The organism is Pseudomonas sp. 2VD (assembly GCF_005503585.1).
GTDB classification, from domain to species: domain Bacteria; phylum Pseudomonadota; class Gammaproteobacteria; order Pseudomonadales; family Pseudomonadaceae; genus Pseudomonas; species Pseudomonas aeruginosa.
In genome coordinates this window covers 1-41,224 of the sequence record NZ_SCND01000011.1, presented here as the reverse complement: position 1 = coordinate 41,224, position 41,224 = coordinate 1, and the positions used below count along the sequence as shown (strand labels likewise).

The window sequence follows — 41,224 nt, the reverse complement described above, 5'->3', positions numbered from 1 at the left end:
GCTCATGGACTCCGAGAGATAGGCCGCGACATTCAGGGTCAGCGCCAGGATGCCCGCGGTGACCGGGGTGAACTCGATGCCGACGCTCGGCAGCCCGTAGTACAGGACGAAGATCTGCACCAGCAGTGGCGTCCCGCGGAAGGCGCTGACATAGACCGCGGCGATCTGCGAGACCACCGGCACCTTGGTCACCCGGACCACCGCGACGCTGAAGCCGAGGATCAGGCCCAGGACCATCGATACCGCGGCGAACAGCACGGTATACATCGCGCCCTGGAGCAGGAAGGGCCAGGCCATCCCGAGCAGCTCGACCAGGTTGGCGAGCCATTCGAGCAATTTCTGCAGCGAATTCATTCAACACTCCATCGACAAACACGACGGCCGCGTCCCTCGGACGCGGCCGCTTCCCCCGTTCGGGCGGGAACTCACTTCGGCGGCTGGCTGACGTCCAGGCCGAACCACTTTTCCGAGAGCTTGGCGAAGCGGCCGTCGGCCTTGATCTTCTCCAGCGCCGCGTTCAGCGCCTCGCCGAACTTCGGGTTGTTCTTCCGGTAGGGAATCGCCATGTTCGCCACCGGTCCCACCGCCGCGCCGGGCTTGACCGGGAGCTTGGCCTCGCGGATGGCGAAGGGGATCAGCAGGCGGTCGTTGAGCGCCGCGTCGATGCGTTTGCTGGCCAGGTCCTGCAGGTATTCCGGGGCGCCCGGATAGGTGCGCACGTTGACGCCGGCCACCGACTTCGCCAGGTCGGCGTAGTTGGTGCCCTGGCCGACGCCGAGCTTGAGGCCCTTGAGGTCTTCCAGCGACCTGAACTGGCGGGTGTCGTCGGCGCGCACGATCAACTGGGCGCTGGAGATGGTGTACGGCTCGCTGAAGTCGAAGACCTTGTGCCGCTGCTCGTTCACCGAGACCTGGTTCAGCGCGATGTCGTACTTGCCGCTCTGCAGGCCGGCGAGGATGCCGCTCCATTCGGTGGTGACGAATTCCGGCTTGACCTCCAGCTCGGCGGCCAGCAGTTCGCCCAGTTCGGTCTCGAAGCCGGTGAGCTTGCCGCCCTGCTTGAAGTTGAACGGCGGATAGGTGCCCTCCAGGGCGATGCGCAGGGCGCCGCGCTGGTGGACGTCGTCGAGCAGCTCGGCATGGGCCAGCGGGGCGGCCAGGGATACCAGCATCAGCAGGCGGGGCAGAAATCGCATGTAGTACTCCTCGGGTGGGAATGAACGTCGGTCGGGCCTATGCTGTTCGTTCAGCTTAGCCGGGCCCGCGTTCTGGACAATCGCGAACCTACTGGGTTGCATGCGGTCTTTCCAGGGGTTGCGGGCATTGACCCGGATTATGTGCGCGAGCGCCGCTCTACCACGGGCTTCGCAGTGGAAATCGCTGTGCCAGCGATGCCTTTCCCTGATTCGGAAGGCACGAAGAGTGCCGGGGAAATTCCGTCCAGTGGCGTTTCCCGGGTGCTAACGGAAGTGAAAACAGGAGACTCCCATGAGAGTGACATTGCCTTGCCTCGGTCTAGCCGCCCTGATGTTCGGCGCATCCGCCAGCCTGATGGCTGCCGACCTGCCTCGGACTAAGGCGCCCGAAGGGGCGAAAGTGTATTTCATCATGCCGGCCGATGGTGCAACCGTCGACAAGACCTTCACCGTGAAATTCGGCCTGAAAGGCATGGGCGTGGCGCCGGCCGGCGTCGACATGCCGGATACCGGCCACCATCACCTGCTGGTGGACCTGAAGGAGCAGCCGGCGATGAACCTGCCGCTGCCGATGACCGACAACATCCGCCACTTCGGCAAGGGCCAGACCGAAACCGAGATCACCCTGCCGCCGGGCAAGCACACCCTGCAACTGCTGGTGGGCGACAAGAACCACGTGCCGCTGGAGCCGACCGTGGAGTCGGAGAAGATCACCGTTACCGTCAAGTGACGGAAACGAAAAAAGGAGGCCGCTGGGCCTCCTTTTTCCTTTCCGCCGGACGCTGCCTTAGAACAGCACGCGGCTACGGATGGTGCCGTTGACCTGCTGGAGTTTCTCCAGGGCCAGGTCGGAGTACTCGGCGTCGACGTCGATCACCACGTAGCCGACCTTATCGTTGGTTTGCAGGTACTGGCCGGAAACGTTGATGCCGTTGTCGGCGAAGACCTTGTTGATCTCGCTCATCACGCCGGGGATGTTGGCGTGGATGTGCAGCAGGCGGTGCTTGCCCGGGTGCGACGGCAGGGCCACTTCGGGGAAGTTGACCGAGGACACCGAGGTGCCGTTGTCGCTGTACTTGACCAGCTTCTCCGCCACTTCCAGGCCGATGTTGGCCTGTGCCTCGGCGGTGGAGCCGCCGATGTGCGGGGTCAGGATCACCCGGTCCAGGCCACGCAGCGGGCTGGCGAATTCCTCGTCGTTGGATTTCGGCTCGACCGGGAACACGTCGATGGCGGCGCCGATCAGGTGCTCGTCCTTGATCGCGGCGGCCAGGTGGTCCAGCTCGACCACTGTGCCGCGCGCGGCGTTGATCAGGATGCCGCCCTTCTTCATCGCGCGGATTTCCTTCTCGCCGATCATCCACTGGGTGGAGGGCAGTTCGGGAACGTGCAGCGAGACGATGTCGGACATGCCCAGCAGCTCGTGCAGGCTGCCGATCTGCACCGCGTTGCCCAGCGGCAGCTTGGTCACGGTGTCGTAGAAGAACACCTGCATGCCCAGGGCCTCGGCGAGTACCGAGAGCTGGGTGCCGATCGAGCCGTAGCCGACGATGCCGAGCTTCTTGCCACGGATCTCGAAGGAATTCGCCGCGCTCTTGATCCAGCCGCCGCGATGGCAGGAGGCGTTCTTTTCCGGGATGCCGCGCAGCAGCAGGATCGCCTCGGCCAGTACCAGCTCAGCCACAGAGCGGGTGTTCGAGTAGGGCGCGTTGAACACGGCGATACCGCGTTCGCGGGCGGCGTTGAGGTCGACCTGGTTGGTGCCGATGCAGAAGCAGCCGACCGCGATCAGTTTCTTCGCGCAGTCGAAGACCTCTTCGGTCAGCTGGGTGCGGGAGCGAATGCCGATGAAGTGCGCATCGGCGATCCTTTCCTTCAGCTCGTCGCCGGAAAGCGCGGTCTTGAGGTACTCGATGTTGGTGTAGCCGGCGGCCTTCAGCGTGTCCACGGCGTTCTGGTGGACACCTTCGAGAAGAAGGAACTTGATCTTGCTCTTGTCGAGAGAGGTCTTGCTCATCTGCGTAAACCTGTTGTCCCGGAGGAAGTGGCTGGAAAGCGAACTGCGCGAAGCGGGTCCGGCCGGCGCTGGCCGGCACCCGCAACTCGGCGCCCAGAGGCACTAAGCGCGGGGGGCGTATGCTAGCATGTTCTCCCTTTTCCTTGCCCGGTTGCGACCTGAGTTGTTCTCAGGACGACCATGAATCATTTGAGAGTTCCCGAATGACCCGCGAAGCCCTGATCGAATCGCTCAAGCCCCTGGTCGAGCCTGGCAAGCTGCTCGACGACGCCGCCTCCCTGGACGCCTACGGCAAGGACTGGACCAAGCATTTCGCCCCTGCGCCGCTGGCCATCGTGTTCCCCAAGAGCGTCGAGCAGGTCCAGGCGATCGTCCGCTGGGCCAACCAGCACAAGGTCGGTCTGGTCCCGTCGGGCGGTCGTACCGGGCTCTCCGCCGCGGCCGTGGCGGCCAACGGCGAAGTCGTGGTGGCCTTCGACTACATGAACCGGATACTCGACTTCAATGCCTTCGACCGCACCGTAGTCTGCCAGCCGGGCGTGGTTACCAAGCAACTGCAGACCTTCGCCGAGGAAAACGGCCTGTACTACCCGGTTGACTTCGCTTCTTCCGGTTCCAGCCAGATCGGCGGCAATATCGGCACCAATGCCGGCGGGATCAAGGTCATTCGCTACGGCATGACCCGTAACTGGGTGGCCGGGATGAAGGTCGTCACCGGCAAGGGCGACCTGCTCGAGCTGAACAAGGACCTGATCAAGAACGCCACCGGCTACGACATGCGCCAGCTGTTCATCGGCGCCGAAGGCACCCTGGGCTTCGTGGTCGAGGCGACCATGCGCCTGGAGCGCACGCCGAAGAACCTCACCGCTATGGTCCTCGGCACGCCCGACTTCGACTCGATCATGCCGGTGCTGCATGCCTTCCAGAGCAAGCTCGACCTGACCGCCTTCGAGTTCTTCTCCGACAAGGCCCTGGCCAAGGTCCTGGCCCGTGGCGACGTACCGCGGGCGTTCGAAACCGACTGCCCGTTCTACGCCCTGCTGGAGTTCGAGGCGACCACCGAGGAAGTCGCCAACGAGGCGCTGGCCACCTTCGAGCACTGCGTCGAGCAGGGCTGGGTGCTGGACGGGGTGATGAGCCAGAGCGAGCAGCAGTTGCAGAACCTGTGGAAGCTGCGCGAGTACATCTCCGAGACCATCTCCCACTGGACGCCGTACAAGAACGACATCTCGGTCACGGTTTCCCGGGTGCCCGCCTTCCTCAAGGACATCGACGCCATCGTCGAGGCCAACTACCCGGACTTCGAGGTGGTGTGGTTCGGCCACATCGGCGACGGCAACCTGCACCTGAACATCCTCAAGCCGGAAAACCTCGGCAAGGACGAGTTCTTCGCCAAGTGCGCGACCGTCAACAAGTGGGTGTTCGAGACCGTCGAGAAGTACAACGGCTCGATTTCCGCCGAGCATGGCGTGGGCATGACCAAGCGCGACTACTTGACCTACACCCGCTCGGAAACCGAAATTGCCTATATGAAGGCACTGAAGGCGGTGTTCGACCCCAACGGGATCATGAATCCCGGCAAGATCTTCGCCGAGTAGCAGGTTTCGCAACGCAGAGGGCCGGTCATCCGGCCCTTCTCGTCTGTGGCGGGCGCCACGGATGCCTTTCCACCCGTTCAGGAGTCGGTAAATGAGTTACCAGCATCAATATATCGACGGCACCCCGATCCACTTCCCCCTGGGCAAGCTGGTCTGCGTCGGGCGCAACTACGCCGAACACGCCAAGGAACTGAACAACCCGGTTCCCACCGAGCCGCTGCTGTTCATCAAGCCCGGCTCCTGCGTGGTGCCGGTGAGCGGCGGGCTGAGCCTGCCGCAGGAGCGCGGCTCGGTACACTACGAGGCGGAAATCGCCGTGCTGATCGGCAAGCCGCTGTCGCGCAAGCCGAACCGCGAGGAGGTCCTCGACGCGATCTCCGGCTATGCGCCGGCGCTGGACCTGACCTTGCGCGAGGTCCAGGCGAAGCTGAAGGAAAAGGGCCTGCCCTGGGAGCTGGCAAAGAGCTTCGATGGCGCCGGCGTGCTGTCGCCGTTCGTGAACGCCGACCAGTTCCCCGACCCGACCGACATCGGCATCCGCCTGACCATCAACGGCGAGGTACGCCAGGACGGCAACAGCCGCGACATGCTCAATCCGATCGTGCCGCTAATCCAGCACATCGCCGGGCATTTCTCGCTACAGGCCGGCGATGTGGTGCTGACCGGCACGCCGTCCGGGGTCGGGCCGCTGAACAGCGGCGACGAGTTGCTGCTCGAATTGCCGGGCGCCAGCCGTTTCGAGACCCGCGTGCTCTGAACCGCTGCGGCCGCCGGGGGCGGCCGACTTCCCTAGCGCCGGCAGCGGAAGCGACTGTCGGTCGGCTGGCCGACGCTTCGATTGACAGGCCGGGGGCAATGCCCTTTCATGGCGACGCCCAAGAAAACACCTGGCCAAACAGTCGAGCCTCGCCCATGTCCCTTGCCTCCAAGCTTCCCCGTTTCCGCTGGCTGCTGCCGGCGTTCGTCGTGCTCGTCGGCGTGGTGCTGACCATCGTCATGCATTGGGACGATCGCGCCGGCCTTTGGTGGAAGGAAAGCCAGGCCAGCCAGCAGCAGCGCGACGAAAGCATCTGGCTGCCGGGCTATCGGGTGGTGATCGACGCCAAGCCGTTGCAGGGCCTGGAGGAGGAAGAAACCTCGGACCTGGCCTACAACCCGGCAACCAGGACCCTGTTCACCGTTACCGGCAAGCGGCCGCTGCTGGTGGAGCTGTCGCTCACCGGCGACGTGCTGCGCACCATCCCGCTGCTCGGCCTGAGCAATCCCGAAGGCGTGGCGGTGCTGGAGAACGGCAACGTCGCGGTGACCGACGAGCGCCGCAATACCCTGACCATCTTCCATGTCGACCCGCAGACCGCCGAACTGAGCACCAAGAGCCTGGCCGAATTCCCGCTGGGCAATATCGGCAAGAAGAACAAGGGCTTCGAGGGCATCGCCTGGGATCCGCGCCAGCAGCGTCTGTTGCTGAGCAAGGAGCGCGATCCGATGACCCTGTTCAGCTGGAAGAGCGACGGCGGGCCGAGCCTGAGCGGGGCGATGACCGCGCTACCGAGCGACGACCTTTACATGCGCAACGTCTCGGCGCTCAGCGTCGACCCGCGTACCGGGCATACGCTGGTGCTGTCGGCCGAATCGCATCTGCTGCTGGAGCTGGACGAGAAGGGCGAGCCGGTCAGCTTCATCAGCCTGCTCGGCGGCTTCAACGGCCTGGACAGCAAGATCCCTCGCGCCGAAGGGGTGGCCATCGACGACGAGGGCACCATCTACATGGTCAGCGAGCCGAACCTGTTCTACGTGTTCCGCAAGAAGAGCGGCGAGCGCCTGGCCACCAGCGACGCCGATTAAGCTTCGCTTAAGCGCCGATTAAGCCTGGTTTCAGCAAGGCTTCGTAGCCTGGACCCATCGAAACCAACTACGAGGCGTTACCCATGAAACTTCGTCACCTGCCCCTCATCGCTGCCATCGGCCTGTTCTCCACCGTCACCCTGGCCGCCGGCTATACAGGCCCGGGCGCTACCCCGACCACCACCACGGTGAAGGCCGCGCTGGAAGCCGCCGACGACACCCCGGTGGTCCTCCAGGGTACCATCGTCAAGCGCATCAAGGGCGACATCTACGAGTTCCGCGACGCCACCGGCAGCATGAAGGTCGAGATCGACGACGAAGACTTCCCGCCGATGGAAATCAACGACAAGACCCGGGTCAAGCTGACCGGCGAAGTCGACCGCGACCTGGTCGGCCGCGAGATCGACGTCGAGTTCGTCGAAGTGATCAAGTAAGGCCCTGAATCGAAACGGCCCGCCTCTCTTCCGGGAGGCGGGCCGTTTCGCGTTCCGACCGGGCGAAGTTGCGGGTGGGCTTACCGGTGAACCCCTTCGAAACCCTGTAGCACGTTCACCGCGTTGATCCCGATTTCCTCCACCGCGTAGCCTCCCTCCATCACGAACAGCGTGGCCAGGCCGAGCTTGCCGATGGCTTCGCCCATGCGCAGGTAGTCGGGGCTGTCCAGGCGGAACTGGGAAATCGGGTCCTCCTTGAAGGTATCCACCCCCAGGGAAACGATCAGGACGTCCGCCGCATAGGCCTGGATCTGCCGGATCGCCGCCTGCAGCGCCTGGCTCCAGGTCGCCCAGTCGCTGCCGGCCGCCAGTGGGTAGTTGAAGTTGTAGCCGGTGCCGACGCCGTTGCCCTTCTCGTCGGCGTAGCCGAGGAAATAGGGGTATTCGAAGCGCGGATCGCCGTGGATCGAGGTGAACAGCACATCGGCGCGGTCGTAGAAGATGTCCTGGGTGCCGTTGCCATGGTGGTAGTCGACGTCGAGGATCGCCACCCGCCCGGCGCCCCGGTCGAGGAAGGCCTGGGCGGCGATGGCGGCATTGTTGAAGAAGCAATAGCCGCCCATGTAGTCGGCCGCGGCGTGGTGGCCCGGCGGGCGACAGAGCGAAAATACCGAGCGCGCGCCGTTGGCGAGTTCGGACTGGCCGCTGAGAGCGACGTTGGCCGAACTGGTGATCGCCTGCCAGGTCCCGGCGGTGATCGGCGCGCCGGCGTCGAAGGAGTAGTAGCCGAGGCGACCGTCGATGTTGTCCGGCTCCGTCTGCCGCAGGCGCCGGGTCGGCCAGGCGATCGGCAGCATGTCGTGGCTGCGGCCGGTGGCCAGCCAGTCCTGCCAGGCGTTCTGCAGGAAACGCACGAAACCCTCGCTGTGCACCCGGCGGATCGGTTCCAGGCCGAAGTCGCGCGGTGCGCGGACTTCGCCGAGGCCGACGGCCTTCACGCAGTCGAGGACCATGTCGGCGCGGCTGGGTTTTTCGAAGCAGGGGGTGAACTGGCCGCCGATCAGTTCGTGCCGGCCGTGGTGCAGGCGATGGTCGTCGCTGTAGATGGTCAGCATGTCGGGCTCCCGGGCTCAGTTCTGTTCGGAGAAGGTCACGGTCGGCGCCTTGCGGCGGAAACCGCCGGTATGCAACGCCAGGTAGGCGAGGCCGGCGGCGAACCAGGTCAGGCCGATCACCAGGGTCAGCGCCGAGAGGCTGGTCCACAGCCACAGGGTCAGGCCCAGGCCGATGGCCGGCACCAGCCCGTAGCGCAGCAGGTCGCGCGGGGCGCGGCGGCCGTCGAGCAGCAGGTAGCTGCGGATCACCGCCAGGTTCACCGCGGAGAACGCCACCAGCGCGCCGAAGCTGATCATCGAGGCCAGGGTGGTGAGGTCGATGACCACCGCCAGCAGGGAAATCACCGAGACCACCAGGATCGCGATCACTGGCGTCTTGAAGCGCTCCGAGAGGCTGCCGAACACGCGCCGCGGCAGGATGCCGTCGCGGCCCATGCTGTAGAGGATGCGCGACACCGAGGCCTGCGAGGCCAGTGCCGAGCCGGCGGCGCCGGCGACGTAGGCGGCGGTGAAGAAGCTGGCGAGGAACTTGCCGCCGGCCGCCAGCATCACTTCGTTGGCCGCCGACTCGGCGTCCTGGAATACGCTGCCGGGGAACACCAGTTGGCTGAAGACCGCCAGCACGGTGAACAGCAGGCCGGCGCCGACCGTGGTGATGACGATGGCGCGCGGGATGTCGCGTTGCGGGTCGCGGGTTTCCTCGGCCAGGGTCGAGACCGCGTCGAAGCCGAGGAACGACAGGCACAGCACCGCCGCGCCGGCCATCAACGGGGCGAAGCCCGGCTGGCTGCCGTCGCCGACGAAGGGCAGGCTCAGGTCCAGCGAGGGGATGCCGGCCAGGTGCTTGACCGCCATGGCGATGAACACTACGGCGAAGACGAACTGGGCGCCGACGATCACGTTGCTCATGCCGGCCACCGAGCTGATGCCGATCACGTTGAGTACGGTGACCAGGCCGATCGCCGTGAGCACGAAGACCCAGGCCGGCACCATCGGGAAGGCGATGTTGAGGAACAGGCCGATGAGCAGGTAGTTGATCATCGGCAGGAACAGGTAGTCGAGCAGCAGCGACCAGCCGGCGAGGAAGCCGACGCAGGGGCCGAAGCTGAGGCTGGTATAGGAATAGGCCGAGCCGGCGATGGGATATTTCTTCACCATGAAGCTGTAGGAAAAGGCGGTGAAGAGCATCGCCGCCAGGGTGATCAGGTAGGCGCTGGCGGTACGACCGCCGGTGATCTCGGTGACTACCCCGTAGGTGGTGAACATGGTCAGCGGAACCATGTAGACCAGCCCGAAGAAGACCAGGGCGGGAAGCCCGAGGATGCGCCGCAGGCCGGTGCCCTGGGCGCTGTGGACGTACTCGGGGCGCTTGCCGCCGATGAGGATGCCGTTGTTGCGTTCGCTGGCCATGTTCCGCTCCTCGCGAAATGCCGTATCGATCCCGCAGGCGGCCGCTTGGGCGGACCTTTCCTGCGCCGGGTGAATGGACGGGCTAGTGGAAAACCGCTGGGGTTTCCGCCGGGTCGGTGGAAATGGCAGTGACGAGAGGGCACGCGGCGTGTGCGGGCACGGGCGTTGGGGCGTCGATAGTGTTCATGGCGTTCTCAGGAAGCGTTCTTGTTGGATTTCTAGCTCGCGGTCGCGAGGTTCCCTTGGGCTCTGCCGGCGCCGTTTCCGCGGCTCCGGGCGACCCCTCGAGGAGGGCGCGGTTCGACTCTAGCAATCCGGTTTCGCCGGGGAGAACCCTGTAGACGGTCAAAAAGGGATCGAAATGGCCAAACTGGCTGGCCGGCCAGCGCTGGCGCGAGCTGGCCGCCAGCGCCGCGTCGATCATTTCTTAAGCTTGGTCCAGACCTTGCTGCGCAGCGCCAGGGCTTTCGGCGAGCAGAGCTTGAATGGCTTCAGGCGGTCGAGCTTGTCCTGCGGAGTGTTGATCGCCGGGTCGTCGAACAGTGCCTTCTCCATGAATTTCTCCGAGCCGACGATGGCGTTGTTGTACTTGGCGAAGTTGGAGGCGGCGGCGATGTTCTCCGGGCGCATCATCCAGTCGATGAAGACGTGGGCTTCCTTGACGTTGCTGGCGTCGCGCGGAATCGCGAAGTTGTCGATGAACAGCCGGATGCCTTCCTTCGGATAGACGTATTCGAGGCTGGCGCGTTGGGCGTGGGCGCGGTGGAAGGCGCCGTTCCACTGCTGGTGCATGGCGACCTCGCCGGCGGCCATGCGCTCGATGGTGCCGTCGCTGTTGTACATGGCCAGCGCCGGCTTTTGCCTGAGCAGCAGGTCGAGGACCTTCTGCGCTTCCCTGGCGTCCTCGGTGCATTCGTCGATGCCGAGGTAGTAGGTGGCGGGAATGAACAGTTCCTCGATGGAGTTCAGCGCCACCACCTTGCCTTTCAGCTCGGCTGGTGGTTCGAAGAACGGCTTCCAGCTTTCTTCCAGCCTGCCGCCCGGCACCTTCGCCGTATCGTAGCTGTAGCCGGTGGTGCCCCAGAGATAGGGAATGCTGTAGTCGTGGCCGGGATCGAAGCCAAGGGTCCGGAAGTTTTCCTTCAGATTGCCCAGGCTCGGCAACTGGCTCTTGTCGAGCTTTTGCAGCAGCCCCTCCTTGACGAAAATCTCTATGAAGCTGTCCGACGGCACCACCACGTCGTAGGCGCCGCCACCGGCCTTGAGCTTGGCCAGCAGCGTCTCGTTGCTGTCGTAGGCGTCGAGGGTGGCCTTGATCCCGGTGTCCTTCTCGAACTTCTTCAGCAACTCCGGCGGGTAGTAGTCCGACCAGTTGGCGAAGTGCAGGGTGCCTTCGGCGCGAGCCTGGCCGCCCAGGGCTAGACCGGCGGCGAAGAGCAGGGTGAGCGGTGTGCGGTAGGTCATGGTGGACTCCTGGCGATCTTCTGTTTTTTCTTCGTGGAGGCAGATTCTCAGCGGCGGCGTTGGCCGAGGTAGTACGACAGGGCGACGAAGGCGATGGAAATCATGAGGATGATCGATGAAATCGCATTGATCTTCGGGGATATGCCCATGCGGATGGAGCTGAAGATGTACACCGGCAGGGTGGTTGCGCCGGCGCCGGCGACGAAATAGGTGATGACGAAATCGTCCATCGAGATGATGAACGCGAGCATCGCCCCGGACAGCACGCCGGGCATCAGCAGCGGCAGGGTGATTTTCCAGAAGGCCTTCCACGGCGAGGCGTAGAGGTCGGCGGCGGCCTCCGCCAGGCGCGGGTCCAGGCCCTCCAGGCGGGCGCGGATCGGCAGGTAGGCGAAGGGGATGCAGAACACGATGTGGGCGATGAGGATGGTGAACAACGACAGCTTCAGGCCGATGAAGGAGAAGAACATCAGGGTCGCCACCGCGGTGACGATCTCCGGCACCAGCAGCGGCAGGCCGAGCACGCCGTTCATCAGGGTCTGTCCGCGGAAGGCGCGACCACGCATGCCCAGCGCGGCGAGGGTGGCCAGGACGGTCGAGGCCAGGGTGGCGAGGGTGGCGACGATCAGCGAGTTCTTCGCCGCGCGGAGGATTTCCGGATCGTTGGCCACCACCGCGTACCATTTCAGGCTGAAGCTCTCCCAGAGCGTCGCCGACTGGCCGCTGTTGAAGCTGAGCACTACCAGCACCAGGATCGGGATGTAGAGGAAGGCGAAGAACAGCCAGGCGGCCTGGCGCACGCCGCTGAAGGTCCAGAGTGGATTGCGGCCGTTCATGGCTGGCCTCCGCCGGCGTTGGCCCGGAAGCGCAGGCTGTGGATCAGCATCGCTAGCAGGACGAAGGCCAGCAGGGCGAACGAAAGGGCGGCGCCGAACGGCCAGTTGTGCGCGGTACCGAATTGCAGCTGGATCAGGTTGCCGATCATCAGCGCCTTACCGCCGCCGAGCAATTCCGGAATGATGTAGCTGCCCAGGGCCGGGATGAATACCAGGATGCAGCCGGCGACTATCCCCGGCATCGCCAGCGGCACGATCACCCGCCGCAGCGCTTTCCAGCGGTTGGCGCCGAGGTCGAATGCCGCCTCCACCAGGCGCCAGTCCATCTTTTCCAGGCTGGTGTAGATCGGCAGCACCATGAACGGCAGGTAGGTATAAAGGAGGCCGATGATCACCGCGTTGTCGGTATAGAGCAGCCCCAGCCCGGTGTCGGTCAGGCCGATGCCTTGCAGGCCGGCGTCCACCAGCCCGCCGTTGCGCAGCAGCAGGATCCAGGCGTAGACCCGCACCAGCAGGTTGGTCCAGAACGGCACGGTGACCAGGAACAGCAGCAGGTTGCGCCGACGTTCCGGTTGCAACGCCAGGTACAGCGCGGTGGGGAAGCCGAGCGCCAGGCAGCCGAGGGTGGTCAGCAGCGACAGCCAGAACGAGCGCTGGAAGATGCCCAGGTAGTCGGCGTTGAACACCAGGCTGTCGTCCAGGTCGCGTTCCCAGAGGAAATTGAGGTAGGCCTCCAGGCTGTGCTGGCCCCACTTCACCCCGCCGTAGTCGCCGGACTGCTGGATCGACACGGCGAACATGATGCCCAGCGGGATCACCAGGAACAGCACCAGCATCAGCATCGCCGGGCTGCTCAGCAGCAGGCGCCGACGCAGTTGCCGGCGTTCGGCCGACTGTTGCGCGGAAGGTCGGCCGGTGGCGCTCATTCGGCGAGCACCCGGATGGCGGCGGCGGGAACCCGCACCCGCACCTTCGCCCCCGGACTGTGCGGGCAGCGTGCGCCGTCGCGGTTCTGCTGGCGCACGCGGAAGCCCGGCTGGCCGGCCACGTTCAGGTGGTAGACGGTATCGGTGCCGACATAGACGACGTTTTCCAGCACGCCTTCCAACTGGCCGTCGGCGGCCAGTTCGGTGCGCTCCGGGCGGATCGCCAGGGTCACCGCGCCGCTGCCCGGGGTCGTCGCGGCCAGCCGCTGGCCGTCCGCCAGGCGCACGCCGTCGGCGTCGGCCTGGCCCTCGAGGAAGTTGGTTTCGCCGATGAAGTCGGCGACCGCCCGGTTCAGCGGCGCCTCGTAGATGTCGCTGGGCGTGCCGACCTGCAACACCTTGCCCTTGCTCATCACCGCGATGCGGTCGGACATGGTCAGCGCTTCCTCCTGGTCATGGGTGACGAAGATGAAGGTGATCCCGGTCTCGTGCTGCAGGCGCTTCAGCTCGATCTGCATTTCCTTGCGCAGCTTCAGGTCCAGCGCCGACAGCGACTCGTCGAGCAGCAGCACCTTGGGCCGGCTGGCCAGCGCGCGGGCCAGGGCGATGCGCTGCTGCTGGCCACCGGACAACTGGTCGGCGCGGCGCTTGCCGACCTCCGGCAGCTTCACCAGCTCGAGCATGCGGCTCACCGTGGCGTCGATCTCGGTGCGCGGGCGGCCCTGCATCTCCAGGCCGAAGCCGATGTTCTCGGCGACGCTCATGTGCGGAAACAGCGCATAACTCTGGAACACCGTGTTGACCGGGCGGCGGAACGGCGGCAGGCCTTCCATGCGTTCGCCATAGAGGCGGATGCTGCCGGAGCTGGGTTGTTCGAAACCGGCGATGAGGCGGAGGAGGGTGGTCTTGCCGCAGCCGGAAGGGCCGAGGAGGGTGAAGAATTCGTTGGCGTGGATATCCAGGGACACATCGTCAAGGGCCTTCAGGCCTTGGCCGGGGGTACCGAATTCCATGCAGATCCGCTCGATGGCTATCGCGCTGGTCATGCTGAATTCCATGCAGTCAAGCAGTTGTTATTGTTGAGGTTTTGCGGTTTCTGGGGCCCGCTTCACCTGCTGCGGTTCGATAATGACCGGGGCGCCGCGGGCGCAGAACGATAGATGCGGCCAATAAGGGATCGAACAGGCCAATCTGGTGGCGCTGGAAGAAGACTGCGGATGCTCTCTTGTCGTCTCTTTCGGACAGGAAACTCGGACCTGTCCGAGTCGCCCGGGCGGCTGGCTGACTTTAAGCTTGGCTTCAGCCTGGAGCCGTAGCTTGCGTAGGAAAGGTCGGGCGCAGCCCGTTTCCATACAGCGTACAGGCTCTATGCTATGACTATCCACGCCCAAACTCCCGAGCCGTTTTCAATGTCCCGAGCTTTTACGCCTCGCCGTCTGCTGCTGGCCGTCCTGCTGGTCGCGCTGACCGCGCTGGTCCTTCTCGGCCAGAGCTTCCGCGTCTTCGACCGGGCCTGGTTCGCTGTCCAGGAGTGGCGTCACGCCGATGCCTGGAAAGAGCGCTCGATATGGCTGCCGGACTACCGCGTGCGGATCGAGGCGCAGCCCATCGAGGGGTTGAACGACGACGTTTCCGCGCTGACCTTCGATCCCGACCGGCGCACACTGTTCACCGTGACCAACCAGCCGGCGCAGATCATCGAGCTGTCCTTGCAGGGCAAGGTACTGCGGACCATCCCGCTGACCGGCTTCGGCGACGCCGAGGCCATCGAGTACATCAGCCGCGGTGTCTACGTGATCACCGACGAGCGCCAGCAACGCCTGGTCAAGGTGCGCCTGGAGGACGATACGCGCTTCATCGACGCTGCCGATGCCCAGCAGCTTTCGCTGGGTATCGGCCTCAACGGCAACAAGGGTTTCGAGGGGCTGGCCTACGACGCCGAGGGCAAGCGCCTGTTCGTCGCCAAGGAGCGCGACCCGGTGCGCATCTACGAGATCCACGGTTTCCCCCACACCCAGGCGGACAAACCGTTCGCCGTGCACGTGGTGGACGACCCCGGGCGCGACAAGCGCCTGTTCGTCCGCGACCTGTCCAGCCTGCAGTTCGACGAGGGCACCGGGCACCTGCTGGCGTTGTCCGACGAGTCGCGTCTGGTAGTCGAGCTGGACACCGACGGCGAGCCGGTCAGCACCCTGTCGCTGCTGCGCGGCATGCACGGCCTGAAGCGCAGCGTGCCGCAGGCCGAGGGCGTGGCGATGGACGACCGTGGCGTGCTCTACCTGGTCAGCGAACCGAACCTGTTCTACGTGTTCAGCAAGGACGAGCCGGCGCAGCCCTGACGCGGATGCGGGGACGGCAGGAGCGTCCCCTGGCCCGCTCAGAACTGCCAGTTCACCCCGAGCGAATAGCCCGCCTGGTTGCCTTCGCTGTGGGCGAAGCGGCTGTTGGCTTCGGCGAAGACCCCGAGCTGCTCGGTGATCGCCAGTTGCGCGCCAAGCTGGGCGCGGCCGAAATCCTTGTCCACGCCGCCCATGTCGGCGACCCGGACACGCCCGTCGCCGCGGCTGGTCAGGTCCATGTCCTCCAGGCGTCCGTCCGCCAGCTCGCGGACCCAGCGCAGGCTGGCGTAGGGTTGCAGGCGCATTCTCGCGCCCAGCGCCAGCTCGCCGCGCAGGCGCCAGCCGAGACTCGCCTCCAGCGAGTCGTAGTCCTGCTTCTCGTAGCCGAGTGCGGTACGCAGGGCCTCGTCCTCGCGGAAGTCGTCGATGCGGTAGCGCATGTAGTCGAGACCGGCCAGCGGCCCGCTCCGCAGTTCGCCGAAGCTGAAGTCATAGCCGCCTTCCAGCCGGGCGCCCCAGGACCAGGCCGAGGTGTCGCCCGACAGACGCTGGTCGAGCAGCACCGGCCCGCCGGCGGCCTGGAGGTAGACCGAACGCTTGCTGTCGTAGCGGGTATGCCCGAGGTTCAGCTCGCCGGCCAGCCATTCCGGACCGCCGTCGTTGTACAGGCCGAACAGGCCGAGCTGCCAGGTGTCGCCCTCGATGCGCCCGCCATGGTCCAGCTTGTCGCGGCTGCGCTGGAAGGCCAGGCTGCCGCCGAGGGTCAGGGCCTCGCTGTAGCGGTAGTCGCCGAGCAGATGCACGCCGGCGCGCCTGGACTCCGGATCGCCAGGCATGTCGAAACCGCTGTCCGGCGAGACCTCGCCCTCCGCGCCCACCTTGCCGTCGAAGCTGCCTACCGGCCGGTTGCTGCCGAGCAGGGTCAGCCAGCGGCGGTCGTGCAGGCGGGTCAGTGCCTGGTGCTGGCGCTGCAACTGGTCTTCCATCTGCCGCGCCAGGGCGCCGCCGGAGGCGGTGGAGGCCAGCAGGTCGGCGTTGGTCAGCTCCAGCACCAGGCGCGTCAGCAGGCGGGAAAAGTCGCGCATGCGTTGCTCGATGCGCTCCTGGCCCAGGGCGTTGGTCAGTACTTCCTTGTTGTCCTCGGCCGGGTCGTGCCAGGTTGAGCCGCCGGGAATCGCCGGGTTGTCGGTCTGCTCGTAGCCGTCCAGGTCACCCAGTTCCCAGTTGGTCGCCTCGATGAACAACACCGGGATGTCCATCCCGTTGAAGCTTTCGCCGTCGCTGCAGCAGCCGGTACCCGCCGGGTATTCGGCGTTCAGGCCGGGGTTGGTGAACAGCGGGATGTCCAGCTCGCGGGCGATGCGCAGGATCTGTTCGCGGTAGGCGCCGAGGGCCGGGTTGGACACGCTGTTGGAACCGGCATGGGCGTACATCTTGTCGCCGGTGACCAGGCTGTCGAGGTTGATCATTCCCAGCAGGTTGGCGCGCTGGCTGGCGTCGAGGGACTCGACGTAGGCACGCGAACCGCGCAGGCCTTCCTCCTCGGCGCCGAAACCGACCACCTCGAGGCCGTTCTCCAGGGCGATGCCGCCGAGGTTGCGGGCGATCTCGGTGAGCACCGCCGCGCCCGAGGCGTTATCGTCCAGGCCCTGCAGGGTCGGGCGACCGTAGTAGGTGTCGTAGTGCGCGCCGAGTACCAGGAACTTCCCGCTGCTGCCGGGCGCCGAGGCGATGACGTTCTGCGAACTGCGGTTGCCGGCCCAGGTGAAGTCCTGGCGACTGGTCTGGTAGCCGAAGCCCAGGCGCGACTGCATCAGTTCGCTGGCACCGGCGAAGCTGGCGGTGCCGCGATAGCGGCCCGGGTAGTCGGTGATCAGGCGCTCCAGGGTCTCCCCGGCGTATTCCCCGTATTGGTAGGCGTTGGCACCCAACGACAGCGCGGCACATCCCAGGCCTACAGCGACAGCTAATGGTTTGAACACGGCACTTTCCTCTGTGTCGGTACGATGGTGCATCGAATGATGCTCGCGCCGCGGAAAGCAGGATGCGGACCGTTTCATGTCCCTGGAGCACGAATTGACGCCTGGGCGACCTGCGGTGTCGCCAGGTTGTAAGAAGCGTCGCTCCTGGCGATGGGCAGGAAGCTTCGTGCTGGACGTAGTGTTACCGGCGATGGCCGCTACTGGGGCGTGACTTCCCGTTTCGGGGCTTGGTAACCGCGAGCGGTCGATTTACAGTGCTCGCCCTGCCGATCTCCTGGATACCCGTCGCATGAACATTTTCCGCGAAGCCCTGCTCAACCGTCGCCTGAAGAAGGCCCTGGCACGTCACAGTTGCCGCATGGCCAGCGGGGTCGAGACGCTGCGCGACGGCACGCAGGTGACGCTGGAGCCGAACGTGAAGCTGGGCAAGGCGAAGATCCACTCGCCAGCACTGGAGGTCGGCGCCTATACCGACGTGGTCAGCGGCTGCGAGTTCTTGGAGGTGGCCAGCATCGGCCGCTTCTGCTCGATCGCCACCGGGGTGGTGATCGGCCAGCCGCGCCGCTCGCATCCAATGCACTGGCTGAGCACCCACGCCTTCACCGCCAATCCGAAGCTGTTGCGCAAGCCGTTGCAGCCCGAGCACGAAGCGACCCCGGCGCGGATCGGCCACGATGTATGGATCGGGCGCGACGCGCTGATCCTCGATGGGGTGGAGATCGGCACCGGCGCGGTGATCGGCGCGCAATCGCTGGTCAATCGCGACGTGCCGCCCTACGCGGTGGTGGCGGGCTCGCCGGCGCGGGTGCTCCGCTATCGCTTCGCGCCGGAGCTGATCGAGCGACTGCTGGCGAGTCGCTGGTGGGAGTTGCCGCTGGACGTGCTCGGCGAATTGCCGCTGGACGATCCGCAGGCCTGCGTCGAGGCGCTGGAGCGTCGGCCGCCGCAGGCGCGCCAGGAGGCGCGGCGCTTGCGCATCCGGCACAAGCCGTTCGCCATCGAATGGCTGTCCTGAGGCCCGCAGCCGCCGCCGGCGTCGACGGCGGCCAGGGCTGGATCAGCTTTCGTCGCTGAGGCCGGCTTCCGGCGCTGCGCGCTTCACCGACTGCACGCCGGCTTCGGCGTTGGCCTGGCTGGCATAGAGCTGGCTCTGGCCGACGACCTGGCCATTGGTGGCCTTGAGCACGAAGTGGAACTTGCCGTTGTTGGCCGGCTTGACCTCGAAGGCACCGTCGCGCTGGGAGTTCTTGCGCACCGACTCGATGCCGCCGAGCGCCGAGTCCTTGGCCTTGTACAGTTCGCTGGTGAGAATGATCTCGCCGTTGGCGGCATGCAGGTTGAAGTGGAACTGGCCGTCTTTCGCTTTCTTCAGATGGAATTTGGCTGCCATGTCTAGCTCCTTGTTCACGGGGTGCGGCGGATCGCAACGGACCAGCCGTCTGCTGAGACACAGCGTAGCCGCTTTTGTTGCAGTGTCGCCCCGCACCGGTCATCGGCCTGGGGCGAGCGGGCTCAGGCCGTGAGGGTCTTGACGCCGTCGGCGGTGCCGAGCAGCAGCAGGTCGGCCGGGCGGGCGGCGAACAGGCCGTTGGTGACCACGCCGACGATGGCGTTGATCTTCTCTTCCAGTTCCACCGGGCTGTCGATGCGCAGGTTGTGCACGTCGAGGATGATATTGCCGTTGTCGGTCAGCACGCCTTCGCGGTAGACCGGATCGCCGCCGAGCTTCACCAGTTGGCGGGCGACGTGGCTGCGAGCCATCGGGATGACCTCCACCGGCAGCGGGAACTGGCCGAGGATGGGTACCAGCTTGCTGGCATCGGCGATGCAGATGAAGGTCTTGGCCACCGCGGCGACGATCTTCTCGCGGGTCAGCGCGGCACCGCCGCCCTTGATCAGCTCCAGGCGCTCGTTGCTTTCGTCGGCGCCGTCGACGTAGAACTCCAGCTCGCTGACCGTGTTCAGCTCGTAGACCGGGATGCCATGCTCCTTCAGGCGCTTGGCGGTGGCCTCCGAACTGGCCACTGCGCCGTCGAACTCGGCCTTGTGGCGGGCCAGGGCATCGATGAAGAAGTTGGCGGTGGAGCCTGTGCCGACGCCGACGATGCTCTTGCTGTCGAGGTGCGGAAGAATGTGGTCGACGGCGGCCTGTGCCACTGCCTGCTTGAGCTGATCCTGGTTCATCCCGGGTGCCTGTCTGGTTGCCTGGCCGGCCGTCCCGGCGGCGCAGGCGGAGGGTGCGCGCGGCCGGGGCGGCCCGGCGGGTTTCCGGCACGTCCTGTGCCGCTGCGATACGAAGGGACGAATTATAGCGGCCTGGCGTCCTCCGGTCTTGCCCCGGATGACCGGCAGTCGCGGTGTTTTCCTGCGGCGCGCCGGTAGTCCGCCCGGCGGGCCTGGAGTAGACTCCGGGCTTCCGTGAAGTCCGCCGAACCGCCTCCGATGCTCGAACAATACGTCAAGAAGATCCTCACCTCGCGCGTCTACGACGTCGCGGTGGAAACGCCCCTGCAACCCGCCCGCCAGTTGTCCGAACGCCTCGGCAACCAGGTCCTGCTCAAGCGCGAGGACCTGCAGCCGGTGTTTTCCTTCAAGATCCGCGGCGCCTACAACAAGGTCGCGCAGCTCACCGAGGAGGAGAAGGCCCGCGGGGTGATCGCCGCCTCGGCCGGCAACCACGCCCAGGGCCTGGCCCTGGCGGCCAAGCGGCAGGGGATCAGGGCGGTCATCGTGATGCCCAAGACCACCCCCGAGATCAAGGTCCAGGCGGTGCGCGCCCACGGCGCCAAGGCGGTGCTGCACGGCGACGCCTTCCCCGAGGCGCTGGCCCACGCGCTGAAGCTGGTCGACGAGAAGGGCTACACCTTCGTCCATCCCTACGACGATCCGGACACCATCGCCGGCCAGGGCACCGTGGCCATGGAGATCCTCCGCCAGCAGCCCGGCCGCCTCGATGCGATCTTCGTCCCGGTGGGCGGTGGCGGACTGGTCGCCGGCATCGCCGCCTACGTCAAGTACCTGCGTCCGGAGATCAAGGTGATCGGCGTCGAGCCGGACGAGTCGAACTGCCTGCAGGCGGCCATGGCCGCCGGCGAGCGGGTGGTGCTGGGCCAGGTCGGGCTGTTCGCCGACGGCGTGGCGGTGGCGCAGATCGGCCAGCACACCTTCGACATCTGCAAGGACCACGTCGACGAAGTGATCACCGTCAGCACCGACGAGATCTGTGCGGCGATCAAGGACATCTACGACGACACCCGCTCGATCACCGAGCCGGCCGGCGCGCTGGCGGTGGCCGGGATCAAGAAGTACGTCGAGCGCGAGCGCGCCGAGGGGCAGACCCTGGTGGCGATCGACTCCGGCGCCAACGTCAACTTCGATCGCCTGCGGCATGTCGCCGAACGCGCCGAACTGGGCGAGCGCCGCGAAGCGATCATCGCGGTGACCATTCCCGAGCGGCCGGGCAGCTTCAAGGCCTTCTGCGAGGCGGTCGGCAAGCGCCAGATCACCGAGTTCAACTATCGCTACCACAGCGGCAGCGAGGCGCACATCTTCGTCGGCGTGCAGACCCACCCGGAGAACGACCCGCGCGAGGCGCTGGTGGCCTATCTGCGCGAGAAGGGCTTCCCGGTCCTCGACCTGACCGACAACGAACTGGCCAAGCTGCACATCCGCCACATGGTTGGCGGCCATGCAGTGAAAGTCAGCGACGAGATGGTGTTCCGCTTCGAATTCCCCGAGCGGCCCGGCGCGCTGTTCAACTTCCTCACCAAGCTCGGCGGGCGCTGGAACATCTCGATGTTCCACTACCGCAACCATGGCGCGGCCGACGGCCGGGTGGTGGCCGGGTTGCAGGTGCCGGAAGACGAGCGCCACCTGATCCCGCAGACCCTGGAGGCGATCGGCTATCCGTACTGGGACGAGACCGCCAACCCGGCCTACCAGCTGTTCCTCGGCTGACCCGCGGCGGCTCGCCGACACGGGCTGCTAAGCTTCACGGGCAGGTGATCTCCTTCCTCGGGAACTGAGCCCGCCCCCGGCCCCTCAAACGGGCCGGGAACACGGACAAGGATGCGCTGATGGAACATTTTCTCCAGATCAAGATTCTCCACGGAGTCGCCACCGTGCTGCTCTTCGGCGGCCTGCTCGGCCTGGCGTTCTACGCCTGGCGCAGCTGGCGGACGGGCGACGCGGCGCGGGTCGCGCGCGGTTTCAAGCGGGTCCGCCTGATCGGCTGGCCGCTGCTGGGGCTCAGCCTGCTGGCCCTGCCGGTCAGCGGCTGGTGGCTGGTGCACCTGGCCGGCTGGCCGTTGGGCCAGAGCTGGCTGCTGTTCGGCGCCTGCCTCTATCTGCTCGGCTGCATCTTCTGGCTGGTCCTCGCCGGCCGCCTGGCGCGGGTCCAGCACCAGGCCGGCGCCGCCGAGACGGCGGGGGCCGCGCTGGGCGAGCAGACCCTGCGCGAGATCAAGGTGGGCCTGGTCATGGCCCTGCTCGGTGCGGCCAGCTTCATCGCGGTGGCGGTACTGATGGTCAGCAAGCCGCTCTGAAACGCCAACGAAATGGACTTCACCGGCCTTCGCCGGTTCTGTAGGAACGCATGCGTATTCTGCTGGTAGGCGCGGGAGGTTTCGTCGGGCGGCACCTGCTCCCGGCGCTGCTCGCCGCCGGACACGAACTGCTCCTCACCGCGCGCCGCCCGCCGGTCGATGCGCCTGCCGGCGTACGCTGGCTGGCGCTCGACCTGGAGCGGCTTGCGGAAAGGCCGGACAGCTTCGCCTGGCCCGCCGGGGTCGACCTGCTGATCAACGCCGCCGGCACCATGAGCCTCGACGAGGCGAGCATGGCTCGCGTCCAGGACAGCGGCGCGCGAGCACTCTTCGACCTCGCTGCGGCCCATGGTGCGAAGGTCCTGCAGATTTCCGCGCTGGGCGCCGGTGCGCACCCGGACGTGGCCTTCCTCGCCAGCAAGGCGGCGGCCGACCGCCACCTGCTGGAACTGGGCATCCCGGCGCTGGTGCTGCGCCCGTCCCTGCTGCTGGGGCCGGGCGGCGCCAGCAGCGCCTGGCTGGAACGCCTGTCGCCGCTACCGCTGATTCCCTTGCTGGACAATCGCGCGCGCCTGCAACCGCTGCATGTCGAGGACCTGGTCGGCGCGGTGCTGGCCTTGCTGCGCTGCTGGCCGGAGCGGGCGCAGGTGATTCCGCTGGTGGGTCCGCAGGCGCTGACCCAGGGCGAGCTGCTGGACGAGCTGCGCCGCGCCCAGGGTTGGCCGCGCGGCCGCTATGTGGTGCCGCCCGCGGCGCTTCTCGATGCGTTGGGCGGGCTTGGCCGGCGTGCTGGCTGGCGGACACTGAGTCCATCGATGCTGAAGCTGGTGCGCCACGACAACCTGGCCGACCCGGCACTCCTCGATGAGGCCTGCGGCTATCGTTGCGCGCCGCTGGCCAGTCGGCTGCTCGGCTGGCCGCAGGCGGCACGCAGCCTGGCGGCTCTGATGCGGCCGCTGATGCTGGCGGCCCTGGTGCTGATCTGGCTGGGTACCCTGGTCGCCTGCCTGGGGCCGGGTTACGGCTGGGGCCTGCGGATCCTCGGCGAGGCCGGCATCCACGGCTGGCCGGCGAGCCTGGCGGTGATCGCCGGGGCCTTGCTCGACGGCGCGCTCGGCGTCGGCCTGCTGCTCCGCCGCTGGCGTCGGCGCGCGCTGCTGGCGCAGTTCTGGCTGATGCTTGGCTACAGCCTGGCGATCAGCCTGATCCTGCCGCATTACTGGTACGACCCCTACATGGCGGTCGGCAAGAACATCGTGCTGATGGTGGCCACGCTCTGGCTGCTGGGCGACGAACCTAGAGCCAGGGAGGCCCGTGGATGAACCTTTACCTGCTGCTGAAGACCCTGCATATCCTTTCCTCGACCATTCTTTTCGGCACCGGCCTGGGGTCGGCCTACTACGCCCTGCGTGCCTGGCGCAGCGGGCAGTTGCCGGTGATCGCAGTGACCTTCCGCCACCTGGTCACCGCCGACTGGCTGTTCATCGCCACCACCGCGGTGTTCCAGCCGCTCAGCGGCCTGGCCATGGTGCATGTCGCCGGCTGGTCGCTGGCCCAGGGCTGGTTGCTGTGGAGCCTGGGCCTCTACGTGTTCGCCGGGCTCTGCTGGCTACCGGTGGTGTGGTTGCAGATCCGCGTACGCGACATGGCCGAGGCGGCCTTGCGCGAGGCGCGGCCCATCGAACCGCTGGCGTACCGCTACATGAACGCCTGGTTCATCCTCGGCTGGCCGGCCTTCATCGCCTTCATGGTCATCTTCTACCTGATGGTCAACAAGCCGGTCTGAGAGTCCGCTCGGCGCAACCAGAGCAATGCCAGGACCAGGAACGCCAGGGAGCCGCCCCAGTACAACCAGGCGAAGCCGCCGGGCCGCTCCAGCAGGAGGAAGGCCAGGGCCGGGCCCAGCGCGGCACCGAGGTCCTGGACGATGGAGTAGCGGGTCATGAAGCCGACCACGTCGCCGGCGCGGGCGACGTCGGCGGCGAGGGCGTCGGTCAGGGTGGTGAGGGCGGTGGCGACCAGCATCACCAGCAGGGCGATGGCCAGCCAGGCGAGAATGGGCAGCCTGCTGGAAAGCAGGCCGAAGCCCATTGCGCCGACCAGTAGCGCAGCCACGTAGAAGCGCCGACGCCCGCGCGGGCCATCCGACCAGGCACCGAAGCGCCCGGCCAGCCAGGGCTCCCAGGACCAGCGCAGGGCCTGGATGATCCCGGAGAGGCCGGCGGCGCTGAGCGCCAGGCCGAGCAGGCTGACCTCGGTGCCGAAGCTGCGGGCGATCAGGGCGCTCAGGGTGGCGGCGAGTACGCCCTGGATCAGGAGCGCGGTGGCGAAGCCGCTGAGGATCACCAGGCCGCGCGGCGGCGGGCGCCTGGCGACGCTGGTGGATGCCGTTGCGGCGGAGGTCCGCGCCTGTCCGGCGGGATTCTCCGGCAGGTCGAAACCCTTCGCCAGCAGCGGCAGGCCGAGCAGTGCCAGGATCGCGAAGGACAGCGCCAGCGCCGGCAGGCCGAGGACCGGCACCAGCAGCCCGCCGAGCAGCATGCCGACCAGGCTGCCCAGGCGGTAGAGGCCGTTGTACAGGCCCATGGCGCGGCCGCGCTGGTGGTCGGCGGCGCAGTAGACCACCGCCGAGAGCCCGCCGATGCGGAAGAACGACCAGCCGATCCCCCACAGTCCGCGCAGCAGCACCCAGGCCAGGAAACCGCTGGCCAGGCCGTAGCCGGCGGTGCTCAACACGCCGATGACGACCGCCAGGAGCAGGCCGGTCTTCAGTGCCAGGTGCTTGTACAGGCGGCCGATCAGCGGATTGAAGGGCAGACGGATCAGGCGGTTGATCGACAGCAGCACGCCGACCTGCCAGAGCGCCTCCAGGCCGACCTCGTGCCAGTAGATCGGCAGGGCGATATAAAGCATCGAATCGCCGGCCAGGCATAGCGCGGTGACCAGGGCGACGATCACGACCGGCCGCAGCGAGCCGGGAGTGGGGGCGGTGTGGGGCATCCTGGGTCCGCCGTGGCGCCGCCCGTCGGACGGCGCACTTGTCAGTGGGTCAACGCAGGGAAATGATCGGCCAGCCGCGTTTTTCCGCCTCGGCGCGCAGGCGCGGATCGGGGTCGACGGCCACCGGCCGGCTGACCTTCTCCAGCAGCGGCAGGTCGTTCAGCGAGTCGCTATAGAAGCTGGCGCCTTCCAGGTTCAGGCCGTTCTCGTCGAGCCAGCGTTGCAGGCGAACCACCTTGCCGCCCTGGAAGCAGGGCACGTCGAAGCTCTGCCCGGTGTAGCGGCCGTCGCGCATCTCGCACTCGGTGGCAATCAGGGTCTCCACCCCGAGTCGTTCGGCGATCGGGCCGGTGACGAAGCGGTTGGTGGCGGTGATGATCACCAGCCGGTCGCCGGCGGCGCGGTGCTCGGCGAGCAGCGCCTCGCCCTTGGCCAGCACGATCGGCTCGATCACTTCCTGCATGAATTGGCGGTGCCAGGTTTCCAGCTGGGCCATCTCGGTGCGACCGAGGATCGCCTGGGTGAAGGCCTGGTAGGCAAGGACGTCGAGCTTGCCGGCCACGTAGTCGGCATAGAAGGCGTCGTTGCGCGCCTGGTATTCGGCGGCGTCGACCAGGCCGCGCTGGCACAGCCATTCGCCCCAGCTATGGTCGCTGTCGCCGGCGAGCAGGGTGTTGTCGAGATCGAAAAGGGCCAGACGCACGGGGTGACTCCATCGGTTGGCGGGTGGCGGGAGGGCCGCGAGAGCCTTTTGCGAAGGCTCCCACCGGGCCTTGGGAAAACCCCTAGCCTACCGGCTTTTGCCGGCCCTGTATCCTCCCCGCACGAGTCGCAAAGCCGCGCGTTGCCGCTATCACAAGCTTTATGGAACAATGCGGGCACATGCGATTTCGAGGATGTCCCAGCGTGATCGATTCCGATGGTTTTCGCCCGAATGTCGGCATCATTCTCGCCAACGAGGCGGGGCAGGTGCTGTGGGCGCGGCGTATCAATCAGGAAGCCTGGCAGTTCCCGCAGGGAGGCATCAATGATCGCGAAACGCCGGAAGAGGCGCTGTATCGCGAATTGAACGAAGAAGTCGGGCTGGAGGCCGGGGACGTGCGCATCCTGGCCTGCACCCGCGGCTGGCTGCGCTACCGTTTGCCGCAGCGCCTGGTGCGGACCCACAGCCAGCCGCTGTGCATCGGCCAGAAGCAGAAATGGTTCCTGCTGCGGCTGATGTCCGACGAGGCGCGCGTGCGCATGGATATCACCAGCAAGCCCGAGTTCGACGGCTGGCGCTGGGTGAGTTACTGGTACCCCCTGGGACAGGTGGTGACCTTCAAGCGCGAGGTCTACCGCCGCGCCCTGAAGGAACTGGCCCCGCGCCTTCTGGCGCGGGACTGAACACGGAGACAAGGCCCCGAGCATGCTCAACACGCTGCGCAAGATCGTCCAGGAAGTGAACTCCGCCAAGGATCTGAAGGCGGCGCTGGGCATCATCGTGCAGCGGGTCAAGGAAGCCATGGGTACCCAGGTCTGCTCGGTGTACCTGCTCGACACCGAGACCCAGCGTTTCGTCCTGATGGCCACCGAAGGCCTCAACAAGCGTTCCATCGGCAAGGTCAGCATGGCCCCCAGCGAAGGCCTGGTCGGCCTGGTCGGCACCCGCGAGGAGCCGCTCAACCTGGAGAACGCCGCCGCCCACCCGCGCTACCGCTATTTCGCCGAGACCGGCGAGGAGCGCTACGCGTCGTTCCTCGGCGCGCCGATCATCCACCATCGGCGGGTGATGGGGGTGCTGGTGGTGCAGCAGAAGGAGCGCCGCCAGTTCGACGAAGGCGAGGAGGCCTTCCTCGTCACCATGAGCGCCCAGCTCGCCGGGGTCATCGCGCATGCCGAGGCGACCGGTTCGATCCGCGGCCTGGGCAAGCTCGGCAAGGGCATCCAGGAAGCCAAGTTCGTCGGCGTGCCCGGCGCCCCCGGGGTCGGGGTGGGCAAGGCGGTGGTGGTGTTGCCGCCGGCCGACCTGGAAGTGGTGCCGGACAAGCAGGTCGACGACATCGACGCCGAGATTGCCCTGTTCAAGCAGGCCCTGGAGGGCGTTCGCGCCGACATGCGCGCGCTGTCGAGCAAGCTCGCCAGCCAGTTGCGCAAGGAAGAACGCGCGCTGTTCGACGTCTACCTGATGATGCTCGACGATGCCTCCATCGGCAACGAGGTCAAGCGCATCATCCGTACCGGCCAGTGGGCCCAGGGCGCCCTGCGCCAGGTGGTGATGGAGCACGTGCAGCGCTTCGAGCTGATGGACGACGCCTATCTCCGCGAGCGCGCCTCCGACGTCAAGGACATCGGTCGCCGCCTGCTCGCCTACCTCCAGGAAGAACGCAAGCAGAACCTGACCTACCCGGAGCAGACCATCATCGTCAGCGAGGAGCTGTCGCCGGCGATGCTCGGCGAGGTGCCGGAAGGGCGCCTGGTCGGCCTGGTCTCGGTGCTCGGCTCGGGCAACTCGCACGTGGCGATCCTCGCCCGTGCCATGGGCATCCCCACGGTGATGGGGGCGGTCGACCTGCCGTACTCCAAGGTCGACGGCATCGACCTGATCGTCGATGGCTACCACGGCGAGGTCTACACCAACCCCTCCGCCGAGCTGGTGCGCCAGTACAGCGACGTGGTCGCCGAGGAGCGCGAGCTGAGCAAGGGCCTGGCGGCCCTGCGCGAGCTGCCCTGCGAGACCCTCGACGGCCACCGCATGCCGCTCTGGGTCAACACCGGCCTGCTCGCCGATGTCGCCCGCGCCCAGGAGCGTGGCGCCGAGGGGGTGGGCCTGTACCGCACCGAGGTGCCGTTCATGATCAACGACCGCTTCCCCAGCGAGAAGGAACAGTTGGCGATCTACCGCGAGCAGCTCAGTGCCTTCCACCCGCTGCCGGTGACCATGCGCACCCTGGATATCGGCGGCGACAAGGCGCTGTCCTACTTCCCGATCAAGGAAGACAACCCGTTCCTCGGCTGGCGCGGCATCCGCGTCACCCTCGACCACCCGGAGATCTTCCTGGTCCAGACCCGCGCCATGCTCAAAGCCAGCGAAGGACTGGACAACCTGCGCATCCTGCTGCCGATGATCTCCGGCACCCACGAGCTGGAAGAGGCCCTGCACCTGATCCACCGCGCCTGGGGCGAGGTGCGCGACGAGGGCGTGGACATCGCCATGCCGCCCATCGGCATGATGGTCGAGATTCCCGCCGCCGTGTACCAGACCCGCGAGCTGGCCCGCCAGGTCGACTTCCTTTCGGTCGGTTCGAACGACCTGACCCAGTACCTGCTGGCGGTCGACCGCAACAATCCGCGGGTCGCCGACCTCTACGACTACCTGCATCCGGCCGTGCTGCATGCGTTGAAGAAGGTGGTCGACGATGCCCACCTGGAAGGCAAGCCGGTGAGCATCTGCGGCGAGATGGCCGGCGATCCCGCGGCTGCCGTGCTGCTGATGGCGATGGGCTTCGACAGCCTGTCGATGAACGCCACCAACCTGCCCAAGGTGAAGTGGCTGCTGCGCCAGATCACCCTGGACAAGGCCCGGGACCTGCTCGGCCAGTTGCTCACCTTCGACAACCCGCAGGTCATCCACAGCTCGCTGCACCTGGCGTTGCGCAACCTCGGCCTGGGTCGCGTGATCAACCCGGCGGCTACCGTCCAGCCCTGATTTCCCGCGCGCCGGACGCTTCGTCGTGCGGCGCTTACGCTTTCCCCGCAAGCGTATAGACTGCCTGCCATTCGGTAGAGGCCACTGGCCAGTCGAACGTGCGAGGGATTGCCGCAAAATGGACGAACGGGCGTCGAAGCCGCCAGGTCTTCTTCCGCTGTCACGCGAAGACCTTGAGAAAACCCTGCGATATGCCCTGGAGATCGTCAGCGACGGGATCTGGGACTGGAACATCGCGACCAACCAGGTCAGCCGCAGCGCCGGCTGGTACCTGATGCTCGGCTATCCGCCGCATAGCCTGCCGGAGAGCGTGGAGACCTGGAAGAACATCATCCATCCCGAGGACTATCCGCGGGTGATGGCCAGCTTCCAGGCCTACCTCGACGGCGAAAGCCCGGAATACTGCGAGGAATACCGCTGCCGCACCTACAGCGGGGATTACCTGTGGATCAGCGATCGCGGGCGTTTCGTCGAGTTCGACGAGCGCGGCGAGCCGCGGCGGATGATCGGTGCGCACCACGAGATCCATCAGCGCAAGCTGGTCGAGCTGGAGTTGCAGCAGCGCAACGAGGAACTGTTCGACTGGAACCGGCGTCTCGAGGACCTGGTGGCCGAGCGCACCGAGGCGCTGCACCGGGTCAACCAGGCGCTGGCCTCGAAGATGGCCGAGGCCCAGCGCCTGAGCGAAATCGATCCGCTCACCGAGCTGTACAACCGGCGCAAGTTCGAGCAGTGCCTGCACCATGAATGGATGCGCCGGCAGCGCCATGGACGCGCGACGGCACTGGTGATGATCGATGTCGATCACTTCAAGCGGATCAACGACCTGTTCGGCCACTCCACCGGCGATCGCGTGCTGGTCGCCTTCGGCCGCCTGGTCGCCAGCGAGCTGCGCGAGGTCGACGTGCTGGCGCGCTGGGGCGGCGAGGAGTTCATCCTGCTGCTTCCGGAAACCGGCCTGGAGGCCGCGGCGGCCTTGGCCGAACGCCTGCGCCAGCGGGTTCGCTCGCAGTCCTTCGAGATGGGCGAGCGGTTGACCGCCAGCTTCGGCGTCGGCGTGCTGAACGATGGCGAGACCCTCGACCTGCTGCTGTGCCGGGTGGACGACGCCCTCTATCGGGCCAAGCAGCGTCGCGATTGCGTGGCCTGTTGCTGAAGGTCAGCCTGGCGGCAGCACCAGGCTGACCTCGCCGAGCCGGGCGCCGGACGGCCCGAAGCTGCGCTCGATCATCTCCCGCGTGCCGTCGGCGTGTACCCGTACGACGCTGCTGGCGCGAGTGCCGTAGCTCGGGCTGGCGATGAACACGCTGGAGAGCAGACGTTCCGTGGCCAGACCCACGCCGGTATCCGGCAACTGGCTGTCGGCGGCCGGCGCTGCGTCGGCCAGCAGCTCCAGCAGGGCCTGCGGATGCGGCTCGGCAAGCCGCTCGGCGAGGGCGGCGCGAGCCTTGAGCAGCTTCGGCCAGGGCGTATCGAGGGCCGCGTTGGACAGCCCGTAGACCCCCGCCGGCAGCAGGCGCGGTGGCCCTACGCGGGGGTTGTAGTGCCAGAGCTGATGGCGATCGCCAATGAGCAGGTTGAAGCCGGAATAGTCCGCAGCGCGCCCGGCGACCTGCGCCAGGTAGTCGGCCGGGTTGCCGCCGCCGCGCAGGAAGTCCGCCACCAGTTCGCCACGGGAGCGCTTGCCGAGAGCCTGCGACGGATCGCGGACGTTGGTCAGGGCGGCGAAACGGCCGGCCGGGCCGAGCCCCAGCCAGGTGCCGCCGGCCTCCAGGTCGCGTCCGGCGAATACCCCCTCGGCGTCCTCCCAGGCCGCCAGCGGCAGGCTCGGGCGGGCATAGAACTCGTCACGGTTGGCGGCGACCAGCAGCGGCAGGGCGTGCCCCGGTTGCCAGGCGAAGACGATCAGGCACATGCGCGATCCTTGGGATGGGCTGGCCGTCAGGCTAAAGGCATCCGCCATCGCCGTTCAAGCACGACGCCTGCCGCGCGGCGCGCAATTCCGTTACCATGCCGGCTTTCCAACGGGGGCGTGCATGGAGTTTCTCCTCTATATCGTGCTGGGCGCCTGTGCCGGCGTGCTGGCCGGACTGTTCGGCGTCGGTGGCGGCCTGATCATCGTCCCGGCGCTGGTCTTCAGCTTCACCGCGCACGGTTTCGGCGGCGACGTCCTGACCCAGATGGCGGTCGGCACCTCCCTGGCGACCATCGTCTTCACTTCGATCAATTCCATTCTCGAACACCATCGGCGCGGCGCGGTGCGCTGGCCGGTGTTCGCCTGGATGACCCTCGGCATCCTCATCGGCAGTGCCCTCGGCGCGCTGACCGCGGCGCAGATCAAGGGGCCGCTGTTGCAGAAGATAATCGGGGTGTTCGCCATCCTGGTCGCTTTGCAGATGGTTCTCGATCTCAAGCCAAAGGGTAGCCGCGAGGTGCCCGGCAAGGGCGGCCTGACCCTGGCCGGCGCGGTGATCGGCTGGGCCTCGGCGATCTTCGGCATCGGCGGCGGTTCGCTGACCGTGCCTTTCCTCAGTTGGCGCAGCGTGCCGATGCAGCAGGCGGTGGCGACTTCCTCGGCCTGCGGCCTTCCTATCGCCATTTCCGGCGCTCTGTCGTTCATCGCGGTCGGTTGGCACAACCCGCAGTTGCCGGAGTGGAGCCTGGGCTACGTCTATCTGCCGGCGTTGGTCGGCATCGCCGCCACCAGTATGCTGTTCGCCCGCTTCGGCGCGCGCCTGGCGCATCGTTTGTCGCCGCGCGTACTCAAGCGACTGTTCGCCCTGCTGCTGTTCAGCGTGGGCATAAGTTTCCTGACCCCCGATCTCGCTTTTCTGTCGTAGGAGTTATCGATGCTGACGTATCCCCAGATCGATCCGGTTGCGCTGGCCGTCGGCCCGCTGAAGATCCACTGGTACGGGCTGATGTACCTGATCGGGATCGGCGGCGCCTGGCTGCTGGCGTCGCGCCGGATGAAGCGCTTCGACCCGACCTGGACCAAGGAGCGCCTTTCCGACCTGGTCTTCTGGGTCGCCTGCGGCGTGATCCTCGGTGGCCGCCTGGGCTACGTGCTGTTCTACAACCTGGACGAGTACATCGCCAACCCGACGCTGATCTTCGAGGTCTGGAAAGGCGGCATGTCCTTCCATGGCGGCCTGCTCGGCGTGATGCTGGCGGTCTGGTGGTTCGGCAAGCGCCATGGCAAGAGCTTCTTCCAGCTGATGGACTTCATCGCCCCGCTGGTGCCCATCGGCCTGGGCGCCGGGCGCATCGGCAACTTCATCAACTCGGAACTGTGGGGCAAGGTCAGCGATGTGCCCTGGGCCATGGTCTTCCCCAACGGCGGCCCGCTGCCGCGGCATCCCTCGCAGCTGTACCAGTTCGCCCTGGAAGGCGTGGCGCTGTTCGTCATCCTCTGGCTGTTCACCCGCAAGCCACGGCCGACCGCCTCGGTCTCCGGCCTGTTCGTGCTGTGCTACGGGATCTTCCGCTTCGTCGTCGAATTCGTCCGCGTGCCGGATGCCCAGCTCGGCTACCTCGCCTGGGGTTGGCTGACCATGGGCCAGGTGCTCTGCGTACCGATGGTGCTGGCCGGCATTGCCCTGATGGTCTGGGCCTACCGCCGCGACGCGGCGCAGCCGAAGGCGGCCTGAGCCGCTTTTCGTGCCCGGGGCGGATAACGTCGCAGGCGTCATCCGCTCCGGGCAGCCGGCTTTCCGCTCCAGGGCGTGCATGGCTTGCGCCGGTCGCGCCGAACTGGCGATGCCGGCCCCGTCGCCGTAGACTTGGCCATCCTTCTGTCATCCCTCGGTGGGAGCCGCCATGTCGGCGCCGCACCGATATCGATCCGAGCCTCCGATGAAACAGTACCTCGACCTGATGCGCCACGTGCGCGAGCACGGCACCTTCAAGAGCGACCGCACCGGCACCGGCACCTATAGCGTGTTCGGCCACCAGATGCGTTTCGACCTGGCCGCGGGCTTCCCCCTGGTGACCACCAAGAAGTGCCACCTCAAGTCGATCGTCCACGAGCTGCTGTGGTTCCTCAAGGGCTCCACCAATATCGCCTACCTCAAGGAGCACGGCGTCTCGATCTGGGACGAGTGGGCCGACGAGAACGGCGACCTCGGCCCGGTGTATGGCTACCAGTGGCGCTCCTGGCCGGCGCCGGACGGCCGCCACATCGATCAGATCGCCAACCTGATGGCGATGCTGAAGAAGAATCCGGACTCGCGCCGGCTGATCGTCTCCGCCTGGAACCCGGCGCTGATCGACGAGATGGCCCTGCCGCCCTGCCACGCGCTGTTCCAGTTCTACGTCGCCGACGGCAAGCTCAGCTGCCAGCTCTACCAGCGTTCGGCGGACATCTTCCTCGGCGTACCCTTCAATATCGCCAGCTATGCCCTGCTGACCCTGATGGTGGCGCAGGTCGCCGGCCTGCAGCCGGGCGAGTTCATCTGGACCGGCGGCGATTGCCACCTGTACGCCAACCACCTGGAGCAGGCCGACCTGCAGTTGACCCGCGAGCCGCTGCCGTTGCCGAGCATGAAGCTGAATCCCGAGGTGAAGGATCTGTTCGACTTCCGCTTCGAGGACTTCGAGCTGGTCGGCTACGAGGCCCATCCGCACATCAAGGCACCGGTCGCGGTCTGACCCTTCGGCGGAGCCGTCGGCTCCGCTCAACCGAACAGGCGGCGGTACCAGGGAAGCGCGCGCCAGTCCCGCAAAGCCCGCTCCGCATCTTCTGCGCGTTGCAGCGCCTGCTCCAGGGCCTGCTCCAGCGGTGCGACCGGATGGCTCATGGCGTGGCCATGGCAGAGCTGGAAGTCGTCCAGCAGGTTCGGCGGTAGCGCGAAGGCGCCTTCCAGGCGGGCCTGTTCCTCCGCCAGGTAATAGCCGTTAAGGCCGTCGAAGTGGACGAAACGGTAGCCCGCGGCGAGCAGCGGCGCTTTCCACTCGGGGTCGTGGTCGAACGGAGTTTCCGCGAGGATCAGCCACGGGCGCCAGCGGTTCAGGTCGAGGCCGCGGAGCACCGCGCCTTCCAGCCCTTCGACGTCGATCTTGAGGAAGTGGATCGGCCCTTCGACATGGGCCGCGCAGATCGCGTCCAGGGTGCTGACCATCACTTCGCGCGGAGTGGCCGTGCAGCCCTCGGCCTGGCGCTGGCGGGCTAGCTCGGGGTCCAGGGTGGAGAGACCCGAGGCGGCCATCTCGTAGAGCGTGGCGCGGCCTTCGCGCTCGCCAATGGCGAGGTTCAGGTTGAGGTCTTCCGGCCGTTCCCGCTCCAGCTCGCGGTGCAGGTGGGGCAGCGGTTCGATGTTGATGCCGCGCCAGCCGCGCTCGTAGAACGCCAGGGTGACCGAGTCGATCCGCGGGTGGTTGGCGCCGACGTCGATGTAGAACCCCCTGGGGAAGAGTTTCAGGGCCCGCCAGAGTCGGACGTCTTCCAGGTTCTGCGCGTAGGAAACGAAGGGCATGGGCCTACCTCTTGGGCGATCGTCGCCCAGTCTGTCATTCCCCGCGTCCGCTCTCCAGCAATTCGGCCAGCGCGTCGATCTGTTCCTGGCGGTCGCTGCCGCCCACCCGCCTGCCGTTCAGCGACGACCACTCCGGATGCGCGCGCGCCTTGCGCAGTGCTTCCGGCAGCTTGCCTTCGCGCCACTGCTTGTCTTCCGGGGTTTCCAGGCGGATCGCCTCGACCGCCGCGTGGCCGCGCGTTTGCAGGGCTGCCAGGAGCTGCCGTTGGCGCAGCGCGAGCAAGCGCAGCACGGCGTCGTTGACAGTCAGCTCGCGGGCGCCCTTGAGCTTGCCGAGCAGGCGCGAGCCGTAGTGGCCGACGGTCTGCCAGGCGCCGCCGGCGAGGGCGCCGAGGGCGGCGGCGGCGCCAAGGGTGACGCCGCCCACCAGCAGGTCGATGCCGGCGCCGGCCGCGGCACCGGCTGCAACCCCGCCGCCGAGGCGGATACCGAGTTGGCGCAGGGTCTCCGGATTGAACAGATCGTCGCCCCAGCGGCCGTCGAGCAGCGGCAGGTCGGCGGCGCGGGCGTCGTCCCTGGCGAAGGCGTAGAGCCGCAGCAACGCTTCCACGCAGGCCTGCTCGCGCTTGCGCACCTGCTGGTGCAGGTCGCGGGTGGCTTCCTGCACGGCGCTTTCGCCGCCGGGCACCAGGCGCCGACAGGCGGCGACGTCAACCAGCAATTCGGCGATCAGCCGTTGCCCGGCGCGCAGGCGCGCGGCGGCCTGGGTCTCATGGTCGGCGATCAGCCGGTCGAGTTGCGGCCGGGCGCGCTCCAGCAGCAGCGCCAGGCTCTCGTAGAGGCGCCGTTCGCCGTCCAGCGGCGGCGCCACGCTGTCGAAACGCACCAGGGCGTGCAGGCCCAGGCGAGCGAGGGCGGCGCGCCACTCCTCCTCGCGATGCTGCGGGCTGGCGACGAAGTTCAGCACCGGCAGCAGCGGCCGGCCGCAGCCGGCAAGCACCGCCAGTTCGTCGCGATACTTGGCCAGCACCGGTTCGCGGGCGTCGATCACGTAGAGCCCGGCGTCGGAGGCGAGCAACTGGCGGACCACCTTGGCTTCCTGTTCGAAACGCCCGCGCGCTTCGTTGCTGTCCAGCAACCGCGCCATGCGTTCCGGGCCATCGAGACGCTCGCCGGGGCGCTCCAGGGCGTCCAGGTAGTCGAGCAGGGCGATGGCGTCTTCCAGGCCGGGCGTGTCGTAGAGTTCCAGCAGCGCTTCGCCGTCCACCGACAGCCTGGCGCCCTCGACGTGGCGGGTGGTGCTGGGGCGATGGGAGACTTCGCCGAATCCGCGGTCGCGGGTCAGGGTGCGCAGCAGCGAGGTCTTGCCGGTATTGGTGTGGCCGACCACGGCCAGGATCAGCGGCTCAGTCATGGCCGGTCTCCAGCCAGGCCAGCGGCGAGGTCTCGCCGTGCGGCAGTTGCAGGCGTTCCAGGGCGGCGTGCCAGTCACCCAGGCGGTCGCTGTCGAGCGCTTCGCCGGGCGGAGCCTGGAGCAGCCAGATGCGGGTGCTGGCGGCGCAGCGGGCGAGTTCGCCGAGCAGTGCCAGGGTGCCGCGGTCCGGCGAGCGACGCGGGTCGCAGGCGATGGCCAGGCGCGCCGGCGGGTAGCGGGTCAGTTGTTCGAGCAGGCGACGGCGCTGCTGGCCGTCGTCGAGGATGCCGGCGTCGGCGACGCCTTCGGCGAGCTTCGGCGGCCAGGGCCGGCGATCGTCCAGCTCCACCGCCACCAGCACCGCTCCGGCGGCTTCCTGGCCGGACTGGCCGCCCTGCGGCTCCGGCAGCCAGTCCGGTGCCGCGTCGCTGACGCCGAGGCGTTCGCTGGCCGGCATCAAGCGTTCGCGCAGCAGGCTGTAGCCTGGGTCGTCGAGGTCCAGGTCGAGGTCGGCCAGGCCGCGTTTCCAGCGCCACAGGCAGAACAGACCGAGCAGCGCGCGCGGCAGGACCCCATAGACCAGCAGTACGCCTACCAGCCAGCCGGCCCAGGCGTGCCGTGCGGCTTCGCTGGCCAGGGCGGCGTCGCCGCTGGCGCGGATCAGTTCGGCGTCCGGCAACGGGAAGCCAAGCAACGCCGGCAGGGCGCCGAGCGCCTGGGTGAGGGCGATGAAGGTATCGCTGCCGAGAATGGTGGTTTCCCAGACGAAACCGTAGCGGCGGGTCGCCAGCAGGCCGAGGAGCATGGCCAGCGCGGTCAGCAGGCCGAGCAGCCAGAGCCCGTGGACCAGCGCGCCGAGGCCCCAGCGCGCCAGCCTGCGCCGGCCGAGCAGGACCAATAGCGCCGGCGCCAGGTGCGCGGCGCGGGCATCGCGCGCCAGCTTGCCGCTGAGCCACAGCCAGAGCCGGCCGAGCGCGCCCGCGGCCTCGCCGCCGGCGAGCAGGCCGAGGGCCCAGCCGAGCAGGGTCAGCAGGTGCAGGCCGAGGAGGCTGGCCAGCGCCCAGAACACGTTGACCGGGCGCTGGCCGTCGCCAAGCGCGGCGAAGGCCAGTCCGGCGCCGCTGGCCAGGGCCAGCACCAGCAGCAGGGCCAGCGCCAGCCGCGAACCCTGGCGCCAGGTCCGCTGGGCGTCCAGCAGGCCCTCGCGGCGGCCCAGCCAGTGGGCGCGGGTGAGAATACGGCGCGGCAGGGAACCGCCCTGGGCCAGCGCCTGGCGAAGCGCCTCGCTGTCTTCCAGCGGACCGGCCTGCTCCTCGCGCAGGCGAACGGCCTCGGTCAGCCAGAGGGCGTCGAGGCCGGGATGCGTCGTGTGACTCAAGTCACCTCCTGTGTCGATTTCCCTGCCGAGCGTGAATCGTGCCCGGCCAACGGCGTCTGATCAGCGCCAAACATAGCAAAAAGCGCCCCGGCGGCTCATGCTGGCTTGCCAGCCGGCTGGCGGCGGGGTGTGGGATTTTGACTGGCGCCGTGGCGAAAGCGTTCGGCGCCGGTAGCGAGAGGAACACTGAGATGAAGGTAGTACGCCGATACCCCCTGGCGCTGTTGCTGGGGATGGCGGGCGCGCTGGCCGACGAGTTGCCCGATGGCTCCTTGCTGCAACGCTATGGCGTGCAGGCCGACCAGTTGCCGACCCTGGCGGCGGATCCGCCGTCGCGCAAGGAGGAGAAGGAAACGCCGTCGCGCTTCCGGGTGGAGCCGGAGCAGCCCTTGGTGACCTTTGGCGTCAACGACCACAAGAACGTGGAGCCCACCGGCAACCCGTCGATCGACGCCATGCACGAGCGCGATCGGCGGATCTGCCGGAACATCAGGCGGCAGGCGCTGGAGAAGGGCAAGGCACAGCCCTTCGACGGCTACATCGAGTGTCCATGAGGCCGGCGCCCGCGTACGAGCGCCGATCGGGCTGCGTCAGCGCTGCTCGCGCAGGCGCACGGCGACGTCCGGCTGGTCGCTGAACAGGCCGTCGATGCCGGCGTCGAGGTAGGCCCTGATCTCGCCGGCCAGGTCGCCGCGCGACTGCGGGTTGCCGTCGGCGCTGCGGAACTCCGCCGGAAGGAAGCTGTTTTCCGCGCGGAAGGTGTAGGGATGCACCTTCAGCCCGGCGGCGTGGGCGTCGCCGACGAAGCGGGTCGGCTGGCCGAGGTTGCCGTTGGCATCGCGAGGAATCACGTAGCTCTTGTCCGGACCGACCCCGTAGGCGTAGCGCGCCACCTGGCGCAGGCCCTTGGCGGTGGCCATCTCGGCGTAGGTCAGGCTGCCGCCGCTGGCCTGCTGGTCGTAGGGCTGGCCGCTGCCGTAGAGCTGGACCAGGCGGATGCCGGTGAGGCGCTTGAGTTCCTTCAGGTTGTTCACCTCGAAGGACTGGATGAATACCGGCGCGCGCGGACCGAGGTAGCCGTTGCGGTGCAGGGTCTTCACCAGCGGGCGTTCCATGGCCAGGCCGAGGCGCTGGAAGTGGGTGCCGTGCTTGATCTCGGGGTACAGGCCGATGGTGCGCTGCTGGCTGATCTGCAGGCTTTTCACCAGGTCGATGATCTCCTGCAGGGTGGGGATCTCGAAGGTGCCGTCCAGGCGCGCATTGCCCGGGCGGATCGTGGGGATGCGCTCGATGGCGCGCAGGGTCTTCAGTTCGGCGAGGGTGAAGTCTTCGCTGAACCAGCCGGTGAGTTCCACTCCGTCGACTTTCTGCGTGCGCTTGCGGTCGGCGAATTCCGGGTGCTGGGCGACATCGGTGGTCAGGCCCAGTTCGTTGTCGTGGCGGGCGACCAGCTTGCCGTCGCGGGTCATCACCAGGGCCGGCTCGACGTAGTCGGCGCCCATCATCACCGCCAGGGCGTAGGCGCCCAGGGTGTGTTCCGGTACGTAACCGCTGGCGCCACGGTGGGCGATGACCAGCGGCGAGCGTTCGTCGCTGGCCGGGTGGCGAACGGAGGCCTGGCCCTGGGCCCAGTCGATGGCGCGTTGTACGTTGCCGGTGTCGGCGTGGGCAGCGCTGGCCAGGCCAGCGGCGAGCATCAGGCAGGCGGCGCCGAGGTGGCGGCGCAGGAAGGCTGGTTGCATGACGGGTCCTCGTCGGCGGTTCGGGAGTGTTCCAGTCCAGCAGAGTGACGCAGCCAGGTGATACTTCTTTGCCCGTTTCGCGACATTCCCGTGACAATCGCCGCCAGCGTGACGACGTCGGCGTTTTCCCGGCCAATCCAACGAAAGGGGCGGACGGCCGGGGCAGGGTATAGGGTGACGGCGCTCGCATAACAATAAGAGGATCGGTGATGGCTTCCGCGCAACCTGCCTCCGCGTTTCCCTGCCTGTTGCTGGGCGCCTGGCTGGCCTTCGATGCCCACGGTGGCGGCCAGGCCGTGGCGCCGCCGGCCCGTGTCGAAGCGCGTGTGCCGACGGCCGCTACCGATGACTGGGGGCGCCAGCCGGACAGCCTGATGAGCGCCGTGCCGCCGCGTACGCTGGAGGCGAGCGTCGGCGCCCGCGGCTCGGGATCGGCGAGTTCGCGACTGTGGATCGCCGATACCGACTTCCGCCTGCACGACGACATCGGTTTCTTCATCCAGCGCATGCTGATCCGCATGGAACCGACTCGTCCCGGCGCGCCCTTGTCGCTCGACGATCCGACGGCGATGGTGGCGCGGATCCAGGCCGGCGAGATATTCGTCAGCGACGCCACCCTGGCGACCCTGCTCAACCAGGACCTCGCCGCGTCCCGCGCGGCCGTGCGCAACCTCAGGATGAGCACCCGCAAGGACGGCCAGGAAGTGCGTGGCGAGTTGTTGCGCAAGGGGCGCTGGCGGCCGCTGCGGATGCTCACCGAGATCGAGCTGAGCGGTCCGCTGGAGGTGACCCTGGTACCCCGGCGGATCTTCGTCGACGGGGTCGAGGTCACTTCGTCGCTGGCGGCGGCCTCGATCGAGATGTCCGAGGTGCTGAAGCTGAAGACCCGGCACATGGAGCTGGTCGGCAACCGCATCCGCGTCGACCTCGACGGTTTGTTCCCGCCGCCGCGCCTGGACTTCCGCGTCAGTCGCCTGGCCCTGGCGGACGGCGGCATGCAACTCGCCCTCGGCGACTCCCTGGCCGACCTGCAATGGCCGGCATTACGGGCGCCGGACAGCTACATGTTCATCGAGGGCGGCGATATCAAGATGGCGCGCACCGTGCTGGTCAAGGCCTACGCCTTGTTCACCAGCCTCAGCCCGGGGCAGCCGCTGCTGTTCAATCTCTACGACTACCGGCGGCAACTGCAGAACGGCGTGATCCGCCTGCGCGAGGACGGCATGGTGCAGATCGCCGTGTCGCCGGTGAAGGCGCCGGCGCCGCTGGAGGCACGGCTGTGAGCCGGCGTCCGTGGGGCGTGCTGCTTGGCTGTTGCCTGTTGGCGGCCAGCGCGGCCCAGGCCGAAAGCGCCATCGACCGGCAGCAGCGCGAACTGGCCCTGCTGCGCGAGGGCTGGTACCGGCAGGTCCCGCCGGCGCCGGTGCCGCTGCCCATGCGTACGGCCGGGCCGGCGGATTCCGGCCAGGATGGCGTCGGCATACTGCTGCGCAACGTGGACATGTATCTGCGCGGCAACATCGGTTTCCACGTGCCCGAGGTGAAGGGCTGGCTGGTGCCGAACCGGGTCGGCCAGCCGGTGGACTTCGACCGCCCGCAGGACATGCATTTCCAGGTGATGGAGGGCGAGGTGCTGCTCAGCACGCGGCAATTGGCCAACCTGTTCAACGAGCACATCCTCGCCTACGACGGGACCATGTTGAAGGACTTCCGCATGAGCAGTGCGGCGGGACGCCTGGAGGTGGAGGGACGGGTGCGTCCGCTCGGCGTAGGGCCCTGGCTGCCGCTGCGGCTGGGCGGCGGCGTGGAGGTGGACGCGGCCAGCGGCGCGCTGGTCTATCGGCCCGACCAGTTGAAGGTGATCGGTCTGCCGCTGTACGGGGCGATGAGCCTGGTCGGCTTGCCGATGTCGGCGCTGGTCAGCCTCGATCGGCCGGGGGCGAGCCTGGTCGGCAGCGCCATGCGCCTGGACTACCGCAAGGTCTTCCCGCTGCTGGGCATCGACGGCCACGTACAGGAGGCCTGGCTCGACGACCAGGGGCTGCACCTGCGTTTCTCCCAGGCGCCCGGCCAGCCGTCGCCGGTGTTCAGCCCGCCGGCCGCGGCGGGCCCATCCTTCCTCTGGCTACAGTCCGGCGACCTGAAGATCTTCGAAATCCTCATCACCTACGCCCAGGTGCTGCTGAAGACCGAGACCCCGGACCAGGTGCTGACCTTCAACCTGCAGGACTACCGCAAGGTGCTGGCGACCGGCACCACCCAGGTCAACGAGGATGGCACCTTCTTCATGCAGGTGCCGCCGTATGCCAATCCCTTGTAGGCCGGGCCTGGAGTCCGCCGGCGCGAGTGTTTATCCTCGCGCCTTTGTCCTTCCACGATGAGGTAACCCCATGGCACGACCGCTGGCGATGATCGCCGCCCTTGGCGAGAACCGCGCGATCGGCATCGACAACCGCCTGCCCTGGCGCCTGCCGGCCGACCTCAAGCATTTCAAGGCGATGACCCTCGGCAAGCCGGTGATCATGGGGCGCAAGACCTGGGACTCGCTGGGTCGGCCGCTGCCGGGCCGGCTAAACCTGGTGGTCAGCCGCCAGGCCGGCCTGGCACTGGAGGGTGCGGAAGTGTTCGCCAGCCTGGACGCCGCGCTGGCGCGCGCCGAGGCGTGGGCGCAGGCGGAGGACGCCGACGAACTGATGCTGATCGGCGGCGCCCAGCTCTATGCCGAGGCCTTGCCGCGCGCCGCGCGTCTCTACCTGACCCGGGTTGGCCTGGCGCCGGAGGGCGACGCCTTTTTCCCCGAGATCGATGGCGCGGCCTGGCGC

The 41,224-nt window shown here is 67.4% G+C and carries 40 protein-coding genes; 21 read left to right on the top strand and 19 right to left on the bottom strand.

Going from position 1 to position 41,224, the window contains the following annotated elements:
- Together FFS27_RS02335 and FFS27_RS02330 are read right to left on the bottom strand one after the other, a co-directional pair.
- A partial coding sequence (locus tag FFS27_RS02335) for an ABC transporter permease subunit (protein WP_137951927.1) occupies positions 1-354 on the bottom strand: 354 nt, incomplete at its 3' end.
- Between the two features lie 71 nt (positions 355-425).
- Positions 426-1,196, bottom strand: coding sequence for a cystine ABC transporter substrate-binding protein (locus FFS27_RS02330; RefSeq protein WP_137951926.1), 771 nt, complete (start codon positions 1,194-1,196; stop codon positions 426-428).
- Between the two features lie 292 nt (positions 1,197-1,488).
- On the opposite strand from FFS27_RS02330, the gene FFS27_RS02325 reads away from it, so the two are divergent.
- Complete coding sequence (locus FFS27_RS02325) at positions 1,489-1,926, top strand: DUF4399 domain-containing protein (RefSeq protein WP_021263144.1); 438 nt, start codon at positions 1,489-1,491, stop codon at positions 1,924-1,926.
- Positions 1,927-1,983: 57 nt separating this feature from the next.
- On the opposite strand, the gene serA is transcribed toward FFS27_RS02325, so the two are convergent.
- Positions 1,984-3,213, bottom strand: coding sequence for a phosphoglycerate dehydrogenase (serA, locus tag FFS27_RS02320; RefSeq protein WP_003084348.1), 1,230 nt, complete (start codon positions 3,211-3,213; stop codon positions 1,984-1,986).
- 203 nt (positions 3,214-3,416) lie between these two features.
- Here serA and FFS27_RS02315 point away from each other — a divergent pair, with 203 nt between their 5' ends.
- From FFS27_RS02315 to FFS27_RS02300, 4 genes are all read left to right on the top strand, one after another.
- A complete protein-coding gene (locus FFS27_RS02315) occupies positions 3,417-4,811 on the top strand; it encodes an FAD-binding oxidoreductase (RefSeq protein WP_003112948.1) in 1,395 nt (464 codons plus the stop codon).
- A 91-nt stretch (positions 4,812-4,902) separates the two neighbouring features.
- On the top strand, positions 4,903-5,568 hold the full coding sequence (locus FFS27_RS02310; protein WP_003110705.1) for a fumarylacetoacetate hydrolase family protein: 666 nt from the start codon (positions 4,903-4,905) through the stop codon (positions 5,566-5,568).
- 98 nt (positions 5,569-5,666) lie between these two features.
- Entirely contained in the window at positions 5,667-6,656 is a 990-nt protein-coding gene (locus FFS27_RS02305; protein WP_003121726.1) for an SdiA-regulated domain-containing protein, read from the top strand.
- Between the two features lie 83 nt (positions 6,657-6,739).
- The gene (locus tag FFS27_RS02300; RefSeq protein WP_003084357.1) at positions 6,740-7,090 is read left to right on the top strand and encodes a NirD/YgiW/YdeI family stress tolerance protein; all 351 of its coding nucleotides are present in this window, start codon (positions 6,740-6,742) and stop codon (positions 7,088-7,090) included.
- An 80-nt stretch (positions 7,091-7,170) separates the two neighbouring features.
- On the opposite strand, the gene aphB is transcribed toward FFS27_RS02300, so the two are convergent.
- The 6 genes from aphB to FFS27_RS02270 form a co-directional block, all read right to left on the bottom strand.
- Positions 7,171-8,205 (bottom strand): acetylpolyamine amidohydrolase AphB, encoded by a 1,035-nt coding sequence (gene aphB / locus FFS27_RS02295; protein ID WP_003084359.1) that lies wholly within the window; start codon positions 8,203-8,205, stop codon positions 7,171-7,173.
- A gap of 15 nt (positions 8,206-8,220) precedes the next feature.
- Entirely contained in the window at positions 8,221-9,615 is a 1,395-nt protein-coding gene (locus FFS27_RS02290) for an APC family permease (protein WP_003084361.1), read from the bottom strand.
- Positions 9,616-10,035: 420 nt separating this feature from the next.
- Positions 10,036-11,079 (bottom strand): ABC transporter substrate-binding protein, encoded by a 1,044-nt coding sequence (locus FFS27_RS02285; protein WP_003084365.1) that lies wholly within the window; start codon positions 11,077-11,079, stop codon positions 10,036-10,038.
- Between the two features lie 47 nt (positions 11,080-11,126).
- Positions 11,127-11,915 carry an ABC transporter permease gene (locus tag FFS27_RS02280; protein WP_003128877.1) on the bottom strand — a complete coding sequence of 263 codons (789 nt, stop codon included), beginning with the start codon at positions 11,913-11,915 and terminating at the stop codon, positions 11,127-11,129.
- Positions 11,912-12,841, bottom strand: a complete 930-nt coding sequence (locus FFS27_RS02275; RefSeq protein WP_021263143.1) for an ABC transporter permease — start codon at positions 12,839-12,841, stop codon at positions 11,912-11,914. The genes FFS27_RS02280 and FFS27_RS02275 overlap by 4 nt, the downstream gene beginning before the upstream one ends.
- The gene (locus tag FFS27_RS02270; protein ID WP_019485283.1) at positions 12,838-13,887 is read right to left on the bottom strand and encodes an ABC transporter ATP-binding protein; all 1,050 of its coding nucleotides are present in this window, start codon (positions 13,885-13,887) and stop codon (positions 12,838-12,840) included. The genes FFS27_RS02275 and FFS27_RS02270 overlap by 4 nt, the downstream gene beginning before the upstream one ends.
- Positions 13,888-14,214: 327 nt before the next feature.
- Between FFS27_RS02270 and FFS27_RS02260 the strand changes: the two genes are divergently transcribed.
- Positions 14,215-15,180: an SdiA-regulated domain-containing protein gene (locus FFS27_RS02260; RefSeq protein ID WP_004364984.1), complete on the top strand. Its 966-nt coding sequence runs from the start codon at positions 14,215-14,217 to the stop codon at positions 15,178-15,180.
- A 38-nt stretch (positions 15,181-15,218) separates the two neighbouring features.
- Here FFS27_RS02260 and FFS27_RS02255 read toward each other — a convergent pair whose 3' ends face one another.
- Complete coding sequence (locus FFS27_RS02255; protein ID WP_021263140.1) at positions 15,219-17,162, bottom strand: autotransporter outer membrane beta-barrel domain-containing protein; 1,944 nt, start codon at positions 17,160-17,162, stop codon at positions 15,219-15,221.
- Positions 17,163-17,451: 289 nt separating this feature from the next.
- On the opposite strand from FFS27_RS02255, the gene FFS27_RS33980 reads away from it, so the two are divergent.
- Positions 17,452-18,177 (top strand): CatB-related O-acetyltransferase, encoded by a 726-nt coding sequence (locus FFS27_RS33980; protein WP_023100742.1) that lies wholly within the window; start codon positions 17,452-17,454, stop codon positions 18,175-18,177.
- A 42-nt stretch (positions 18,178-18,219) separates the two neighbouring features.
- On the opposite strand, the gene FFS27_RS02245 is transcribed toward FFS27_RS33980, so the two are convergent.
- Positions 18,220-18,552, bottom strand: coding sequence for a YegP family protein (locus tag FFS27_RS02245; protein WP_003110581.1), 333 nt, complete (start codon positions 18,550-18,552; stop codon positions 18,220-18,222).
- 122 nt (positions 18,553-18,674) lie between these two features.
- Entirely contained in the window at positions 18,675-19,346 is a 672-nt protein-coding gene (rpiA, locus tag FFS27_RS02240; RefSeq protein WP_021263138.1) for a ribose-5-phosphate isomerase RpiA, read from the bottom strand.
- A gap of 234 nt (positions 19,347-19,580) precedes the next feature.
- Between rpiA and ilvA the strand changes: the two genes are divergently transcribed.
- From ilvA to FFS27_RS02220, 4 genes are all read left to right on the top strand, one after another.
- A complete protein-coding gene (gene ilvA, locus FFS27_RS02235; RefSeq protein ID WP_017001827.1) occupies positions 19,581-21,119 on the top strand; it encodes a threonine ammonia-lyase, biosynthetic in 1,539 nt (512 codons plus the stop codon).
- A gap of 119 nt (positions 21,120-21,238) precedes the next feature.
- On the top strand, positions 21,239-21,706 hold the full coding sequence (locus FFS27_RS02230; RefSeq protein WP_003112958.1) for a DUF2269 domain-containing protein: 468 nt from the start codon (positions 21,239-21,241) through the stop codon (positions 21,704-21,706).
- 50 nt (positions 21,707-21,756) lie between these two features.
- Positions 21,757-23,028, top strand: a complete 1,272-nt coding sequence (locus tag FFS27_RS02225; RefSeq protein ID WP_003084391.1) for an SDR family oxidoreductase — start codon at positions 21,757-21,759, stop codon at positions 23,026-23,028.
- Positions 23,025-23,492, top strand: coding sequence for a DUF2269 family protein (locus tag FFS27_RS02220; RefSeq protein ID WP_003084393.1), 468 nt, complete (start codon positions 23,025-23,027; stop codon positions 23,490-23,492). The genes FFS27_RS02225 and FFS27_RS02220 overlap by 4 nt, the downstream gene beginning before the upstream one ends.
- Here the strand turns inward: FFS27_RS02220 and FFS27_RS02215 are convergent.
- Complete coding sequence (locus tag FFS27_RS02215; protein WP_023100743.1) at positions 23,465-24,706, bottom strand: MFS transporter; 1,242 nt, start codon at positions 24,704-24,706, stop codon at positions 23,465-23,467. The two genes, FFS27_RS02220 and FFS27_RS02215, sit on opposite strands and share 28 nt — an antisense overlap.
- Before the next feature lie 49 nt (positions 24,707-24,755).
- Positions 24,756-25,409, bottom strand: a complete 654-nt coding sequence (locus tag FFS27_RS02210) for an HAD family hydrolase (protein ID WP_021263136.1) — start codon at positions 25,407-25,409, stop codon at positions 24,756-24,758.
- A 203-nt stretch (positions 25,410-25,612) separates the two neighbouring features.
- Between FFS27_RS02210 and FFS27_RS02205 the strand changes: the two genes are divergently transcribed.
- The 3 genes from FFS27_RS02205 to FFS27_RS02195 all read left to right on the top strand — a co-directional run bounded on the left by FFS27_RS02205 (position 25,613) and on the right by FFS27_RS02195 (position 29,550).
- A complete protein-coding gene (locus FFS27_RS02205) occupies positions 25,613-26,092 on the top strand; it encodes an RNA pyrophosphohydrolase (RefSeq protein WP_003084400.1) in 480 nt (159 codons plus the stop codon).
- Positions 26,093-26,114: 22 nt separating this feature from the next.
- Positions 26,115-28,394 carry a phosphoenolpyruvate--protein phosphotransferase gene (ptsP, locus tag FFS27_RS02200; RefSeq protein ID WP_003084404.1) on the top strand — a complete coding sequence of 760 codons (2,280 nt, stop codon included), beginning with the start codon at positions 26,115-26,117 and terminating at the stop codon, positions 28,392-28,394.
- 118 nt (positions 28,395-28,512) lie between these two features.
- The gene (locus FFS27_RS02195; RefSeq protein WP_003084406.1) at positions 28,513-29,550 is read left to right on the top strand and encodes a sensor domain-containing diguanylate cyclase; all 1,038 of its coding nucleotides are present in this window, start codon (positions 28,513-28,515) and stop codon (positions 29,548-29,550) included.
- Between the two features lie 3 nt (positions 29,551-29,553).
- Here FFS27_RS02195 and FFS27_RS02190 read toward each other — a convergent pair whose 3' ends face one another.
- Entirely contained in the window at positions 29,554-30,309 is a 756-nt protein-coding gene (locus FFS27_RS02190) for an NRDE family protein (protein ID WP_003084407.1), read from the bottom strand.
- Positions 30,310-30,430: 121 nt separating this feature from the next.
- Between FFS27_RS02190 and FFS27_RS02185 the strand changes: the two genes are divergently transcribed.
- The 3 genes from FFS27_RS02185 (at position 30,431) to FFS27_RS02175 (ending at position 33,044) form a co-directional block, all read left to right on the top strand.
- Positions 30,431-31,234 carry a sulfite exporter TauE/SafE family protein gene (locus FFS27_RS02185; RefSeq protein WP_003110587.1) on the top strand — a complete coding sequence of 268 codons (804 nt, stop codon included), beginning with the start codon at positions 30,431-30,433 and terminating at the stop codon, positions 31,232-31,234.
- 9 nt (positions 31,235-31,243) lie between these two features.
- Complete coding sequence (lgt, locus tag FFS27_RS02180; RefSeq protein WP_003084409.1) at positions 31,244-32,044, top strand: prolipoprotein diacylglyceryl transferase; 801 nt, start codon at positions 31,244-31,246, stop codon at positions 32,042-32,044.
- Positions 32,045-32,249: 205 nt separating this feature from the next.
- The gene (locus FFS27_RS02175) at positions 32,250-33,044 is read left to right on the top strand and encodes a thymidylate synthase (protein ID WP_003110588.1); all 795 of its coding nucleotides are present in this window, start codon (positions 32,250-32,252) and stop codon (positions 33,042-33,044) included.
- Positions 33,045-33,070: 26 nt separating this feature from the next.
- Here FFS27_RS02175 and FFS27_RS02170 read toward each other — a convergent pair whose 3' ends face one another.
- Genes FFS27_RS02170 through FFS27_RS02160 form a run of 3 tightly spaced genes read right to left on the bottom strand, consistent with a single transcriptional unit; the run spans position 33,071 to position 36,660 of the window.
- The gene (locus FFS27_RS02170) at positions 33,071-33,868 is read right to left on the bottom strand and encodes an FkbM family methyltransferase (protein ID WP_003084414.1); all 798 of its coding nucleotides are present in this window, start codon (positions 33,866-33,868) and stop codon (positions 33,071-33,073) included.
- A 34-nt stretch (positions 33,869-33,902) separates the two neighbouring features.
- Positions 33,903-35,282 carry a GTPase/DUF3482 domain-containing protein gene (locus tag FFS27_RS02165; protein ID WP_003117881.1) on the bottom strand — a complete coding sequence of 460 codons (1,380 nt, stop codon included), beginning with the start codon at positions 35,280-35,282 and terminating at the stop codon, positions 33,903-33,905.
- Positions 35,275-36,660: a DUF2868 domain-containing protein gene (locus FFS27_RS02160; protein ID WP_023094310.1), complete on the bottom strand. Its 1,386-nt coding sequence runs from the start codon at positions 36,658-36,660 to the stop codon at positions 35,275-35,277. The genes FFS27_RS02165 and FFS27_RS02160 overlap by 8 nt, the downstream gene beginning before the upstream one ends.
- Before the next feature lie 191 nt (positions 36,661-36,851).
- On the opposite strand from FFS27_RS02160, the gene FFS27_RS02155 reads away from it, so the two are divergent.
- Positions 36,852-37,214, top strand: coding sequence for a hypothetical protein (locus FFS27_RS02155; protein ID WP_021263134.1), 363 nt, complete (start codon positions 36,852-36,854; stop codon positions 37,212-37,214).
- A 36-nt stretch (positions 37,215-37,250) separates the two neighbouring features.
- Here FFS27_RS02155 and FFS27_RS02150 read toward each other — a convergent pair whose 3' ends face one another.
- Positions 37,251-38,402, bottom strand: a complete 1,152-nt coding sequence (locus FFS27_RS02150) for a glycerophosphodiester phosphodiesterase (protein WP_137951925.1) — start codon at positions 38,400-38,402, stop codon at positions 37,251-37,253.
- Between the two features lie 209 nt (positions 38,403-38,611).
- Here FFS27_RS02150 and FFS27_RS02145 point away from each other — a divergent pair, with 209 nt between their 5' ends.
- From FFS27_RS02145 to FFS27_RS02135, 3 genes are all read left to right on the top strand, one after another.
- Positions 38,612-39,685: a hypothetical protein gene (locus FFS27_RS02145; protein WP_023100744.1), complete on the top strand. Its 1,074-nt coding sequence runs from the start codon at positions 38,612-38,614 to the stop codon at positions 39,683-39,685.
- Positions 39,682-40,722: a hypothetical protein gene (locus tag FFS27_RS02140; RefSeq protein WP_023100745.1), complete on the top strand. Its 1,041-nt coding sequence runs from the start codon at positions 39,682-39,684 to the stop codon at positions 40,720-40,722. The genes FFS27_RS02145 and FFS27_RS02140 overlap by 4 nt, the downstream gene beginning before the upstream one ends.
- Before the next feature lie 70 nt (positions 40,723-40,792).
- Positions 40,793-41,224 (top strand): dihydrofolate reductase (locus FFS27_RS02135; protein WP_137951924.1); only part of this gene is annotated, 432 nt, incomplete at its 3' end.

Excerpts from the sequence above, each read along its gene's own strand:
- FFS27_RS02175 (WP_003110588.1), top strand. The coding sequence starts at position 32,250 with ATGAAACAGTACCTCGACCTGATGCGCCACGTGCGCGAGCACGGCACC.
- FFS27_RS02300 (WP_003084357.1), top strand. The coding sequence starts at position 6,740 with ATGAAACTTCGTCACCTGCCCCTCATCGCTGCCATCGGCCTGTTCTCC.
- FFS27_RS02150 (WP_137951925.1), bottom strand. The coding sequence starts at position 38,402 with ATGCAACCAGCCTTCCTGCGCCGCCACCTCGGCGCCGCCTGCCTGATG.
- FFS27_RS02280 (WP_003128877.1), bottom strand. The coding sequence starts at position 11,915 with ATGAACGGCCGCAATCCACTCTGGACCTTCAGCGGCGTGCGCCAGGCC.
- FFS27_RS02185 (WP_003110587.1), top strand. The coding sequence starts at position 30,431 with ATGGAGTTTCTCCTCTATATCGTGCTGGGCGCCTGTGCCGGCGTGCTG.
- serA (WP_003084348.1), bottom strand. The coding sequence starts at position 3,213 with ATGAGCAAGACCTCTCTCGACAAGAGCAAGATCAAGTTCCTTCTTCTC.
- FFS27_RS02330 (WP_137951926.1), bottom strand. The coding sequence starts at position 1,196 with ATGCGATTTCTGCCCCGCCTGCTGATGCTGGTATCCCTGGCCGCCCCG.
- FFS27_RS02230 (WP_003112958.1), top strand. The coding sequence starts at position 21,239 with ATGGAACATTTTCTCCAGATCAAGATTCTCCACGGAGTCGCCACCGTG.
- FFS27_RS02220 (WP_003084393.1), top strand. The coding sequence starts at position 23,025 with ATGAACCTTTACCTGCTGCTGAAGACCCTGCATATCCTTTCCTCGACC.
- FFS27_RS02285 (WP_003084365.1), bottom strand. The coding sequence starts at position 11,079 with ATGACCTACCGCACACCGCTCACCCTGCTCTTCGCCGCCGGTCTAGCC.
- FFS27_RS02155 (WP_021263134.1), top strand. The coding sequence starts at position 36,852 with ATGAAGGTAGTACGCCGATACCCCCTGGCGCTGTTGCTGGGGATGGCG.
- ptsP (WP_003084404.1), top strand. The coding sequence starts at position 26,115 with ATGCTCAACACGCTGCGCAAGATCGTCCAGGAAGTGAACTCCGCCAAG.
- FFS27_RS02305 (WP_003121726.1), top strand. The coding sequence starts at position 5,667 with ATGCCCTTTCATGGCGACGCCCAAGAAAACACCTGGCCAAACAGTCGA.
- FFS27_RS02195 (WP_003084406.1), top strand. The coding sequence starts at position 28,513 with ATGGACGAACGGGCGTCGAAGCCGCCAGGTCTTCTTCCGCTGTCACGC.
- rpiA (WP_021263138.1), bottom strand. The coding sequence starts at position 19,346 with ATGAACCAGGATCAGCTCAAGCAGGCAGTGGCACAGGCCGCCGTCGAC.
- FFS27_RS02290 (WP_003084361.1), bottom strand. The coding sequence starts at position 9,615 with ATGGCCAGCGAACGCAACAACGGCATCCTCATCGGCGGCAAGCGCCCC.
- FFS27_RS02215 (WP_023100743.1), bottom strand. The coding sequence starts at position 24,706 with ATGCCCCACACCGCCCCCACTCCCGGCTCGCTGCGGCCGGTCGTGATC.
- FFS27_RS33980 (WP_023100742.1), top strand. The coding sequence starts at position 17,452 with ATGAACATTTTCCGCGAAGCCCTGCTCAACCGTCGCCTGAAGAAGGCC.
- FFS27_RS02190 (WP_003084407.1), bottom strand. The coding sequence starts at position 30,309 with ATGTGCCTGATCGTCTTCGCCTGGCAACCGGGGCACGCCCTGCCGCTG.
- FFS27_RS02225 (WP_003084391.1), top strand. The coding sequence starts at position 21,757 with ATGCGTATTCTGCTGGTAGGCGCGGGAGGTTTCGTCGGGCGGCACCTG.
- FFS27_RS02245 (WP_003110581.1), bottom strand. The coding sequence starts at position 18,552 with ATGGCAGCCAAATTCCATCTGAAGAAAGCGAAAGACGGCCAGTTCCAC.
- FFS27_RS02145 (WP_023100744.1), top strand. The coding sequence starts at position 38,612 with ATGGCTTCCGCGCAACCTGCCTCCGCGTTTCCCTGCCTGTTGCTGGGC.
- aphB (WP_003084359.1), bottom strand. The coding sequence starts at position 8,205 with ATGCTGACCATCTACAGCGACGACCATCGCCTGCACCACGGCCGGCAC.
- FFS27_RS02270 (WP_019485283.1), bottom strand. The coding sequence starts at position 13,887 with ATGACCAGCGCGATAGCCATCGAGCGGATCTGCATGGAATTCGGTACC.
- FFS27_RS02170 (WP_003084414.1), bottom strand. The coding sequence starts at position 33,868 with ATGCCCTTCGTTTCCTACGCGCAGAACCTGGAAGACGTCCGACTCTGG.
- FFS27_RS02275 (WP_021263143.1), bottom strand. The coding sequence starts at position 12,841 with ATGAGCGCCACCGGCCGACCTTCCGCGCAACAGTCGGCCGAACGCCGG.
- lgt (WP_003084409.1), top strand. The coding sequence starts at position 31,244 with ATGCTGACGTATCCCCAGATCGATCCGGTTGCGCTGGCCGTCGGCCCG.
- FFS27_RS02315 (WP_003112948.1), top strand. The coding sequence starts at position 3,417 with ATGACCCGCGAAGCCCTGATCGAATCGCTCAAGCCCCTGGTCGAGCCT.
- FFS27_RS02260 (WP_004364984.1), top strand. The coding sequence starts at position 14,215 with ATGACTATCCACGCCCAAACTCCCGAGCCGTTTTCAATGTCCCGAGCT.
- FFS27_RS02165 (WP_003117881.1), bottom strand. The coding sequence starts at position 35,282 with ATGACTGAGCCGCTGATCCTGGCCGTGGTCGGCCACACCAATACCGGC.
- FFS27_RS02310 (WP_003110705.1), top strand. The coding sequence starts at position 4,903 with ATGAGTTACCAGCATCAATATATCGACGGCACCCCGATCCACTTCCCC.
- FFS27_RS02325 (WP_021263144.1), top strand. The coding sequence starts at position 1,489 with ATGAGAGTGACATTGCCTTGCCTCGGTCTAGCCGCCCTGATGTTCGGC.